The sequence below is a fragment of the Neorhizobium phenanthreniclasticum genome (assembly GCF_040066075.1).
Taxonomy (GTDB): Bacteria; Pseudomonadota; Alphaproteobacteria; order Rhizobiales; family Rhizobiaceae; genus Neorhizobium; species Neorhizobium petrolearium.
Window position 1 is genome coordinate 110,044 of the sequence record NZ_JBEAAL010000019.1, and the last position, 47,126, is coordinate 157,169.

At 61.3% G+C, this 47,126-nt stretch carries 61 protein-coding genes and 1 pseudogene; 32 read left to right on the forward strand and 30 right to left on the reverse strand.

Going from position 1 to position 47,126, the window contains the following annotated elements:
* Positions 1-18: 18 nt before the first annotated feature.
* On the reverse strand, positions 19-405 hold the full coding sequence (locus ABK249_RS22155) for a DUF930 domain-containing protein (protein ID WP_037157703.1): 387 nt from the start codon (positions 403-405) through the stop codon (positions 19-21).
* A gap of 181 nt (positions 406-586) precedes the next feature.
* On the opposite strand from ABK249_RS22155, the gene ABK249_RS22160 reads away from it, so the two are divergent.
* The 5 genes from ABK249_RS22160 to ABK249_RS22180 all read left to right on the forward strand — a co-directional run bounded on the left by ABK249_RS22160 (position 587) and on the right by ABK249_RS22180 (position 4,504).
* Entirely contained in the window at positions 587-808 is a 222-nt protein-coding gene (locus ABK249_RS22160; RefSeq protein WP_348864025.1) for a type II toxin-antitoxin system HicB family antitoxin, read from the forward strand.
* An 86-nt stretch (positions 809-894) separates the two neighbouring features.
* Positions 895-3,003, forward strand: coding sequence for a S9 family peptidase (locus ABK249_RS22165; protein WP_348864026.1), 2,109 nt, complete (start codon positions 895-897; stop codon positions 3,001-3,003).
* A gap of 27 nt (positions 3,004-3,030) precedes the next feature.
* Positions 3,031-3,546, forward strand: coding sequence for a DUF1697 domain-containing protein (locus ABK249_RS22170; RefSeq protein ID WP_348864027.1), 516 nt, complete (start codon positions 3,031-3,033; stop codon positions 3,544-3,546).
* Positions 3,547-3,559: 13 nt separating this feature from the next.
* Complete coding sequence (locus tag ABK249_RS22175; RefSeq protein WP_348864028.1) at positions 3,560-4,084, forward strand: hypothetical protein; 525 nt, start codon at positions 3,560-3,562, stop codon at positions 4,082-4,084.
* A gap of 150 nt (positions 4,085-4,234) precedes the next feature.
* Positions 4,235-4,504: a hypothetical protein gene (locus ABK249_RS22180; RefSeq protein WP_210051589.1), complete on the forward strand. Its 270-nt coding sequence runs from the start codon at positions 4,235-4,237 to the stop codon at positions 4,502-4,504.
* 30 nt (positions 4,505-4,534) lie between these two features.
* Here ABK249_RS22180 and dmeF read toward each other — a convergent pair whose 3' ends face one another.
* Both dmeF and dmeR read right to left on the reverse strand, forming a co-directional pair.
* Entirely contained in the window at positions 4,535-5,521 is a 987-nt protein-coding gene (gene dmeF, locus ABK249_RS22185) for a CDF family Co(II)/Ni(II) efflux transporter DmeF (RefSeq protein ID WP_348864029.1), read from the reverse strand.
* A gap of 21 nt (positions 5,522-5,542) precedes the next feature.
* Complete coding sequence (dmeR, locus tag ABK249_RS22190) at positions 5,543-5,815, reverse strand: Ni(II)/Co(II)-sensing transcriptional repressor DmeR (RefSeq protein WP_227702210.1); 273 nt, start codon at positions 5,813-5,815, stop codon at positions 5,543-5,545.
* A 158-nt stretch (positions 5,816-5,973) separates the two neighbouring features.
* On the opposite strand from dmeR, the gene ABK249_RS22195 reads away from it, so the two are divergent.
* Positions 5,974-6,528, forward strand: a complete 555-nt coding sequence (locus ABK249_RS22195) for an HAD family hydrolase (protein ID WP_052183128.1) — start codon at positions 5,974-5,976, stop codon at positions 6,526-6,528.
* Positions 6,529-6,585: 57 nt separating this feature from the next.
* On the opposite strand, the gene ABK249_RS22200 is transcribed toward ABK249_RS22195, so the two are convergent.
* Positions 6,586-6,744 carry a hypothetical protein gene (locus tag ABK249_RS22200; RefSeq protein ID WP_161784807.1) on the reverse strand — a complete coding sequence of 53 codons (159 nt, stop codon included), beginning with the start codon at positions 6,742-6,744 and terminating at the stop codon, positions 6,586-6,588.
* A 142-nt stretch (positions 6,745-6,886) separates the two neighbouring features.
* Between ABK249_RS22200 and ABK249_RS22205 the strand changes: the two genes are divergently transcribed.
* The 4 genes and pseudogenes from ABK249_RS22205 to pip all read left to right on the forward strand — a co-directional run bounded on the left by ABK249_RS22205 (position 6,887) and on the right by pip (position 9,036).
* Entirely contained in the window at positions 6,887-7,303 is a 417-nt protein-coding gene (locus tag ABK249_RS22205) for a MerR family transcriptional regulator (RefSeq protein ID WP_037157722.1), read from the forward strand.
* A 31-nt stretch (positions 7,304-7,334) separates the two neighbouring features.
* A pseudogene (locus ABK249_RS22210) lies at positions 7,335-7,686 on the forward strand (type II toxin-antitoxin system RelE/ParE family toxin).
* 1 nt (position 7,687) lies between these two features.
* Positions 7,688-8,005 carry a helix-turn-helix domain-containing protein gene (locus ABK249_RS22215; RefSeq protein WP_227702207.1) on the forward strand — a complete coding sequence of 106 codons (318 nt, stop codon included), beginning with the start codon at positions 7,688-7,690 and terminating at the stop codon, positions 8,003-8,005.
* 68 nt (positions 8,006-8,073) lie between these two features.
* Positions 8,074-9,036 carry a prolyl aminopeptidase gene (gene pip, locus ABK249_RS22220; RefSeq protein ID WP_227702206.1) on the forward strand — a complete coding sequence of 321 codons (963 nt, stop codon included), beginning with the start codon at positions 8,074-8,076 and terminating at the stop codon, positions 9,034-9,036.
* Here the strand turns inward: pip and ABK249_RS22225 are convergent.
* Positions 9,027-9,941 carry a LysR family transcriptional regulator gene (locus ABK249_RS22225; protein ID WP_348864030.1) on the reverse strand — a complete coding sequence of 305 codons (915 nt, stop codon included), beginning with the start codon at positions 9,939-9,941 and terminating at the stop codon, positions 9,027-9,029. The genes pip and ABK249_RS22225 overlap by 10 nt on opposite strands.
* A gap of 98 nt (positions 9,942-10,039) precedes the next feature.
* On the opposite strand from ABK249_RS22225, the gene ABK249_RS22230 reads away from it, so the two are divergent.
* From ABK249_RS22230 to ABK249_RS22240, 3 genes are all read left to right on the forward strand, one after another.
* Positions 10,040-10,534, forward strand: coding sequence for a DUF6152 family protein (locus ABK249_RS22230; RefSeq protein WP_348864031.1), 495 nt, complete (start codon positions 10,040-10,042; stop codon positions 10,532-10,534).
* A 4-nt stretch (positions 10,535-10,538) separates the two neighbouring features.
* Complete coding sequence (locus ABK249_RS22235; RefSeq protein ID WP_348864032.1) at positions 10,539-10,982, forward strand: hypothetical protein; 444 nt, start codon at positions 10,539-10,541, stop codon at positions 10,980-10,982.
* Positions 10,983-11,179: 197 nt separating this feature from the next.
* Positions 11,180-11,668, forward strand: a complete 489-nt coding sequence (locus ABK249_RS22240) for a GNAT family N-acetyltransferase (RefSeq protein ID WP_415926470.1) — start codon at positions 11,180-11,182, stop codon at positions 11,666-11,668.
* 17 nt (positions 11,669-11,685) lie between these two features.
* On the opposite strand, the gene ABK249_RS34035 is transcribed toward ABK249_RS22240, so the two are convergent.
* From ABK249_RS34035 to ABK249_RS22270, 7 genes are all read right to left on the reverse strand, one after another.
* Entirely contained in the window at positions 11,686-11,784 is a 99-nt protein-coding gene (locus tag ABK249_RS34035) for a toxin-antitoxin system HicB family antitoxin (protein WP_463139873.1), read from the reverse strand.
* Positions 11,781-11,999, reverse strand: coding sequence for a type II toxin-antitoxin system HicB family antitoxin (locus ABK249_RS22245; protein WP_463139874.1), 219 nt, complete (start codon positions 11,997-11,999; stop codon positions 11,781-11,783). The genes ABK249_RS34035 and ABK249_RS22245 overlap by 4 nt, the downstream gene beginning before the upstream one ends.
* Positions 12,000-12,062: 63 nt before the next feature.
* Positions 12,063-12,431 (reverse strand): YybH family protein, encoded by a 369-nt coding sequence (locus ABK249_RS22250; protein ID WP_348864035.1) that lies wholly within the window; start codon positions 12,429-12,431, stop codon positions 12,063-12,065.
* A 75-nt stretch (positions 12,432-12,506) separates the two neighbouring features.
* Positions 12,507-13,421: a cytochrome c gene (locus ABK249_RS22255; RefSeq protein WP_348864036.1), complete on the reverse strand. Its 915-nt coding sequence runs from the start codon at positions 13,419-13,421 to the stop codon at positions 12,507-12,509.
* 64 nt (positions 13,422-13,485) lie between these two features.
* Positions 13,486-13,929 (reverse strand): c-type cytochrome, encoded by a 444-nt coding sequence (locus tag ABK249_RS22260; RefSeq protein WP_348864037.1) that lies wholly within the window; start codon positions 13,927-13,929, stop codon positions 13,486-13,488.
* A 174-nt stretch (positions 13,930-14,103) separates the two neighbouring features.
* Entirely contained in the window at positions 14,104-14,532 is a 429-nt protein-coding gene (locus ABK249_RS22265; protein WP_415926472.1) for a c-type cytochrome, read from the reverse strand.
* A gap of 175 nt (positions 14,533-14,707) precedes the next feature.
* Positions 14,708-15,340, reverse strand: coding sequence for a LysE family translocator (locus ABK249_RS22270; RefSeq protein WP_348864039.1), 633 nt, complete (start codon positions 15,338-15,340; stop codon positions 14,708-14,710).
* 133 nt (positions 15,341-15,473) lie between these two features.
* Between ABK249_RS22270 and ABK249_RS22275 the strand changes: the two genes are divergently transcribed.
* The gene (locus ABK249_RS22275) at positions 15,474-16,172 is read left to right on the forward strand and encodes a helix-turn-helix transcriptional regulator (protein WP_227702199.1); all 699 of its coding nucleotides are present in this window, start codon (positions 15,474-15,476) and stop codon (positions 16,170-16,172) included.
* Here ABK249_RS22275 and ABK249_RS22280 read toward each other — a convergent pair.
* The 3 genes from ABK249_RS22280 to ABK249_RS22290 form a co-directional block, all read right to left on the reverse strand.
* The gene (locus tag ABK249_RS22280; RefSeq protein ID WP_348864040.1) at positions 16,169-17,011 is read right to left on the reverse strand and encodes a metallophosphoesterase; all 843 of its coding nucleotides are present in this window, start codon (positions 17,009-17,011) and stop codon (positions 16,169-16,171) included. The two genes, ABK249_RS22275 and ABK249_RS22280, sit on opposite strands and share 4 nt — an antisense overlap.
* A gap of 71 nt (positions 17,012-17,082) precedes the next feature.
* On the reverse strand, positions 17,083-17,454 hold the full coding sequence (locus ABK249_RS22285; RefSeq protein ID WP_037157751.1) for a nuclear transport factor 2 family protein: 372 nt from the start codon (positions 17,452-17,454) through the stop codon (positions 17,083-17,085).
* A gap of 151 nt (positions 17,455-17,605) precedes the next feature.
* Positions 17,606-18,208, reverse strand: a complete 603-nt coding sequence (locus tag ABK249_RS22290) for a superoxide dismutase (protein WP_348864041.1) — start codon at positions 18,206-18,208, stop codon at positions 17,606-17,608.
* A gap of 172 nt (positions 18,209-18,380) precedes the next feature.
* Here ABK249_RS22290 and ABK249_RS22295 point away from each other — a divergent pair, with 172 nt between their 5' ends.
* The 4 genes from ABK249_RS22295 to ABK249_RS22310 all read left to right on the forward strand — a co-directional run bounded on the left by ABK249_RS22295 (position 18,381) and on the right by ABK249_RS22310 (position 20,270).
* Positions 18,381-18,704, forward strand: a complete 324-nt coding sequence (locus ABK249_RS22295; protein ID WP_037157757.1) for a hypothetical protein — start codon at positions 18,381-18,383, stop codon at positions 18,702-18,704.
* 92 nt (positions 18,705-18,796) lie between these two features.
* On the forward strand, positions 18,797-19,540 hold the full coding sequence (locus tag ABK249_RS22300) for a sulfite exporter TauE/SafE family protein (RefSeq protein ID WP_152601308.1): 744 nt from the start codon (positions 18,797-18,799) through the stop codon (positions 19,538-19,540).
* Positions 19,541-19,662: 122 nt separating this feature from the next.
* Positions 19,663-19,950 carry a ribbon-helix-helix domain-containing protein gene (locus ABK249_RS22305; protein ID WP_348864042.1) on the forward strand — a complete coding sequence of 96 codons (288 nt, stop codon included), beginning with the start codon at positions 19,663-19,665 and terminating at the stop codon, positions 19,948-19,950.
* Positions 19,947-20,270 (forward strand): type II toxin-antitoxin system RelE/ParE family toxin, encoded by a 324-nt coding sequence (locus ABK249_RS22310; protein ID WP_037157763.1) that lies wholly within the window; start codon positions 19,947-19,949, stop codon positions 20,268-20,270. Before ABK249_RS22305 ends, ABK249_RS22310 begins: the two co-directional genes overlap by 4 nt.
* 24 nt (positions 20,271-20,294) lie before the next feature.
* Here ABK249_RS22310 and ABK249_RS22315 read toward each other — a convergent pair whose 3' ends face one another.
* Complete coding sequence (locus ABK249_RS22315) at positions 20,295-21,182, reverse strand: branched-chain amino acid aminotransferase (protein WP_348864043.1); 888 nt, start codon at positions 21,180-21,182, stop codon at positions 20,295-20,297.
* A gap of 186 nt (positions 21,183-21,368) precedes the next feature.
* Here ABK249_RS22315 and tam point away from each other — a divergent pair, with 186 nt between their 5' ends.
* Entirely contained in the window at positions 21,369-22,139 is a 771-nt protein-coding gene (gene tam, locus ABK249_RS22320; RefSeq protein WP_037157769.1) for a trans-aconitate 2-methyltransferase, read from the forward strand.
* A gap of 34 nt (positions 22,140-22,173) precedes the next feature.
* Positions 22,174-22,683, forward strand: coding sequence for a P-loop nucleotide/nucleoside kinase family protein (locus tag ABK249_RS22325; protein ID WP_037157772.1), 510 nt, complete (start codon positions 22,174-22,176; stop codon positions 22,681-22,683).
* A gap of 191 nt (positions 22,684-22,874) precedes the next feature.
* Here the strand turns inward: ABK249_RS22325 and ABK249_RS22330 are convergent, their stop codons facing one another.
* On the reverse strand, positions 22,875-23,759 hold the full coding sequence (locus ABK249_RS22330; protein WP_348864060.1) for an alpha/beta fold hydrolase: 885 nt from the start codon (positions 23,757-23,759) through the stop codon (positions 22,875-22,877).
* Positions 23,760-23,952: 193 nt separating this feature from the next.
* On the opposite strand from ABK249_RS22330, the gene ABK249_RS22335 reads away from it, so the two are divergent.
* Together ABK249_RS22335 and ABK249_RS22340 are read left to right on the forward strand one after the other, a co-directional pair.
* Positions 23,953-24,675 carry a gamma-glutamylcyclotransferase gene (locus tag ABK249_RS22335; RefSeq protein WP_348864044.1) on the forward strand — a complete coding sequence of 241 codons (723 nt, stop codon included), beginning with the start codon at positions 23,953-23,955 and terminating at the stop codon, positions 24,673-24,675.
* A gap of 316 nt (positions 24,676-24,991) precedes the next feature.
* Positions 24,992-25,651 (forward strand): glutathione S-transferase family protein, encoded by a 660-nt coding sequence (locus tag ABK249_RS22340; protein ID WP_348864045.1) that lies wholly within the window; start codon positions 24,992-24,994, stop codon positions 25,649-25,651.
* 12 nt (positions 25,652-25,663) lie between these two features.
* On the opposite strand, the gene ABK249_RS22345 is transcribed toward ABK249_RS22340, so the two are convergent.
* Together ABK249_RS22345 and ABK249_RS22350 are read right to left on the reverse strand one after the other, a co-directional pair.
* Positions 25,664-25,999: a hypothetical protein gene (locus ABK249_RS22345; protein ID WP_227702191.1), complete on the reverse strand. Its 336-nt coding sequence runs from the start codon at positions 25,997-25,999 to the stop codon at positions 25,664-25,666.
* A gap of 85 nt (positions 26,000-26,084) precedes the next feature.
* The gene (locus ABK249_RS22350) at positions 26,085-26,978 is read right to left on the reverse strand and encodes a LysR family transcriptional regulator (RefSeq protein ID WP_037157781.1); all 894 of its coding nucleotides are present in this window, start codon (positions 26,976-26,978) and stop codon (positions 26,085-26,087) included.
* Positions 26,979-27,185: 207 nt separating this feature from the next.
* On the opposite strand from ABK249_RS22350, the gene ABK249_RS22355 reads away from it, so the two are divergent.
* The 4 genes from ABK249_RS22355 to ABK249_RS22370 all read left to right on the forward strand — a co-directional run bounded on the left by ABK249_RS22355 (position 27,186) and on the right by ABK249_RS22370 (position 31,894).
* Positions 27,186-28,376: an MFS transporter gene (locus tag ABK249_RS22355; RefSeq protein ID WP_037157784.1), complete on the forward strand. Its 1,191-nt coding sequence runs from the start codon at positions 27,186-27,188 to the stop codon at positions 28,374-28,376.
* A gap of 24 nt (positions 28,377-28,400) precedes the next feature.
* Positions 28,401-29,438, forward strand: a complete 1,038-nt coding sequence (locus ABK249_RS22360) for an aldo/keto reductase (RefSeq protein ID WP_348864046.1) — start codon at positions 28,401-28,403, stop codon at positions 29,436-29,438.
* A 140-nt stretch (positions 29,439-29,578) separates the two neighbouring features.
* Complete coding sequence (locus ABK249_RS22365) at positions 29,579-30,406, forward strand: aldo/keto reductase (protein ID WP_037157790.1); 828 nt, start codon at positions 29,579-29,581, stop codon at positions 30,404-30,406.
* Positions 30,407-30,595: 189 nt separating this feature from the next.
* Complete coding sequence (locus tag ABK249_RS22370; RefSeq protein ID WP_348864047.1) at positions 30,596-31,894, forward strand: alpha/beta hydrolase; 1,299 nt, start codon at positions 30,596-30,598, stop codon at positions 31,892-31,894.
* Between the two features lie 56 nt (positions 31,895-31,950).
* On the opposite strand, the gene ABK249_RS22375 is transcribed toward ABK249_RS22370, so the two are convergent.
* From ABK249_RS22375 to ABK249_RS22385, 3 genes are all read right to left on the reverse strand, one after another.
* Entirely contained in the window at positions 31,951-33,342 is a 1,392-nt protein-coding gene (locus ABK249_RS22375) for a calcium-binding protein (RefSeq protein ID WP_348864048.1), read from the reverse strand.
* Positions 33,343-33,492: 150 nt separating this feature from the next.
* On the reverse strand, positions 33,493-34,539 hold the full coding sequence (gene corA, locus ABK249_RS22380) for a magnesium/cobalt transporter CorA (RefSeq protein ID WP_348864049.1): 1,047 nt from the start codon (positions 34,537-34,539) through the stop codon (positions 33,493-33,495).
* A gap of 226 nt (positions 34,540-34,765) precedes the next feature.
* The gene (locus tag ABK249_RS22385) at positions 34,766-35,155 is read right to left on the reverse strand and encodes a hypothetical protein (RefSeq protein ID WP_227702186.1); all 390 of its coding nucleotides are present in this window, start codon (positions 35,153-35,155) and stop codon (positions 34,766-34,768) included.
* A gap of 246 nt (positions 35,156-35,401) precedes the next feature.
* Between ABK249_RS22385 and ABK249_RS22390 the strand changes: the two genes are divergently transcribed.
* On the forward strand, positions 35,402-36,946 hold the full coding sequence (locus ABK249_RS22390) for a helicase HerA-like C-terminal domain-containing protein (protein WP_348864050.1): 1,545 nt from the start codon (positions 35,402-35,404) through the stop codon (positions 36,944-36,946).
* Between the two features lie 107 nt (positions 36,947-37,053).
* On the opposite strand, the gene ABK249_RS22395 is transcribed toward ABK249_RS22390, so the two are convergent.
* The 4 genes from ABK249_RS22395 to ABK249_RS22410 form a co-directional block, all read right to left on the reverse strand.
* Positions 37,054-37,356 (reverse strand): alkylphosphonate utilization protein, encoded by a 303-nt coding sequence (locus tag ABK249_RS22395; RefSeq protein ID WP_037157808.1) that lies wholly within the window; start codon positions 37,354-37,356, stop codon positions 37,054-37,056.
* 81 nt (positions 37,357-37,437) lie between these two features.
* Positions 37,438-38,247: a VOC family protein gene (locus ABK249_RS22400; protein ID WP_227702184.1), complete on the reverse strand. Its 810-nt coding sequence runs from the start codon at positions 38,245-38,247 to the stop codon at positions 37,438-37,440.
* 40 nt (positions 38,248-38,287) lie between these two features.
* Positions 38,288-38,758 carry a DUF1579 domain-containing protein gene (locus ABK249_RS22405; RefSeq protein WP_227705074.1) on the reverse strand — a complete coding sequence of 157 codons (471 nt, stop codon included), beginning with the start codon at positions 38,756-38,758 and terminating at the stop codon, positions 38,288-38,290.
* 44 nt (positions 38,759-38,802) lie between these two features.
* Entirely contained in the window at positions 38,803-39,564 is a 762-nt protein-coding gene (locus tag ABK249_RS22410; RefSeq protein WP_227702183.1) for a DUF899 domain-containing protein, read from the reverse strand.
* A 50-nt stretch (positions 39,565-39,614) separates the two neighbouring features.
* Between ABK249_RS22410 and ABK249_RS22415 the strand changes: the two genes are divergently transcribed.
* The 3 genes from ABK249_RS22415 to ABK249_RS22425 all read left to right on the forward strand — a co-directional run bounded on the left by ABK249_RS22415 (position 39,615) and on the right by ABK249_RS22425 (position 42,578).
* Entirely contained in the window at positions 39,615-40,100 is a 486-nt protein-coding gene (locus ABK249_RS22415) for a MarR family winged helix-turn-helix transcriptional regulator (protein WP_348864051.1), read from the forward strand.
* 127 nt (positions 40,101-40,227) lie between these two features.
* Complete coding sequence (locus ABK249_RS22420) at positions 40,228-41,034, forward strand: aldo/keto reductase (RefSeq protein ID WP_161784808.1); 807 nt, start codon at positions 40,228-40,230, stop codon at positions 41,032-41,034.
* Positions 41,031-42,578 carry a GMC oxidoreductase gene (locus ABK249_RS22425; RefSeq protein WP_348864052.1) on the forward strand — a complete coding sequence of 516 codons (1,548 nt, stop codon included), beginning with the start codon at positions 41,031-41,033 and terminating at the stop codon, positions 42,576-42,578. Before ABK249_RS22420 ends, ABK249_RS22425 begins: the two co-directional genes overlap by 4 nt.
* 124 nt (positions 42,579-42,702) lie before the next feature.
* On the opposite strand, the gene ABK249_RS22430 is transcribed toward ABK249_RS22425, so the two are convergent.
* On the reverse strand, positions 42,703-43,125 hold the full coding sequence (locus tag ABK249_RS22430) for an organic hydroperoxide resistance protein (protein WP_037157822.1): 423 nt from the start codon (positions 43,123-43,125) through the stop codon (positions 42,703-42,705).
* A 140-nt stretch (positions 43,126-43,265) separates the two neighbouring features.
* Between ABK249_RS22430 and ABK249_RS22435 the strand changes: the two genes are divergently transcribed.
* Both ABK249_RS22435 and ABK249_RS22440 read left to right on the forward strand, forming a co-directional pair.
* Positions 43,266-43,727 (forward strand): MarR family winged helix-turn-helix transcriptional regulator, encoded by a 462-nt coding sequence (locus ABK249_RS22435; RefSeq protein ID WP_227702178.1) that lies wholly within the window; start codon positions 43,266-43,268, stop codon positions 43,725-43,727.
* A gap of 77 nt (positions 43,728-43,804) precedes the next feature.
* Positions 43,805-44,584, forward strand: a complete 780-nt coding sequence (locus tag ABK249_RS22440; protein WP_348864053.1) for a class I SAM-dependent methyltransferase — start codon at positions 43,805-43,807, stop codon at positions 44,582-44,584.
* Positions 44,585-44,599: 15 nt separating this feature from the next.
* Here ABK249_RS22440 and ABK249_RS22445 read toward each other — a convergent pair whose 3' ends face one another.
* The 3 genes from ABK249_RS22445 to ABK249_RS22455 all read right to left on the reverse strand — a co-directional run bounded on the left by ABK249_RS22445 (position 44,600) and on the right by ABK249_RS22455 (position 47,050).
* The gene (locus ABK249_RS22445; RefSeq protein ID WP_227702175.1) at positions 44,600-45,007 is read right to left on the reverse strand and encodes a DUF6766 family protein; all 408 of its coding nucleotides are present in this window, start codon (positions 45,005-45,007) and stop codon (positions 44,600-44,602) included.
* A 271-nt stretch (positions 45,008-45,278) separates the two neighbouring features.
* Positions 45,279-46,001: a L,D-transpeptidase gene (locus ABK249_RS22450; protein WP_037157833.1), complete on the reverse strand. Its 723-nt coding sequence runs from the start codon at positions 45,999-46,001 to the stop codon at positions 45,279-45,281.
* A 224-nt stretch (positions 46,002-46,225) separates the two neighbouring features.
* Positions 46,226-47,050: a L,D-transpeptidase gene (locus ABK249_RS22455; RefSeq protein WP_227702174.1), complete on the reverse strand. Its 825-nt coding sequence runs from the start codon at positions 47,048-47,050 to the stop codon at positions 46,226-46,228.
* Positions 47,051-47,126 lie beyond the last annotated feature (76 nt).

Sequence of the window (47,126 nt, forward strand, 5' to 3'; positions counted from 1 at the left end):
AGGATCAACAGATGAACCTCAGTCGTAGAGGTAATATTGCTCCCACTGCTCCCTGGGGACCTTCGAACCGATCTTGAAGTCGAAGGACATGACCTTCAGGCCCTTGTCGCCCGTCTCGCATTGATATTTCAGGCGGTACCAGTCACCCCGGCTGCGAAAGACCGCACCGGGGGCGCGGACGGAATTGCCGTCCTCGATCGCTTCTGAAAACGTGTAGGCGATCACCTTGTCGGGTTTGAATTCACCCTCCTTCCGAATACGCTCCATCGCCTCCATATCGCAACGCTGCTCCCGGCGTTCGTCCGGAGCAAGTGCATTGAGCTGTCTTTCGATGCGTGCATCAAGGGCATAAGCTGGCAGGGCATAAAGAAAGGCGAGTGCTACCAGCGACCAACGTCTTGTCATGTCATTTCCCATCCAATGTGACTCGGACGGCGCGGAAACTAAGAGACGATCGGATCGTTGACCACCGACCAGAACGGGAAATAGGATGATGTGATCGGATGAGGTCAATGGGGTCGAGGTGAGCAAGCGTTTAGAGCGAATGCGCGCCAATCCCCAGGCGGATCGACGCGGTGAGAACCTCATGAGTCCGTTGCGATATGCAGTTCTTGTATCTCCCCTATCGCCTGAAGATGGCGGCGGTTTCCTTGCGACCGTGCCGGACCTGCCAGGCTGCATGAGTGACGGCGAAACGCCGCAGGAAGCCATTTCCAACGTTCAGGACGCGCTCGAAAGCTGGATCGAGGCGGCGCATGACATGGGGCGGGATATTCCTCCGCCTTCAAAGCGGGCGGCAATCGGCTAAACGTCCCATACCCGCCTTCCCCGCTTGCTTCGCGCTCCGTCGCCCCCTATCTCTGGCACTCCTTTCATGAAATCCGGAGTGCTTCCTTGGACATCTCCCGCAAATCGCCGTTCGGCCCTCTTCCCAGCCCTCCGCTGGCCGAGAAGAAGCCGGTCTCAGACACACGCCACGGGATCACCCGCACCGACGACTACGCCTGGCTGCGCGCCGACAACTGGCAGGCGATGTTCAAGGATCCGTCGATCCTCGATCCTGAAATCCGCGCTTACCTCGAAGCCGAGAACGCTTATATGGACGCGGCGATGGGCGACACGGCGGAGCTCCAGAAAGTGCTGTTTGCCGAAATGCGCGGCCGCATCAAGGAGGACGACAGCTCGGTGCCGATGAAGGACGGGGCTTTCGCTTACGGCACGCTCTTCGTCACCGGCGGCGAACAGCCGCATTATTTCCGCACGCCGCGCGACGGCGGCGAAAAGCACGTCCTGCTCAACGGCGACGAGGAGGCGAAGGGCAAGGACTATTTCCGCCTCTCAGGCATCGATCATACGACCGACCACGCCAAAGGCATCTGGGGTTATGACGACAAGGGCTCGGAATATTTCACGCTGCGCATCCGCGACCTTGCAACCGGCGAAGACCTTTCCGACGTGCTGGAAAACACCGCCGGCGGCGGGGTCTGGGCGCCGGACGGCAAGAGCTTCTTCTATACGCTGCAGGACGAGAACCACCGACCGTCCAAGGTCTTCCACCACATCGTCGGCCAGCCGCAGTCGGAAGACAGGCTGGTCTACGAGGAAAAGGATCCCGGTTTCTTCATGGGCGTTGGCGGCTCGTTGCTGGACGACTTCATCTATATCGACATCCACGACCACGAGACGTCCGAATACCGCATTCTTTCGACCAGTGACCTGACCGCCGAACCGAGGCTGGTCGCCGAACGCGAGGAAGGCATCGAATATTCGATGACAGAGGGCGGCGACGTCTTCTATATCCTCACCAATGACGGCGGCGCCAAGGATTTCAAGATCATGCAGGCTCCGGTTAATGCGCCGGGCAAGCAAAACTGGACGGAGGTCGTGCCGCACGAGCCGGGCCGGCTGATCATCAGTCACATGGCGTTTGCCCGCCATTTCGTCTGGCTGCAGCGCAAGGACGGCCTGCCGCAGATCATCATTCGCGACCGGAAGACAGGCGAGGAACATGCGATCGCGTTTGCGGAGGAGGCCTATTCGCTCGGCCTGCAGGGGGCAGCGGAATACGACGCCGATGTCATCCGTTTCTCCTATTCCTCGATGACGACGCCCTCGCAGCTCTTCGACTACGACATGGTGACCCGCGAGCGGGTGCTTTTGAAGACGCAGGAAGTGCCGTCAGGTCACAACCCGGACGACTACGTCACCCGCAGGGTGATGGCACCGGCCCATGACGGCGAACTGGTTCCGGTCTCCTTGCTCTATCGCAAGGATACGCCGCTCGACGGATCCGCACCCTGCCTGCTCTATGGTTACGGCGCCTACGGGATTACCATACCCGCCGGCTTCAATACCAATATCCTGTCTTTGGCCGACCGCGGCTTCGTCTATGCCATCGCCCATATCCGCGGCGGCAAGGACAAGGGTTTTGCGTGGTACGAAACCGGCAAGATGGAGCATAAACAGAACACATTCAAAGACTTCATCGCCGCGGCTGACTATCTGAATCAGCAGAAGTTCACATCTTACGCGAACATTATCGCAGAGGGTGGTTCGGCAGGCGGCATGCTGATGGGCGGCATCGCCAACATGGCACCGGAAAAGTTCGCCGGCATCATCGCCGCCGTGCCCTTCGTCGACGTCTTGAACACCATGCTGGACGATACACTGCCGCTCACGCCGCCCGAATGGCCGGAATGGGGCAACCCGATCGACTCGCCTGACGAGTATCAGTGGATCGCCGCCTATTCGCCCTACGACAATATCGCGGCCAGACCCTATCCACCGATCCTGGCGCTTTCCGGCCTCACCGACCCGCGCGTCACCTACTGGGAGCCGACCAAATGGGTGGCACGGCTGCGGGAGAAGGCACCGGGAGCAGGCCCCTATCTTTTGAAGACCAACATGGCGGCCGGCCACGGCGGCAAGTCAGGCCGCTTCCAGCGGCTCGAAGAGATCGCCTTCGAATATGCATTTGCGATCAAGGTGGCGGGGAAGATGTAGGCTGCAGTCGGGAGTGGGAAGGGGAAGATGACGGTCTATGTAGCCCTCCTGCGGGCGGTGAATGTCGGCGGTACCGGTGCGTTGCCTATGACCGAGCTTAAAGGCATCTGCGAAGAGCTCGGGTTCACCGACGTGAAGACCTATATCCAGAGCGGCAACGTGCTGTTCCGCTCCGGTGAAACGGAAACGGCGGTGGCCGAGAAGCTCGATGCGGCGCTGGGCAAAAAATTCGGCAAGAGGCCGGGCGTCATGGTGCGCACGACCGCGGAACTCGAAGCGGTCGCCGAGAACGCCCCCTTTCCAGAAGCGAAGCCAAATTTCCTGCTCGTGTATTTCCTGACCGAGACCGCCCCGGCCGATGCGCTCGCTAAAATAGTGGCGCCGGACGGCGAGGAAGCGGCCGTTGCGGGACGCGAGATCTACGTGCACTACCCGAACGGTTCCGGCCGCTCGAAGCTGAAACTGCCGGCCCTGAAGCCCGGCACCTCGCGCAATCTCAACACGATGCGGACGCTCGCGGGCCCGGCCCGCGCGATGGAATAGGCGGATGGCGCAAATGGCGGGCATCATCATTCCGATCATCTGTTACGCCATCATCTTCTATGTCGTCGGGACGATCTCCTGGTCCTTGTGGAAACAGCGGAAGAACAAGCCCCCGGCCTGGCCGCCCTACCCGCTCATCAATGCGACCGAGGAGGAGATGGACCGCAGGCGGGATGAAGTGCGGGACATGCTCTCCCGCAAGGCACTTGGGGCCGAGCGGGCGCGAAGGCTCTGGGACAAGCTGCAGCGGGCCGAAATCGGCGGAGGCCTCATCCATGAATTCCATCGCGATTTCTGCGGCCACGGTCTCATCCGCATGCAAGCAGGCATAATCCTCTGCGATATCCAGGACGGACATTTCCCGGGGCCGGCGATCGCCACCTGGGACAACGAACGGGAGTTCGTGGACTTCTTCGCCCGCCAGAGCGATTTCACCATGAGCGGCTGGGAGCCAGCCGAGCCGGTCTTCTTCACGGAAGACAAATGGTATCGGAACAATCAGCGTCTTCGAACAGAGATCATCGACAGGTTTCTCTGAAGCCGGAACGGATAGGAAACGCTGCGAAGCACGGCGCGGTTGCATTTCCTTGTCAAGCCCCTCCCCTCAAATCGACATTATGGACGCAAGCCTCGCACAAGGTTCAGCCGTTAACCATTCGTTAACCATTCTGAACACGGGCGTTCTGCCATGAAGATCGATAGCGGCCTCAACGGCTATTATTATCCGAACCGGACCCTCGACATGGACCGCAAGACCGAGGAAGCGCCTCAGCGCGAAACGGTGTCAGTTCAGCGTTCTCCCAATGCCTTGACGGGCAGCAGCACGCTGCTGTCGTCCTCGCTTGCCAATGCCCTTTGGGTAATCGAGAGCGGCGAGACGGCCTCCACCGAAGCGGAAGCGCCGATGCCGACCGTTCCCCATGACTGGGTCGAAGGCGTTTACCAGGAATTCGCCTGAACCTGAGGCATCGAATCCCTGATTGCGGGTTCACGCCGCTTCCGCCGGCGTCACCTCCACTGTGAGATGCGACAGATCCCGGATGCTCCGGAGTTTTTCCTTGTAGAAGGATGGCGCGCGGGGTTTTGACGTGACGAGCGCCACGATAGCCGCGCGATGACCCGGCCCGACCTGCCAGACATGCAGGTCCGAAATCCTGTCCTCCTCTGTCTCCACCTGCTGCCGGATTTCGTCGGCCAGATCCTCATCGTCCGGTTGGGCATCGAGCAACACCGTCGCAGTGGCGCGGATCAGCCCCCAGGACCAGCGGGCGATCACCAGGCCGCCCACCACGCCCATGACCGGATCAAGCCAGATCCAGCCATAGCCGCGGCCGAGGAACAGAGCAAAGATCGCCAGCACCGACGTCAAAGCATCGGCCAGAACATGCAGGTAGGCGGCCCGCAGGTTGTGGTCTTCGGCACCACGGCCATGATCGTGTCCACCATGGTGGCCGTGATGATGACCGCCATCATGCGCATGGGCGCCGTGATGACCATGATGGCCGCCATGATGATCGTGATGACCGCCCCTGAGCAGCCAGGCGCTCAGGAGGTTGACCGCAAGCCCGATTACGGCGACCGCGATCGCCTGATCGAAATCGATTGCAACCGGATGAGCAAGCCGCAGAAAACTCTCCCAGGCGATCAGGATCGCGATCAGGGCAAGCACGATGGCGCTCGCGAAACCGGCGAGATCGCCGAGCTTGCCGGTGCCGAACGTATAACGCGGATTGCGGGCCTGGCGGCGCGCATAGAGATAGGCCAGGGCGGAAATCAGCATCGCGCCCGCATGGGTCGACATGTGCCAGCCGTCGGCGGTCAGCGCCATGGAGCCGAAGATGGAGCCCGCAACGATCTCCGCCACCATCATCGTCGCGGTCAGCGCGATCACCAGCCAGACCTTGCGTTCGTTGCGTTCATGGTCGGCGCCTAAAAACACGTGGTCGTGTTTCAGCTCCTCGATGGAATGCGCCATCGGTTTCTCCTTTGCGTCCACTCAGCGGATGTAAGTTCTGAGCGCCTCGGCGAGTTCCTCCGCCGCCTGAGCGCGTTGCCTATCGTTTTCAGCATGCAGCACATGCTCGTGCAGATGCCCCTCCATCACCTCGCCGGTAAGCCCTGCAAGCGCGCCGCGGATCGAGGCGAGAAGCTGCAGCACCTCGCCGCAGGGCGCCTCCTTTTCCAGCGCGCGCTCGACCGCCTCCATCTGCCCCTTCAACCGGCGCACCCGCGCCAGAAGCTTTGGCTTTTCCCGAATGGTATGGGCCACGGACTGCTCCTGAATTTAATATAGGGGGGTACCCTATATCATGCCTGAGCTTGAGCGCAATCCGGGAGCCATCCCAAACGCGAGCGCAGGCTGGATGCAAGCCCCGGACAGGATTGGAACCCTAAGTCGATCTGAGCCTTACAACGAGGAGAGTCGAGATGACGACGATTGGCAGCACCAATTCATATTACGCATCCCTCCGCATCAATTTCGGCAAGAGCGACGACAGCAAGAATACGGACAACGGCGGTAACATCGCAGGCCCTCGGCAGTCATCTCCCGGCGGCATGACCGGCAGCGACACGGTCTTCGGGGCCAAGCTCGCCGACGCGCTGTGGACAATGGAAAGCGAAGGCGTCGAACTGGAGCAGAATGCCGACGACACCTGGCTCGGCGAACCGCCCTCCACGACCTATGAAGACGAATTCCTGGAACTCTCCAAGAAAACCTATGCCGAACGCATCCGTGAACAATATCTCGAAGAGCATGGCCTCACCGAAGAGGATGTGAAGGCTATGTCGCCGGAAGATCGTGAAGCGGTCGAGGCGGAAATCCGTGAGGCGATCCTCGAAGCCATGGGCATCAATGGCCAGAAGCAGGAAATCGCGATGGACATGGGCGGCGGTGCGGCAGGCGCTCAGGCGGCGGGCATTCAGGCCTCCCCCGGCAAGGCGGAGCAGGACGCCAAGGACGACCCGCTGCTCTCCATGTAGCCCCGGCAAAACAGGCCTTCTGCGGCCGCGGCCTTTTCAATCATGGCCGCTGCCGTTTTATGCTGTACTGTCGCCGTCGACATCACCATCGATCACGCGGGATGCGCAGCCTTCCGCATACCATTCCCATTCCGCCCGCGACCGCCGCAGCATCTCCATTGCGAGAAGCAGCCAGAAACCGGCCGCCAGGGCAATCAGCGCCCAGAACGGCCGCATGCAATCCCTCGAAAACCCTCCGAACCTTTCATGATCGTGGCTAAAGCACGCGCTCTTCATGTCACCTCTCCGCTTGTCTCCCTGCAGATGGCGACCTAGATAATTGCTATAGTCACTAGAGCTTCAAGAGGAATTTTGCGACATGCTGTCGATCGGCGATCTTTCGAAACGCACCGGCGTCAAGGTGCCGACCATCCGCTATTACGAGCAGATGGGCCTCATCGCGGCAGCCGAGCGCTCCGAAGGCAACCAGAGGCGCTACGAAAGAAGCGATCTCGAGCGGCTGGCCTTCATCCGCCACGCACGCGACCTCGGCCTCGACATCCCGGCGATCCGCGAGTTGATCGCGCTCAGCCAGCATCCCAGCGAGCCATGCGCCAATGCCGACCGGATCGCCGCCGACCATCTCGCCGCCGTACGCCAAAAGATCGAGAGGCTGAAGAAGCTGGAACATGAACTCGAACGCATCGTCTCCCAGTGCGACGGCGGCCATTCGATCGAGGACTGCTACGTGATCCGGTCACTCTCCGATCACGGGCTGTGCGAGAGCGAGCATTGATATTTCTAACCCAATGGGCTAGTCTTTGCACATGAAAGCGCTACAAACTGTCGCGGAACTACCCACTTTCGCGAATCAAAGCGGCAGCTGTTTTCTCCGCCGAGGAGAAGGAAGAGGTTATTTCCTTTCTGGCGGCAAACCCGTTGGCCGGCGACGAGATTCCCGGTACGGGCGGTGTGCGCAAGGTCCGTGTGCCCGCGAAGGGCAAAGGCAAGCGTGGTGGCGCTCGCGTCATCTACTACTGGTACAGTGAGAATGCGCCGCTCTATGCCTTGCTTGTCTATGCCAAGAACAGGAAGACTGATCTGACACCGGGCGAAGCCAAGGCTGTTTCATCGCTGGCCAAGGCCATCAAGGATCACCACAGGGCGAGGATGAAGTAAGATGTCCAAGATGTCGAAAAAGCCGAGTTTTGGTGCTGAGCTGATTCAAGCCATGTCCGAAGCGCTCGCTCATGCCAAAGGCGAGACTGCGAGCGGCACAATCGTCCATCACATCGACGTGGATATGCCTGACCCCAAGCTTATTCGCCAACAGCTTGAACTTACCCAGGACCAAATGGCGCGGGTGCTCGGCATGAGCGTCCATGGTTACCGCAAGTGGGAGCAAGGGCATCGCCGGATGAGCGGGCCGGCCGCCAACCTCCTGCGCGTCATGGAAAAGGAGCCCGAAGCGGTATTGCGGGCACTTTTAGCAGCGTGACGCCTGGCGTCGTACACCTGTCATGCGAAAACAGTAAGGGCCACCTTCCAACACAACCGGTTGCCCAGATGTCCGCCCTCTTCCCTCCCCTTTCCCCTTACGAAACCGGTTTCCTCGAAACCGGTGACGGCAACCGGATCTTCTTTGCGCTTTCGGGCAATCCGGACGGCAGGCCGGTGCTCATCCTGCACGGCGGGCCGGGCTCGGGCCTGTCGGAAAGCGCGAGGCGGCATTTCGATCCGAGGGTCTGGCGCATCATCCAGTTCGACCAGCGTGGCTGCGGCAAAAGCACGCCGAATGCCGGCGATTTCGACAACGCACTTGCCGACAACACGACCCGGCATCTGATCGGCGACATCGAAGGGCTGCGGGAAATGCTCGGCGTCAAACGCTGGCTCGTCTTCGGAAATTCCTGGGGCGCGACGCTGGCGCTCGCCTATGCCGAGACTTTTCCCGAGCGGGCGAGCGCCATCATCCTCGCCGGCGTCACCACCACCCGCTGGAGCGAGATCAACTGGCTCTATAACGGGCTTTCGCTTTTCCTGCCGGAGGCATGGGAGAGATTCGTCGCGGCAATCCCCGAGCGGCTGCGCGGCGATCATCCCGTCGCCGCTTATCATACCCTTCTGAACGACCCCGACCCGGCCATCCGGCAGAAGGCGGCCTTCGACTGGCATGCCTGGGAAGCAGGTTCAATCTCCGCCGACAGCCAGGCCGGGCTACCGGAGCGCTGGCGGGACCCGGCCTTCGTGCTCGCCCGCGCAAGGCTCTGCGCCCATTATTTCCATCACCGCGCCTGGCTGGAGGACGGGCAGTTGCTTGCCGATGCACATCGGCTCGCGGAAATCCCGGGCGCGCTGATCCAGGGCCGGCTCGACCTGCAGGGACCACCGGCGACGGCCTATGCGCTTTCCAAGGCATGGCCGGGGAGTGAGCTCACCCTGGTCGACAATGCAGGGCATTCGGCGAGCGATCAGGGCATGGCGGAAGCGATCATGGCCGCCGCGAGACGTTTTGCGGATTACGACTGATCCGCCTGCCCATCCGGCACAGCGACGTCCTTCAGGATATTCAACGCTTCACGTAATGCCGTCGAACGGTTGCGAGGGTCGTAAAGGGCAGCGAGGCTGAGCGTCAGCGAGGCGGGATAGGGTTCGATCCGACGCCGGGCGGTGCCCGCGATGTCGATGCTTCTCGACTGGACCGGCGCCAGGCCGATACCCAGACCGGCGGCCACGAAGGAAAGCTGGCTGTGGAGGCGGCCCGCCGTCGCGGCGACAGTCAGCGGGTGTCCTGCAAGCCTGCATTGATCCCTGATCGCGGCGTAAAGAGAAAGTCCCTGCCCTTCCGGAAAGAGGATCATCGGTTCTCTCGCCAGTTGCACGAAACCTATCTGCCGTTCCGCACTCAAAGGATGATCCTCCGGCAGCACCGCGTCGAACCGGTCTTCGGAGAGGATTTCGACGGAAAGCCGCGGTTGCGTTTCCACCGGCGGATGGCCGAGACCGAGATCGATCCGGCCAGCGGAGATCAGCTCGACCTGTTCATTGGTCGTCGCTTCATGGAGGTCGAAGTCGGCTTCCGGATTGGCCTGCCGCAACCGCCGGATCGCCGCCGGCAGGATGTGGTAGAGCGCGGCCGAGACAAAGGCGATCCGAAGCCGGTTGCCGGCTTTGCGGGCGGCCTGTCTGGCAAACTGCCGGGCGCGCTCCTCCGCGTTCACGATCGCGAGTGCTTCCTCCCGAAAGGCCAGTCCGGCAGCCGTCAGAACGACGCGCCGGCTGGTGCGCTCGAACAGCCTGACGTCGAGTTCGTCCTCCAGGCGGGCGATGGCGCGGCTGAAATGCGGTTGCGCCATCCCGACCGCCCTCGATGCCCTGCCGAAATGCAGCGTCTCCGCGAGCGCGAGAAAACATCGGATCTGGTTGAAATCCATCGATGTCAATTCTGGTATCGGATGAGACCAGTCCGCATCATTGATGCATCGGTCTCCCATCGTCTACCTCTTCGGCATCACAATGAAAGGAGGCAGCGATGAAAATGAGGATTCTGGCAATGCTGTTTGGTGCGGCACTTTCCGGCGCTCTGCCGGTCGAGGCCCATCACGGATGGGGCTATTACGATACTACCCGGCCTATCTATCTTTCCGGACGCGTCACTTCTGTCTCGTGGCGCAATCCGCATCCGGAGATCACAGTCGAGAACGAGGCCGGCGCGCTTCCATCAACCTGGGACGCTCTTCCCGTGCCGGAGGAACTTGCGGAACTCGGCTTCGAGGCGACGCTTCGGCGCGTCCAGCCTGCCGCCCCGGCGGAGCGATGGACGCTCGATCTCGCACCGATCAACCGGCTGGAAGCCTGGGGCATGCCGCGCGAGCCAAAGGCGGGCGACGTCATCACCGCCATCGCCTTCCCCTCCTGCAGCGAGGAGGGCGTTGCGCGGCCCGCCCTGATCGTGCTCGACGGGGTCGGGGTCCGGCAGCAGTCGGTCGCGCTGCCCGCCGGCTGCAGCGGCGATCCGCGAGGGTGATGCAATGCTCGCCGCGCTCGAAAATCTGGATCTCGTGATCGCATTGCGCCGCTCCGTCTGGGCCTATCCGATCATAAGCTGGCTGCATATCCTCGGCATCGGCCTTCTGTTCGGCTCGATTGCCGTCGTTGATCTGCACCTTCTCGGGCTGATGAGGAAACTGGACGGGAGCGCCGTCCGGCGCTCGCTGGTGCCGGTCGCGATTGCCGGCTTCTGTCTTGCGGCGGCGACGGGCGTCCTGCTCTTTGCGCCGGCGGCGCGGGAATATCTTGCCAGCCCGTTCTTCCGGCTGAAGCTTCTGCTTCTTCTCCTTGCCGGAGGCAATGCCGTTCTGCAGCGCATGATCGATCACCGGAGCCTGCGCGCGGCTGCACCTCTCTGCGGCCTGGCTTCGCTCGCCCTCTGGGTCTCCATCATCTTCGCAGGGCGGATGCTCGCCTTCGGATGATTGCGCTTGACAAGCCGCGCGAACGGGCGCATTTGAGCGCCATGATCAAGACGCGCACACACATCGCCTGCTCGTACTTTTGGGCCTACCTGTAAGGGGCGGCCGACAGATCATCATGTCAACAAGCCGCCGTCAGGCGGCTTTGTTGTTTCAGACGGCACCTGACGGCTACACAAGACCGAAAAAGGATGCCGGAAATGACCGAAGATACCGAAATCTCACTGCCACGGCCGCCCGTCGTGACGATCCGCAGCGCTAAGTCGCGCGACCTGCCCGAGCTCAACGAGATGATCGCCTTGCTCGCGGCTCATCACAACGATCCCGCCGCCATCACGCCCGAGAAGCTCGAACGCGACCTTCTCGGCCCGATGCCGTGGATCACGGCGCTGGTCGCCGATACCGGTTCGGAACTGATCGGTTACGCCATCCTCGTGCCGCTCTACCGGGCGCAGGAAGGCGTACGCGGCATGGACCTGCACCATCTCTTCGTGCGCGACGGCCATCGCGGCCATGGGATCGGCCATCATCTCGTCTCGCGTGCCCGTGAGATCGCCAAGAATGCAGGATGCGACTATCTTTCGGTCAGCGCCGCAACCGGCAATGTCGCCGCCCACCGCTTCTACGAGCAGATGGATTTCAAGCCGCGCCCGGTCACCGGCATGCGCTATATGCAGGCGCTGGCGTAAGGCAAACCGGCCAGGGCCTATCCGGCGGCCTTGGCCAGGACCTTGAGACTTTTGCCAGGCCGTTCAGCAGCCGAAGCGGCGCGCCGGTGAACTTCGGGACTAACCCGGAGCATCATCTTGCCAGAATAGGTTTCTGCGGCTCCTTTCCAATCCTGGCGCAAGTCTCGATATAATCATCGACCGCCTCTTGAAAGGCAGCGCGCAGTGCATCGATGCTGTCGGCGTGAAAGCCTATTCTGTCTCGGATGCCGGCGATATGGCCGACGAAGATTTCATCTTCCGCATCGAATTCGATGCAGGCGGAATAACCTTTATATTCCAGAATATTCATGGCTCTATTCCCCACACCCCGGTATTCCGCGATTCAGCCGGACAGCGCTAAACTCCATACAATTCATTTCGGGAAGCGGCTGAGATGCTCATGGATGATCTTCCAGTCCGCCTCTTCTTTGCGAAGCACGGTCGTCCCGCGCCCTTCCCCTTCGAAGGTCTTGCCGTCGATCTCCGCTTTCCAGCGGAAACGATAGATGCAGCTCGCGGCTTGGTCACCCGTGGCGATCCAATCGACGTCTTCGAGCCAATAGGTTTCGTTCCGGAGCTTGGCCCAGGTATCCTCGAATGCTGCCCTTATAGCCGCGATTCCGCTGTGCGTGCCGTCCGTGAACCAGAAGATCGCATCAGCCGCAATGAGCGGTTCAACTTCCTCGAAACGACGGAGGTTGATCTTCGCTTCGTACAGTTTCATGTGATCCTGTGGCGTCATATCGTTCTCCGTCTACGCTGCTTGCCCAGTTCGGACGCTAACTCGCGGCGACAGACGTTGCCATAGGAGATTTGACTACCGTGCCGGCACCGCCTTCAGATAGGCTGCGATCGCTTCCAAATCGCTCTTCGGCAGATGCGCCAAGTTCTGCTGTACCTCGACCATCGATCCGCCGACGGAATCATATTCCGGCGTGAAGCCGGTTTCGAGATAGCTGGCGATGTCGCCCTCGCTCCACGAACCGATATCCCGAGACCCCGGCGTGATATTGGGGATAGTGCCCCGTCCTTCCGGGTTGGGGCCGCCGGCCAGCCAGCGGTCCGGCTCGAAGCCACCGAGCGAATTGCGCGGCGTGTGGCATTCGCCGCAATGGCCGGGACCTTCCGCCAGGAACTGGCCGCGCCGGACCTTTTCATCGGCCGAGGCGAGTTCGACACGCGGCTGATCGTTGAAATAGAGGAATTTCCAGCCGCCCACTGCCAGCCGGATATTGTAGGGGAACTGCAATTCGTGCGGCGGCGCGACATTGCTGCTTGCCGGCAGCGTCTTCAGGTAGCCGAAGAGATCATTGATGTCCTTGGCCGAAAGCCTGGCATAGGAGCCGTAGGGGAAGGACGGATAAAGATGCTCGCCATCCCGCCCGACGCCTCGGGTCATCGCGTTGCCGAACTCGGCGAGCGTCCAGTCGCCGATACCGGCGCTCGGGTCTGGCGAGATGTTCGGAATATGGAAGGTGCCGAAGGGGCTCGGCAATGCACGGCCGCCGGCGAGCACTTTCAGCGCATCGCCGGTAGAGTTCTGGGCCGCGTGGCAGCTCGCGCAGCCGCCCGCCCAGAAGAGCTGCTCGCCGTTGACAATATCCGGTTCGCCGAGATCGGCCCAGTAGGTATCGGGATGCGGATCAGGCTTCGTCAGCGCCCAGGCTACCCCGGCGCCGACAGCGACGATGACCACGCCGGCACCCAGGACTTTCGTCCACCGAGACGCCATGCTCTTCTCCTTCATCATTTCATGCAAAACCGGCGGCAGGCGAGCCGCCGGCTTCGGTTATCCGTCAACTGCTGGGAGCCCGGTAGGCCTTATGGCACTCGGAACAGATCGGTCCCAACTTTCCCAGTGCCGCTGCCACGCCAGCCTTGTCAGCCGGCAGGGTGGCAAGCAGGGCGCTGGCCTCAGAACCGAGCCTGGCTGCCAGGGCGCGAAAATCGTCAGGTTTTTGCCAGACCGCCGGCAAAGCTTTGGTGTCGCCGGTGTCCGACCCCGGCGGGAACTGATCCGGAAAGGCTTTGATATTGGTGCTGATCGTCGTCAGCGCCGTCTTGACCACCGCCTCGTCATAGGGCTTCTCACCCTTGGCAATTGCCCCCAGCGCGCCGGCCGCCTGCCCATTCTGCTTCATCAGGCTCTGTCTGGCAGCGATCGGCTCCTGCTGCGCGAACGCTGCGGACAGACAGAGACAGCCGGCACCTGCCGCGATGACGTAAGACCTCAACCGCATATGCACATTCCTCCCATAAAGCCGGCCTCCCATAAAGCGGAACGAGCGGCCTGTTGACGACGGCTCACGATGCGACGCGCATTTGGCCGGAGGAAGTAACAAGGCAGTGATAGTTTCCACATGAAGCAGCGGCGCGGTGGTCGAGGCGGCCGTTCGGCCGCCCTGCATTGCCGGTCAGCGCTTCAGACGATAGGTCTGGTGGCAGTCGCCGCAGGTTCCGCCGAGCGTCTTCATCGCACTGCCGACACCTGCCTGATCGGCCGGGACAGCCGCAAGCAGGTTCTCCGCGTCGGCTGCCAGCTTTTGCGCCTTGGCATGAAAATCGCTCGTATTCTGCCAGATGGCCGGAGCGGCCTCCGTCTCCGCGCCCGTCTCGGTGCCGGCGGGGAACTGGTTGGGGAAAGCCTTCATCGTGGTGCTGATGGTCGTCAGCGCGGCGGTCACAGCCTGGGCGTCATAAGGCTTCTCGCCCTTTGCAATGCCCCCGAGGGTGCCGAGAGCCCCGCCGACGGCTTTCATCTGGCTCTGGCGAAGGACCTGCGGCTCTTCCTGCGCAAAGGCAGCGGACAGACAGAGACAGCCGAAACCGGCCGCGATGATCATGGATTTCAGGCGCATGCAAATATTTCTCCTCTTTGGCATCGAATCCGACGGTCATGATGCGCTGCACCATGACCGGCATCGCGATGACAATGAAGTAACAAAACGGTGAGAGTATTAGCAAAATCAGTTATATAGCAGAAATGCCGCTCTACCGGATCGGCAATCGCAGCGAGGCTTACGCCTTCACCCCTTCCCAGAGCGTGAGAAGACATACGAGCACCAGCAGCAGGCCGGCAGTCCGCCCGACCCAGACGGTCGCCCTGCCGTTGCCGACCAGCATTTCCCGCGCCCGACCGGCCGCCACCGCCAGCCCGCCGTAGACCGCGAACTGTGTTCCGGCGGTCATCGCCGCCATGATCGCCGCCTGAGGCGCAAGCGGCCCGAAATCCGGCCGCAGGAACTGCGGATAGACGGCGAGCATGAAGAGATAGGCTTTCGGATTGATGAGGCAGGTGACGGCGCCGCGCCGGAACGCTTCCCAGTTGGAGCGCGTATCGGCGGGGCCGACGTGATCGACAGTGATCGAACTTCTGAGCAGGCCGAGACCGATCCAGGCCATGTAGAGTGCGCCGAGGATGAGCAGCGGCTTGAACAGAACGGGCATCAGGCTCGCCAGCAGACCGACGCCGAGCGCGCCGTACAGGGAATGCACGAGCCCTCCGGCCATGATACCCGAGGTCGCCGCGAGACCTGCCATGCGGCCGCGGGTCAACGCGTTGGCGAGCACAAAGATCATGTCCATGCCCGGCACCACGATAATGCCGAAGAGGAGCGTGAAATAGAGCCAGAGGTTTTCGGCGTATGTCATGTCAGTTTCTCTTGCCGCATCGGAGGCTTCCAGAAACACAAAGCCTTGTTTTTCAATCGGATATGCGATCCTATAGACCAGCCCAACTGACAGCGTATTGTCAGTTGGGATTGTCCGAGCGGTGGGGAAAAGCATGCGCAAGGCTTCGCGCCTGTTCGAGATCATCCAGATCCTGCGGCTTGCGAAAAAGCCGGTGACGGCTGCCGAGATCGGCGCGCAGCTCGAAGTGACCGTGCGCTCCATCTACCGGGATATCGCTGCATTGCAGGCCATGCGGGTGCCGATCGAGGGCGGTCGCGGCATCGGCTATATCCTGCGCCCCGGCTTCACGCTGCCGCCGCTGATGCTGTCGATCGAAGAGACGGAGGCGATCGTGCTCGCACTGGCGCTTCTCGAACGCACCGGCGACACAGAGCTCAAGCAGGCGGCCAGACAAGTGAACCGCAAGATCGCCGCGGTCGTGCCGCCGCCGCTTGCCGATATCTTCTCCGCCAATGCGCTGCATGCCTGGGGCGCGCCGGCGCCGGCGCCGGAAGCGGTCGATCTGGCCATGGTGCGCCGGGCGATCCGCGACGAGCAGAAGCTGGCGCTCGACTATCGCGACGAATATGCCCGCGCCACGGAGCGGACGATCCGGCCGGTCGCGCTTATCTACTATTCGCAGACGGCCAATATCGTCGCCTGGTGCGAACTCAGGCAGGCGATCCGCAACTTCCGCACCGACCGGGTGGAGCATTGCGAGCCGGTCGGGGATTTTTTCCGCGGCGAAGGCGACAAGCTGCGCCAACTCTGGGTACAGGGCTGGACGGTGAGTGCCGAAGCGGCTGGTTAAAGCGGCAGTGTCCGGCTTTCCTCGCGACCGTGGCCGATGATCGCGATGCGATCGGGAAAAATCTCGACGACGGCAAAGGTGTTTTCCTTCTCCGTGTCGACCATGCCCTTGAAATTCACGTACCAGGTGTTGCCGTTGCGGCCGAGATTGCCCGCATGGTTGTGGCCATTGAGATACGCGACGACATTGCCGGAGCGAGCGAAGAGATCGGTCAGACGCTCATGGCCCCAGAGATTGTGCTCGTTTTCCGGAAATAGCGGATAGTGGCCCATGACGATGACCTGTTCGCCTGCCGATCGGGCCTGCTCCAGCGTCTCCTTAAGCCAGGCGAACTGTTCTTCGCCGATGCCGCCATTCCACTCCCTGGCGTTGATTGCGCCTTGAGCCCGCAAGGTCGCCAATCGCTCCCGAGCCAACGTGCGCCGCGGGTGGCCTTCGGGCGCCGAAAACAGGCTGATCTCATTGCCCTCGATCACGATGAAACGAAAGCCGTCGCGGGAAAAATCGTGCCAGGCGGCGGGCATGCCGAGCCGCGCATGGATATCGGCCAGCCGGTCCGGCGCAACGGCGAAATCGTGGTTGCCCGGCATGAGGAAACTCTCGTGCTGCAGGCCTTCATAGGCCGAAAGGACGGGATCGTAGCTTTCCCAGTTGCGGTCGATGAGATCGCCGAGCGTCACCACGAAGGAGAGGTCTTCGCCGTTCAAGGCGCCGATCGCCTCCCTCAGCTTGCCGAGGCTGTTGGCGTAGTAACGGTCCATCTCCAGCCACGGCGGCAGGTCGGCATATTGCGGATCGGCAATCACGCCGAAACGGAGAAGCGGTGTTTCGTGAGGCATGGAGAGGGGGGTATTTTACGGTTGTGACAGGCGTGTGACGGACCGGGATGTCGGTCGCAGATGGCCATCGTTCAAGCAATCACCGTTCCCTGATGGAACAGTATTTTCCAACCCCCCGACGTGTTTCTCCAAAGCGTCGTACGCCAGGTGCGACGGTCCGGCTCCTCCAATATGTAGGACAGTTGGTATAGTCCGTCCGCAAGGCGGCTGATCGCAAAATCACGGCAGGGCCAATCGTGAGGCTCCGGATCGCGGTATCGCTTGATGAGATTGTCGATTACGAACGCCCGCGTATAGACCCGGCCGCTCGCTCCAATCTCCCAGAACGCCTCGTCCGTCATGGCTTCCAGCGCTTCTCGGCTGGTGCCGAATTCGCGCCTGTGAAAAATCGGCTCCCGGGGGACAAGTTGCGCCAGCACGGCCGCGATAGAAGGTTCAACCATTTTGTCCCTCGCTTTCACATTCGCTAGAGGAACACATATTACGTTGATGCCTGCACGACAGGAAATCAACGTCACGGGATCATGGCCTCAAAACAAAAACACCCGACACCTTGCAGTGCCGGGTGCTGTGAAGATCAGCGATGGCCGCCGTTTACTTCGTCGCGGCTTCGTAGCGTTCGAGCACGTAATCCCAGTTGATCAGGCTGTCGACGAAGGCTTCGAGATATTTCGGACGGGCATTGCGGTAGTCGATGTAGTAGGAATGCTCCCAGACATCGACGCCGAGGATCGGGTCGGCGCCGTGCACGAGTGGGTTTTCACCGTTCGGGGTCTTGGAGATGACGAGCTTGCCGTCTTTCACCGAAACCCAGGCCCAGCCGGAACCGAACTGGGTCGTGCCGGCGGCGATCAAATCCGCCTTGAACTTGTCGTAGCCGCCGAGATCGCTGTCGATCGCAGCCTGCAGCTTGCCCGGCAGCGAGGTGCCGCCGCCGCCCTTCTTCATCCACTTCCAGAAATGGATGTGGTTGTAGTGCTGGGCGGCATTGTTGAAGAGGGTCTGATGGGTGCCGAAGGACTTCTTCACGACTTCCTCGACCGACAGGTCGCCGAGGCCCGCTTCGGCGGCGAGCTTGTTGCCCGTGTCGACATAGGCCTTGTGGTGCTTGTCGTGATGGAATTCCAGCGTTTCCTTCGACATGTAGGGCGAAAGTGCTTCGTAATCATAGGGGAGTTCAGGAAGTTCGAAGGCCATTGTCTTACTCCTTTTCAGCAAACACCTTGAACAAGGGTCGAGGCGGAACATAGGAGCGGAGCGGCCAAGAGGCAACGGTGATCTTGCCAAAAATCAAGCCCGCAGGGACAAGACCTTACCGAATTTTCGGCATACAAGAAACGGGCCGATTCATCCCTATGGAGCCTTTTTCATGAAGACCCGATCCGCCCTCGCCGCCATCCTGATCTCGGTCGGCGCTCCTGCCGTCCATGCCTCGTCCGACGACGCCTGGTCCGAATTCCGGACGGAGGTGGACAAGGCCTGCGTTTCGGCGGCAAAGGGTCTCATCGAGAAGGGCGAGGCGCTGGTCGACCCTTTCGGCAGCGAGAGTTACGGGCTTGCCGTCGTTTCCGGCAAGGCGGTCGGCGCGAAGGTGACGATCAGCGCTATCTGCGTCTTCGACAAGAAGACGAAAAAGGCCGAGATCGGCGGCGAGATCTCAGGCGACAGACTGATGGTGAAGACAGGAAAATAGAAGCCCGAACGCCTGAGGCGACTTCCGTTCCGGAACTTTTGGAAGAATGGGGAATTACAATCGGGCTGGAGGCAAGCCAGTTCGAGGAGCCGATGTTCGATTTCCTGCCATCCGACTTCCTCGTCTTCGTCGTCATCGGTTTCCTGGCCCAGATCATTGACGGAGCGCTCGGCATGGCCTTCGGCGTGCTGACGACGACCAGTCTATTGACGATCGGCGTCGCCCCTTCGATGGCCAGCGCCATGACGCATGTCGCCGAATGCTTCACGACCGCGGCCTCGGGACTTTCGCATCTCTACCACCGCAATGTCGACTGGCGGCTCGTCCTCAGGCTGGCGCCCGCCGGCATGATCGGCGGAGCAATCGGCGCCTATGTGCTCGCCAATATCGACGGCAAGGCGATCGAACCCTTCGTCTCGGTCTATCTGATCGCCATCGGTTTCTTCATCCTCTACAAGGCCTTCCGCCCGCGATTCCCGCGCGACGTGCACGACTGGATCGTGCCCTATATCGGCGGCGCAGGCGGGCTCCTGGACGCCATGGGTGGCGGCGGCTGGGGACCGATCGTGACGAGCAGCCTGCTCGGCCGCGGCCACGATCCGAAAAAGGTGATCGGCTCCACCAACCTCACCGAATTCGCCGTCACCACGGCGATTTCGGCGACCTTCATCCTGGCGCTCGGCTGGAGCGAGCTTGCGCCGGCCCTGGGTTTGGTCGCCGGCGGCATCCTGGCTGCCCCGATCGGCGCGATGGTCGTCCGCAGATTACCCGTCAGGCCCTTGATGATCGCCGTCTCGATGATCATCATCGGCACCGCCGCGGTGCGGTTTGTTTGAAGGAGGAGGATCGCGGCGACATTGCCCCGCCTTGAACGAATACGCCGGTCTGATCCGATAGAACCGTAAATGGCGGACGTCCTATGGATGTGCTAGGCTTGTCGGCACACAGGAGCCCATTGATGCGCCCGAACCGATCCATCACCGTCTCACTGCCGGAAGACATGGCCGAGCTTGTCGAGAAAAAAATATCTTCCGGCGAATTCGCCAATGAGAGCGAGGTCGTCGCCGAGGGCCTGCGCTATCTTGCCGATCACGATGCAGAAATCGACCAGTGGCTGCGTGACGAGGTCGTGCCGACGCTGAGGGCGCATGACGCCGACCCAAGCCGCGCCCGCACGGTGGAAGAGACAAGAAAAGAGCTTGAGGAATACATCCGTACCCGGGATCGAAGATCGATCGGCGCATGACTTATACCGTCATCTTCTCGTTTGAAGCGCGAATGGATCTCGCCGATCTGTTCGACTATCTTGCGGAAAAGGCGGGGGAAGACTTTGCTCAGGCCTATATCCGCAAAATCATCGACCACTGCCACCGCTTCGATATGTTCCCCAGAAGAGGAACATTGCGTGACGATATAGAGCCAGGGCTCCGCCTTGTCGGATACCGCCGGAGAGCAACCATTGCCTTCCGCGTCGAAGAGCACACGGTCACCATTGCCCGCATTCTCTACGGCGGCAAAAGCCTCGGCGGACCGGATGATGCCGAGGAAGACGACGACCTTCTTTAGAACCGCCGACGCCCTCCCAAAACCTCAGGCATCGTCGCCGGTCTTGGAGCGCGCCCAATCCATGTAGATTTCCAGCGCCTTGCGGGCGACCGGGCCTTCCTGGAGCTGCCGCTCTTCGAAACGGTTGATCGGCACGATCTTGGAATAGTTGCCGGACGTGAATATCTCGTCGGCATCCATGAAATCATCCACGGTCAGCGTCATCTCGCGCACGTCGAAGCCCGATTGGCGCAACAGACCGATCACGCGCGAGCGGGTGATGCCGGCGAGGAACGTGCCATTGGCAACCGGCGTCATCACCACGCCGTCCTTGACCATGAAGATGTTCGACGAGGCGGTCTCGGCGACATTGCCATTCATGTCGCGGGCGAGCGCGTTGTCGAAGCCGCGGTTACGCGCTTCGAGGATCATGCGGCCGCTGTTCGGATAAAGGCTGCCGGTCTTGGCGCCGGTCATCGCCACTTCCGGGTTCGGGCGGCGATAGGGGGAGACGGTGAGCGAGGAAGGCTTCGCGGTGTGCATCGGCGCCTCGAACATGCAGAGCGCGAAGCGGGTGGATTCCGGATCGGCGGCCACGACGCTGAAGGGCATGCCGTGTTCGGCCCAATACATCGGCTTGATGTAGATCGCCGTTCTGCCGTCGAATTTCGCAACGCCCTCCCAGGCGAGCGTCTCGATCTCTTCCGACTTCATCACCGGGGTCAGGCCCATGTTCTTCGCCGACCGGTTGATGCGCTGGCAATGGAGGTCGAGGTCGGGCGCGATGCCGTCAAACCAGCGGGCGCCGTCGAAGACCGTCGAGCCGAGCCACATGGCGTGCGAGGTCGGGCCGACGAGCTTCGGATTTCCCTCCAGCCATTCGCCGTCCACGAAAGTCCAGGTGGCGGTGCGGGCGGCTGTATTGACGGGCATTTCGGTCTCCTTGGATATTCCAGATTGCGGCTCTTCAAAATTGCGGTGAGTGAAGGCCCGCCGCCACGCCGAGGTCAAGCGATAATATGAAATGAGTCATCACAAAAATTGATGCTTTTATCCATGGAGGCCGGACCGGAGGAGTGGCATTTTCCATGCGCTGAAATCCAAAGGAGGGTATTCCGAATGGCGTGGTCTGCGGAGCAATATGTGAAATTCGAGGATGAGCGGACCCGCCCGGCCCGCGACCTTATCGCGCATGTGCCGCTTGCCTTGGCGACGAAAGCCTATGATCTCGGCTGCGGGCCCGGAAATTCCACCGAACTGCTGGTGGAGCACTTCGGCGCGGCGAACGTCATCGGCCTCGACAGCGACGACAACATGCTCGCTGCAGCGAGAAAGCGCCTGCCCGGCACCGAATTCACAAAAGCCGATCTCAATACCTGGACACCCGACCAGCCGGCCGACCTGCTCTATGCCAATGCCGTCTTCCAGTGGGTGCCGGACCATCTCGCGGTTCTTGCCCGCCTGATGGATCATCTGAAACCCGGCGGGACGCTGGCGGTGCAGATGCCGGACAATCTTTCCGAACCCAGCCATTTGCTGATGGAGGAAACGGGAACTGCCGGCCCCTGGGCGTCTGCTTTCGAAGGCGGCAGGGTGCGGCGTCCGCTTCTTCCCTCGCCCGCCGCCTATTTCGACGCGCTGATGCCGAAATCCGCCCGCGTGGACGTCTGGCACACGGTCTACTACCACCCGCTCGCCAATGCGCCGGCGATCGTCGAATGGGTCAAGGCCACGGGATTGAGGCCGTATCTCGACGCGGCGGGACCGGAAAATGCCGAAGCCTTCATTGCCGATTATACGGACCGCATCGCCAAGGCCTATCCGCCGATGGCCGACGGGCGGGTGCTCCTGCGCTTTCCGCGCTTCTTCGTCATCGCAGTGAAGGCCTGAGAACTGCTCCGGCGTCAAAAAGGGGACATGTCACATGCTGGTTATTCTGGGCGGACTGCCGGGGGTGGGGAAAACGACGCTCGCACGCGCGCTTGCACGGCGGATTGGCGCAGTGCATGTCCGGGTCGATACGATCGAGCAGAATATCCGGGCTTCCGGAGGCCCGAATTCCGAGGTTGGTCCGGCAGGTTACATGGTGGCCTACGGGATTGCCGAGGACAATCTCACCCTCGGCCAGACGGTCGTCGCGGATTCCGTCAATGGCCTGCAGATCACCCGGGATGCCTGGCTTGCAGTTGCGGAGCGATCGGGCATGCCGGCCGTCGAGATCGAGGTGACCTGCTCGGACAGGATGGAGCATCGCCGCCGCGCAGAAACCCGCGCGACTGACGTTCCGGGGCTGATCAAACCCACATGGCAGCAGATCACCGACAGGACCTACGAAGACTGGGGCGAACGTCCTCTCGTGATCGATACCGCGACAGGGAGCGCCGATGAACTGGTCACCGAGTTGGTCCTGAAGCTCGAACTCGGGCGGAAATAGCTCAGTCGCATCTTTTACGGGTTGGCCGGCGGCGGGGCGACAAGCGGATCTTGCGGTGAAGGCCCTCCAACGCGACTGTCACCCTGTGGCCAGTTGCTGTCATTCATCCAGATGATGCTCAGGACGCAGCCGATCAGGATTCCCAGTACCGCAATAAAAAGCCAACGCATCCGTTTGCATCCCTCCTCGTTTCAGGCCGCGTGAACCCGGCCGAGGAAGCCGCGAATGAACGGGGCCACCTCATTCAGGCTGGTTTCGAGCAGCCAATGGCCGCCATCGAGAAGATGCAGTTCCGCATTCGGCAGATCCCGCAGGAATGCGCGGGCGGATTGTTCGGGCATGTAACCATCCTGCGGCCCCCAGACGATCAAGGTCGGCGGCTGATGATCACGCAGATATTGCTGATAACGAGGGAACCATCCGACATTCTCACGAAGACCCGCAATGATATCGACGGCGATCTCGCGGCGACGATCGTCCATCAGCGACCAGTGCAGTTTCCAGAGATCGGGCGAAATGCGTTCGGCAAGCTCCGGCCGGACGTCGTTGAGGAATTCTTCCCTGAAGCCCTCCTCGCTGACCGCGTCGGCAATCTCGCGCCGTCCCTCCGGCGTCGGGTTGCGCCAGTATTCCTGCAGTCCGGCATATTTCGGGCCAAGCACATCCTCATAGATATCGCCGTTCTGAATGATCAGGGCGGAGACCTTTTCCGGCCGCTTGATCGCCAGCCGAAGGCCGATCTGCGAGCCGAAATCATGAAGATAGATGGCGAATCGGCCAAGGCCGAGCTTATCCGTAAACCTATCGAGGAAATCGGCAAAGCCGTCGAAATCGTAGCGGAAATTTTCCGGCGTGTCGGAGTAGCCGCATCCCGGGAAATCCGGCGCCACGAGATGCCAGCGGTCGGCGAAAAGCGGCATCAGCTCACGGAATTCATAGGACGAGCAGGGGTAGCCATGCGGGAGAAGCAGGGCCGGCGCACCCTTTCTTCCCGCCTCGCGATAGAACACCTTCATGCCATCGAGGTCGAGTTGCCTGTGCTTTACCCGCACAAGGTCCAGGCCGGCATCGGTCATCGTTTCCATGATCCTGTCTCCGTCATGATCCCCTCAAACTGTCTTTCAGCCTGAGACATTCCGTGACCATTTTATGGCAAGGCGGACGACAATATCCGGCGGTGCAGCAAAACGGATTGACTTGGACAAGGCTCGCCTGCACTCTCCGGCTTCCCTATTTTTCGTCGCACTGCCCGGAAAACCGCTCAGGACCATGCCGAAAAACCACGTCATGTCGCTCACGCAGGAGCTGGTCGATCTCTGTTTCCGCGAAGAGGCCGATCCCGGCCCGCCGCCGACCTGGGAACCACTCAATGACGCGGATTACGCCTCGCTGGCGGATCAGTTTACCGAAGCGCTAGGCGACAGGCCCTTGTGGATCTTCGCCTATGGGTCACTGATCTGGAAACCCGGTTTCGAGTCGGTCGCGTGCCAGCGCGCGACCCTCCATGGCTGGCACCGTTCCTTCTCGCTGCGGATCGAGCGCGGTCGCGGCACACCGGATCAGCCCGGCCTGATGATGATGCTATCACGCGGCGGGCGCTGCGACGGGGTGATCTATCAGGTCGCCGAGGAGGAGAAGCGCATCCAGATGGAAAAAGCGCTACGCCGCGAGGTCAGCAACCGTGAAGGCCTCGGCTCGATGCGCTGGATGCCGGTGAAGACGCAAGGCGGCGAAACGATCCGCGCGCTGGTCTTCTGGGCCGGAGGAACAAGCCGGCGGATCATTCGCCCGCTTCTGCCGCTCCACGACGTGGCGCCGGTCCTTGCGCGCGCCTGCGGACATCGCGGCTCCTGCGCCGAATATCTCTACAACACCGTCGTGCATCTCGCGGAATTCGGCATCCGTGACCGCAACCTCTGGCGCCTGCAGGAACTCGTGGCCAGGGAAATCCGGGCGCTGCATGTGCGAGAGGCGGTTGGCGCAGAGGGTTGAAGGGTTTTGCACAAGAGCCCGACGTGGTCTGCAGCCCCCCTCTGGCCTGCCGGCCATCTCCCCCACAGGTGGGGAGATCGGCTGGGCGCGCCGGTTTCCCCAAACAGCAGGCGTTGCTACGCGACACACTGACGATGATTTGGCGATGATTTGGCGGGAAGGCCGTGCCGCTTGTGATCTCCCCACCTGTGGGGGAGATGGCCGGCAGGCCAGAGGGGGGCGGGACTGGCACGACCCGCATAAACCGGTTGCAAAGCCAGAGCAGTTGCGATATCCGTTAACCGATTTCGTTTTGCAATCGGTCTGGGAGGCCGTCATGCGTCCGATCCTCTATTCGCACCCTTTTTCGTCCTATTGCCAGAAGGTGCTTGCCGCACTCTATGAGAACGGTACCGAATTCGATACCCGCATGCTGGGGCCGGAAGACCCGTCGGCCTATGAGGAACTGTGCAAGCTATGGCCGGTCAAGCGTTTCCCGATGCTGGTGGACAAGGGCAAGCCGGTCTTCGAGGCGACGATCATCATCGAATATCTGCAGGTGCATTATCCAGGGCCGCTGAAACTCATTCCCGACGATCCGGATCAGGCAATTGAAGTGCGCATGCTCGACCGCTTCTTCGACAACTATATTTCCACGCCGCAGCAGAAGGTCGTCTTCAATGCGCTCCGCCCCGAGGACAAACGCGATCCTTACGGCGTGGAAGAGGCGCTTAACATGCTGGATGCCGCCTATGGCTGGCTCGACCAGCGTATGGCAAACCGCGAATGGGCAGCGGGCGATACGTTCAGCCTTGCCGATTGCGCCGCGGCGCCGTCGCTCTTCTACGCCGACTGGACGCATGAAATCGGCGAGCGCTTCGCCAATGTGCGGGCCTATCGCAGCCGGCTGCTCACCCGTCCCTCGTTTGCCCGCGCCGTGGACGAGGCGCGGCCCTACCGCCCGTTCTTTCCGCTCGGCGCGCCCGATCGGGATTGAGGGAAACCGGGATCAGAAATCGCTGTCGGCCACAACCACGTGGCCGTTCATCGCCGCCCAGATTCTCCAGACTTCACGGCGCAGGACCGCGCTCGGGCGCACGCCGCCGCTGCCGTAGTTCTTGTACTTGTCGCGATAGGCCTCGATGAAGACGGTAACCGCCTCCATGACATCGGCGTGCTGATCCATCTTGCGACGCAACTGCTCCCGTTCGGAATGGAGAATTTCAAAGCTCTGGATCAGCAGCCGCAGGTCCTCCATGGGCACGCTGAGATGCGGACGTTCCGACGAATCGGCGCTTACTTCCGCCCGGATGCGGGCCAGAACCTGGTTCAATTGTTCGGACATGGCGAGAATCTCCTGTCCCATTGGATTCCCGAAGAAAATCGGCCAAACCGTGGCACGAATGCGGCAATGACGACACACCTGGTCGTCAAAGTCGTGCAGCCAGGAAATCGATATAGGCGCGGATGCGCACCGCCAGATGCTCATGGCCGGCATAGACGGCGTGGATCTGCTCGATATCCTCTGGATTGAAATCCTCCAGGACCGGTACGAGACGGCCTGCCGCGATATCCGGCTCCACATGGAAGCGCCCGACGCGGCCGATGCCGAGCCCGTCCAGGCAGAACTGGCGGATGATCGAGCCGCTGCTCGCCTTCAGATTTCCCGAGACGGGAAGGATGTCGCGCCGTCCCGTTTGCGGGTCACGAAACGGCCAGCCTTCGACCGCTCTTCTGAAGTTGAAATTGATGCAATTGTGATGGATGAGCTCGTCCGGCGTCTTCGGGAGCCCATGTCTTTCCAGGTATTCCGGCGAGGCCATGACCACCTGCCGGCTTTCACCGAGCTTTCGCGCCATCAGGGATGAATCCCTGAGTTGTCCATGGCGGATGGCGATGTCGACCCGCTCGCGGATGAGATCGACGATGTCGTCCGTGAGCGTGATATCGAGCTGCACATCCGGAAAAAGCCGCTGGAATTCGCCCGCCAGCGGCAGGATGTAGCGCTCGCCGAAACCGACCGAGGCGTTGATCGACAGAGGTCCGCGCGGCAGCATGCGCCCTCCCCCGGACACGACTTCCTCCGTATCGGCGATTTCGGCCAGGATGCGCTGGGCGCGGGCGAGATAGGTCTCGCCCTCGGGAGTGAGCTGCAGGAGCCGGGTGGAGCGGACGACGAGGCGCGTGCCGAGCCGGTTTTCCAGCCGCGTGACGAGCTTGCTCACCGCCGACGGCGAGAGCTTCAGCTTCCGCCCCGCCGCGGAAAAGCTCTTGAGCTCAGCCGCGAGCACGAAGACTTCCATTTCACCGGCACGGTTGTCCATGTTTGTCCTTCGCTTTCCGCTCGACGATCTTAACCGTGGTGCCGTGCCCGCCCCCCTCTGGCACGACCTACATTATTATCTGTGACTTCATTTCACAAATGATTATCCGCTTATGCGGCTACACAGGCAAGTGCCCCGCGCCGATATTGCGCCGCATCAATTCATCCTTCCTCCCAAGGATCATTTCCCAACCAAGGGGACCGCACCATGCCACTTGCTCTTTATGCCCTGACAGCCGGCGCCTTCGGGATCGGCGTCACGGAATTCGTCATCATGGGCCTGCTTCTGGAGGTCAGCGCCGATCTCGGCGTGTCGATCTCGGCGGCCGGCCTGCTCATCTCCGGTTATGCGCTCGGCGTCGTCATCGGCGCACCGCTGCTCGGCGCGATCGCCGGCAAATGGTCGAAGAAGACGCTGCTGATGAGCCTGATGGTGGTCTTCACCATCGGCAACCTCGCCTGTGCGCTTGCGCCCGACTACTGGACGCTGATGGCCGCCCGCGTTCTCACCGCCTTTGCGCATGCCTCATTCTTCGGTGTCGGCTCGGTGGTCGCCACCAGCCTCGTCGCGCCCAACAAGAAGGCGTCTGCCATCGCCGTGATGTTCACCGGCCTGACGGTCGCCAATATTCTCGGCGTGCCCTTTGGCACCTGGCTCGGCCAGGCCTATGGCTGGCGCTCCACCTTCTTCGCCGTCACACTGATCGGCATCGTCGCGCTTGCCGTCATCGCGGCCCTCGTGCCGAAAGACAAGGCAGCAACCGGCGATCAAGAGGAGGCTTCGCAGGGCGTCGCCGCCGTGCTCGGCCGCCGCGCGGTGCTGCTCGGCCTGCTGACCACCGTGCTCTCATGGGTCGGTGTCTTCGCGGGCTTCACCTATGTCGCCCCGATCCTGACCGAGATCACCGGCTTTTCCGAAGCCGCCGTCTCGCCCATCCTGCTCGTCTTCGGCGGCGGGCTGGTGGTGGGTAATCTTCTGGGCGGCTGGCTCGCCGACCGCCATCTCCTGCCGACCGTCATCGGCAGCCTGCTGGTGCTTTCGGCCGTGCTTCTCGCCATGACCGCCGCGATCCACCAGCCGGTTCTTGCCGTCATCGCCATCGGCCTGTTCGGCGCGGCGGCGTTTGCCACCGTCGCACCGCTGCAGATGTGGGTGCTGCAGAAGGCGGAAGGCGCCGGACAGGGCCTTGCCTCCTCCTTCAACATCGCCGCCTTCAACCTCGGCAACGCGATCGGCGCCTGGCTCGGCGGCGCCGTGATCGACCACGGCCCCGGTCTCGGCGCGGTCACATTCGTCGCCGGCCTCGTGCCGCTCGCGGCGCTCGCCGTCGCGATTTTCGCGATCCGGCTCGACCGGCGCAATGCGGAAGCCGCTGCCCTCGCCTGCCCGGCTGAATAGCCTCCTCAAACAAGGACCACGACCATGGAATACCGCAATCTCGGCGCATCCGGCCTCAAGGTGCCGGTCCTCAGTTTCGGAGCCGGCACGTTCGGCGGCTCCGGCCCGCTCTTCAGCCACTGGGGAACCACGGATGTCGAGGAAGCCCGCCGCCTCGTCGACATCTGCCTCGAAGCCGGCGTCAACCTGTTCGACACGGCGGACGTCTATTCGACCGGCGCTTCAGAGGAAGTGCTTGGCGAGGCCATCAGGGGCCGGCGCGACGCCGTGCTGATCTCCACCAAGGCCAGCCTGCCGACCGGCGACGGACCGAACGACTGGGGCTCCTCGCGGCTTCGGTTGATCCGTTCCGTCGAGGCCGCGCTGAAGCGGCTCGGCACCGACCATATCGACATTTTCCAGCTCCATGCCTTCGATGCCTCGACGCCTGTAGAGGAAGTGGTTTCGACCCTCGACCGGCTCGTCGCTGACGGCAAGCTGCGTTACATCGGCGTTTCCAACTTCTCCGGCTGGCAGATCATGAAATCGCTCGCAGCCGCAGAAAAACACGGCTGGACCCGCTATGTGGCGAACCAGGTCTATTATTCGCTGGTCGGCCGCGACTACGAATGGGACCTGATGCCGCTCGGCGCCGACCAGGGGCTCGGCGCGCTGGTCTGGAGCCCGCTCGGCTGGGGGCGGCTGACCGGCAAGATCAGCCGGAGCAAGCCGATCCCGGACGGAAGCCGGCTGCACGAAACCGCAAGCTTCGGCCCGCCGGTCGATGACGAACTGCTCTACCGCGTGGTCGATGCGCTGGAAGAGGTCGCCGTGGAAACGGAAAAGACCGTGCCGCAGGTAGCGATCAACTGGCTCGTCGGACGGCAGACCGTCTCCTCCGTGATCATCGGCGCCCGCACCGAGGAACAGCTTCGCCAGAACCTCGGTGCGGTCGGCTGGTCGCTGACGAAGGAGCAGGTCGAAAAGCTCGATGCCGCAAGTGCCGTCACCGCTCCCTATCCACATTTCCCCTATCGCCGGCAGGAGGGCTTTGCCCGCCTCGACCCGCCGATGGCCGGGTGACCGGCATCATAAAAATCAGGACAATCCCATAGGCGCTTGCCCTACCAAAACACGGAGGTTGATCCCTCTAAGAATCGGTCCATCTAGTAAGGGCCTCATTTGCCCGGCCGCGCGCCGGGCGTTCCACAGGAGTTCTGTCCATGTTCACAGTCAGCGCCAACGGCGCCAATATCCCTGCCCTCGGTTTCGGCACATTCCGCATGCCCGATTCGGACGTGGCTCGCGTGCTGCCCGAAGCACTGAAGCTCGGCTTCCGGCATGTCGATACCGCGCAGATCTACGGCAATGAAGCGGCCGTCGGCGAGGTGCTCGCCAATTCCGGCATTCCGCGCGCCGATATCTTCCTCACCACCAAGGTCTGGGTCGACCGGGTGGGCCACGATGCTTTCATCGCTTCGGTCGACGAGAGCCTGAAGAAGCTGAAGACCGACCATGTCGACCTCCTGCTGCTCCACTGGCCGCAGAGCGAGATGCCGCTTGCCGACCGGATCGGCGCATTGAACGCGCTCGTGAAGGCCGGCAAGGTGAAGAATATCGGCGTTTCCAATTTCTCGACCGCCCTGATGGCGGAGGCCGTCAAGCTTTCCGACGCGCCGCTCGCCACCAACCAGGTGGAATACCATCCCTATCTCGACCAGACCAAGGTCCTGGCCGAAGCCCGCAAGCACGGCATGTCGGTAACCGCCTATTACCTGATGGCCGACGGCAAGGTGCCGAGCGACCCGCTTCTGAAGGAGATCGGCGCCAGACACGGCAAGACGGCCGCACAAGTCGTGCTCCGCTGGGCGATCCAGCAGAAGGACGTCGTGGCGCTTTCCAAGACCGCGACCGTTTCCCGGCTCCCGGAAAACTTCGACGTCTTCGATTTTGCGCTGTCGCTCGACGAGATGGAGGCGATCCATGGCCTTGCGAAGCCAAACGGCCGCATCGTCAATCCGGGACATCTCGCACCGAAGTGGGATGATTGACCTCCCGATTTGACGATCATCAAAAAACGGATGGGTGAAAAACCACCCATCCGTACACTCTGTTGGGAAGAATACGAAACATTCGCAGGTGCGGAATCGCTCTCGACCTCAAATGTTGCTCAATACAGAGATTGCCTCCCTCTCCGCCCACCGCATAAGTTCCAACCGTGGAGCAGGAGGAGACTTTCCATGTATTTCAAGATGCTAATGGCTTCGGTGGCCCTCGCCGCCGTCATATCTTCGCCTGTGTCCGCGCAGGAAAAGAAGGAGTGCCCGGCTTCGCTTCCGAAAGGAACGGAGTGCTTCGCCGGCGCCGATGAGAACGGCGCCTTCTACTGGATTGCCAGGCCTCAGAACTGGAACGGCATTCTCGTGGTGCATTCGCATGGCGGGCCGCGCACCGCCAAGCCCAAGCCGGATGATGCCGTCGAGGATCTCGAGCGCTTCGCCGTAACCGTTGAGGAAGGTTATGCCTGGGCGGGCTCCAACTATCGCCGGCCGGGCTATGGCGTGCGGATGGCGGCTGAGGACACCGACAACGTCCGCAAGGTTGCCGAGAAGCTGCTCGGCGAGCCGCGGCTGACCCTGTTGCACGGCCAGTCCTGGGGCGGCAATGTCGCCGCCAAGACCGCCGAACTCTATGCGCTCGATGCAAACGGCAAGACGAATTACGACGGCGTGGTGCTGACCAGCGGCGTGCTTGGCGGCGGCACCGGCTCCTATGGCTTCCGTGCTGATCTTCGCGCCGTCTACCAATATTACTGCAGGAACCATCCGCGTCCCGAAGAGGCTCAGTACCCCGTCTGGCAAGGCCTCCCAAAAGACGGAAAAATGGCTCGTGCGGAACTCGAAAAGCGCGTCGACGAATGCACCGGCGTCTCGCTCGCCAAAGACAAGCGCTCGCCGGAGCAGGCGAAAAACCTCGCCAACATCCTCGCCGTCACGAAGGTGCCGGAGCGTAGTCTCGTCGGGCATCTCGCCTGGTCTACCAATCTCTTCCAGGACATCGTCTGGCGACGGCTCGACGGGCAGAATCCCTTCGACAATTCGAAGACGGTCTATTCCGGCTCGGATGACGATGCGGCTCTCAACAAGGGCGTCGAGCGGTTCAGCGCCGATGCCAAAGCCCGGCGGCTGCTCGCCTACGATGCCGACCTCACCGGCATGATCGTCGCGCCGACGATTTCCATGCACGCCATGGACGACCCGACAGCCTTCGTGGGGCTGGAAGCGCAATATCGCGAAACAGTCGCGAAGGCCGGCAATGCCGATCTGCTGGTCCAGACCTTCACCGACGAAAACCAGCATAGCAAGCTCTCGACGCCGCAATATGCGGCGATCTTCGCCGCCATGGTGGAATGGATCGAGAAAGGCAAGAAGCCCACCCGCACGTCGATCGCAGACGGCTGCAAGGCGGCCAGCAGCCGCTACGACAACGAACCGTGCCGGTTCGTCATGGACTTCGAGCCACAGGTGGCGGGCAAGTAGGAATGAGCCAATTCACGAGCGGTTGCCGGCATGCCGAAAACCGCTCGTGAGCCATGCTAGACGACATAGAAGTCGTCGGCGACAAGCGGGGTGCCGTGGTCCACGGTCGCAAAGATCACCGCTGCCGCGTCGCCGGAACCGTCCGCATCGAACATCAGACGGCCGGAGCAGTCATCGTAGATGATCCGATCATCTTCCTCCACGGCCGCCCTGCCCTGCGCAAAAGCGCCTGTATCCAGCGCGCCGGGCGCAAGGCCCGCGAAAGCCCAGCTATCGAGTTGGATGACATCATTCGTAGAAGAGAAGTCCGTTACTTTATCGTAATTCGCCCGACCGAGGAGGTCGAACAGGAAGGTGTCGCCGCCGTCCCCGCCTGCCAGGGTATCGCGGCCGGCTCCGCCGGACAGAATATCGTCGCCGGCGCCTCCATAGAGGCAGTCCCTTCCCGCACCGCCGATGATCTCGTCATCGCCCGCGCCGCCGCGCAGATGGTCATCACCCATTCCGCCATCGAGCAGATCGCCGAACCGGCTGCCGGTGATCCGGTCGTTGCCGCCCAATGCAGCGACAAGCATCGGATGATCCTCGGCACTGTAGCTGACGACGTCTCTCGCCTCGGTGAGCGTGATCTCTTCCGGCGGCGGTTCGACCGTGATGGTGATGGTCGCCAGATTGCTGTTGCCCTGGCCGTCGGTGGCGTAAACGGTAAACGTGTCGGTTCCGATGAAGCCGGGAGCGGGGGTATAGTCGAAGATATTGCCGCTCAGATAATCCTGGTGATGGTGCAGGCTGCCCCCGTAACTGCCTTGCGGAAAGGGGTAATAGCCGGCGTCATATTGCGTCTCCTGTCCCAGCATGCCGTGATCCGGGCCGTCAACCACAATGAAGCTCAAAAGGTCGTAATCGATATCCGAGGCACTGAACCGGACATCGATCAGGGATTCTCCCGGCAAAAGGGTGAAGTCGAGATCGCTGACGGTCGGCACATGGTTGACGAACGTATCGGGTTCAATCACCCCGTTTTCCAGGATGATCTGGTGCTGGCCGTACTGCGTGTTCTGCCCGCCGTAATATTCGTTGGCGCCGAGCCAGGTCACAGTGATGTCGTCTGGATCGACCGCCATGACCGAAATGATCTCGGTCGAAAGATAGGCGGCCTGGGCGGACAGGGCGCGAATAAAGTTGCCTTCGTTGTCAAAAACGAATGTTTCCAGCGTCGTGAAAAGCTCGGTCCTGCCGTCGTTGGTAAAGGTCGTGACGGTAAAGAAGCCGTCAAAGACATCGACCGAAGCCAGGTCAACCCAGCCAAAAGGATAATCCGTGCGCGCGCCTGTCGGCCCGAGCACGTCGCCATCGGTTTCCGTTATGTTGAAAAGGATCGCGTCCGGGCTCTGGTTCTCACTGTCTTCCCATATTTCAAGCTCGCTGCCATTGCTCAAGGTAGGCATCGTATTCCTCCATGATCAGGGAAAAGGGTCTGCAGACATCCCAGCCAGGAGGGGAAATAGGCCGGCGCGCAAGCCGATCAAGCCTCGGCTCGAGGGCTGGACGTCTCCGCCAGCCCCCACCGTTACCAGCTTACCTGCCGGCCACTTTCATCAGAGCCAGCCCTTCCGCTTGAAATAGACATAGGGCATGATCATGGAGACGATCATCAGACCGATCGCCGCCGGATAACCGTAGTGCCACTGCAGCTCCGGCTGGTAGGCGAAGTTCATGCCGTAGACCGAAGCGACCAGCGTCGGCGGCAGGAATACCACCGCCGCCACAGAGAAGATCTTGATGATCTGGTTCTGCTCCAGGTTGATCAGCCCCAGCGTCGCATCCAGCAGGAAATTGATCTTGCCCGACAGGAAGGCGGAATGGTCACCGAGCGAGGTCGCGTCCCGCTGAAGCAGCTTCAGGCGCTGGCGCAACTCCTTCGAGAGCTTGCGGTCGACGCCATCGAGTGCTGCGTAATAGGCCACCACTCGGCTGACGCTGACAAGGCTTTCCCGCACGACGGTGATGAACTCGCCCTTCTGACCGACTTCGCGGATCAGTTCCTGCAGGTCGCGCGTCTTCTTGTCGGCCTTCGCCGCCTTGGCGCTGAAGATGCTCTGCGAGATCTGGTCGATCTCGGTGCCGAGCCGTTCCAGCGTATCGGCCATGCGGTCGATGATCGCTTCGACCAGCCCCGTCATGATGAGCTCGCCGCTCGCAGAATGCAGCCCTGCCCCGTTCGGCTTGCGGGCACGGGCAAGGAAGGCATCGAACGGGCGCGGTTCGGCATGACGCACGGTGACGAGAACCTGACCCTTGACGATGAAGGTGACCGGCACCTTGCGCGGCGTGCCGGCATCCGGCCGGGTCAGCACCGTCATGGTCATGAACTCGGCGCCGTCCTCCTGGTAAAGACGGGCGGAAAGCTCGATATCCTCCATCTCGTCGATACTCGGCACAGCGATGCCGAGGGTCTCGCCGACCGTGCGTTCCTCTTCAGGGGTGGGATTGATCAGGTCGTACCAGACAACGGCCGGCGGAACTTCCGCAGGCAGGGCGGAAACGGCCAGCGCACCGTCCGCAACCGGCGCCGGCGCGACGACCGGCAGATCGGACGCGACCGGCACAAGACGATCGAGGTCATAGGCGTGGATACGCAGCATAGCGGCTCCTTTCGGACCATCGGTCCCTCAGGAGCGCGTATCCTTGAAAAGAAGGATCAGAGCCCCGAAGAGACAGGTCGGTATGTTGACGTCGAACTTCGACTGTCGGGGTTCATCTCTCTTGTCCTTTGAAAGAGCGACACCCGGACGGGTGCCGCTTCGCCGTTGAAATGTGCCTTAACAGGCCAAAAGTCAATGGCTTTTCTGTCGTGGCCGCGTCGCTGCCTCAGACGAACTGGGAGAGGCCCGGAACCGACGCGACGACCGTGTCGACCACCTCGTCGCCGGCATGTTCGCGGGCAACCGCGATCGTCTCCTTGGCAAGCGCGGTAATCTCGCCCATGCCGAGCCCCTGGCTCATCAACTGCTGGCCGAGCGCCATGACGCCGCCGCCGAAGCTTGCCATCAGCCCGCCGAGCAGGCCGCCGCTTCCCTCACCCTCGCCGTTGAACTGGGCCACCAGTTCCGGAGCGCCGGGAATCGCCTCGATCATCCGGGCGACGGCGCCGTCATCGGCTTCCCGCTGCAGGAAACCGAGCATCATGCCGATCGCCTTTTCAGCAACCTCCGGAGTAATTCCGACATTCTCGGCAACACGGGAGACCAGTTCGTTCATCGCTCTATCCTCTGTTTTTGACGTTAACGTCAACGTAAAGCAACCATCCAGCAAACTCAAGCCGGACCTGAGCCGGGCACAAGCCCCGGCGCTTTTCAGTTTTCACGGCAGAATCAACGCCGGAGACGTTGTTGCCGTTCGGCTCTATCCTTATAAGGGCATTACAAGAGTATTACGATGGACGGATGAAAGCGGCACAGCCGGACGGGACGGAATGCCGCACGACATGGCAGGAGACGCAACCGCATGGACGATACGGCAAAGCTCTTTATCGGCGGCAGCCGCAATCCGGACGATTCACTCAACAAGGCTGAATATCTGGAACTGAAGTTCGGCAACCGCCACGGCCTCGTCACCGGCGCCACCGGCACGGGCAAGACGGTGTCACTGCAAATCCTGGCGGAAGGCTTTTCAAAAGCCGGCGTGCCCGTCTTCGCCGCCGACATCAAGGGTGACCTTTCCGGCATCGCGATGAAGGGCGAGCCGAAGGATTTCCTGCTGAAGCGCGCCGAGGCGATCGGCCTTGCCGACTACGAATTCGAACAGTTCCCGGTGATCTTCTGGGACCTCTTCGGCGAAAAGGGCCACAGGGTGCGCACCACGATCGCCGAGATGGGACCGCTGCTCCTCTCAAGGCTGATGGACGCCTCCGAGCCGCAGGAAGGCGTCATCAACATCGCCTTCAAGATCGCCGACGAGGCCGGGATGCCGCTGCTCGACCTCAAGGATTTCACCGCGTTGCTCAACTACATGGCCGAAAACGCGAATGCGCTTTCCAGCCAGTTCGGGCTCATTTCGAAGACCTCGGTCGCCTCGATCCAGCGCGCGCTGCTGGTGCTGGAACAGCAGGGTGCCGAGCATTTCTTCGGCGAGCCGGCACTGAAGATTTCCGACATCATGCGCACGGCCAATAATGGTTATGGGCAGATTTCGGTACTCGCCGCCGACAAGCTGATGATGAACCCGCGGCTCTATGCGACCTTCCTGCTCTGGCTGTTGTCAGAGCTCTTCGAGGAACTGCCGGAAGTGGGCGACCCCGACAAGCCGAAGCTCGTCTTCTTCTTCGACGAGGCGCATCTGCTTTTCGACGACGCGCCGAAAGTGCTGATCGAGCGGGTCGAGCAGGTCGTCCGCCTCATCCGATCCAAGGGGGTCGGCGTCTATTTCGTTACCCAGAACCCGCTCGACGTGCCGGAAAGCGTGCTCGCCCAGCTCGGCAACCGCGTGCAGCATGCGCTGCGCGCCTATACGCCGCGCGAACAGAAGGCGGTGAAGACGGCTGCCGACACCTTCCGCCCCAACCCTGCCTTCGACTGCGCCGAGGCGATCACCAATCTCGGAACCGGCGAAGCGCTGGTCTCCACGCTCGAAGGCAAGGGTGCACCTTCGATTGTGGAACGCACGCTCGTCCGCCCGCCGGCCAGCCGTATCGGCGCAATCACCGACCAGGAACGGCAGGCCATCATCGACAAGAGCCCTGTGCTCGGCGTCTATGACGAGGATCTGGACCGCGAATCCGCATTCGAAATGCTTGCGGCACGTGCCAAGCAGGCGGCCGATGCAGCCGCCGCGAAAGAGAAGAAGGACGACGCGGAGGCATCCGCGGGTTCCGGCTGGACGCTGCCGGGCTTTGGCACCGACGACGACAATCGGGGCGCCGCGAAGCCGCGCCGTTCCGGATACCAGCGCGAAACGGTCGTCGAGGCGGCGATGAAGAGCGTCGCGCGCACGGTCGCGACCCAGGTCGGCCGGGCGCTGGTGCGCGGCATTCTCGGAAGCTTGAAGCGGTAGGTGCGCCGAGACGCACGCAAGGTGCAGGGCAACTTACCCCTCTGCCCGGCAGGGCAGAGGGGTAGAGGCGGATTGCGTCTCAGATCAGCCAGGGCTTCGACCAGCCCTCACCGTTTGCGGACGAATTCCGTGCGCAGCACGAGACCCTTGATCGTGTCGTGGCGGCAGTCGATCTCTTCGGGATTTTCGGTCAGCCGGATCGACCGGATGACCGTGCCCTGTTTCAGGGTCTGATTGGCGCCCTTGACCTTCAGGTCCTTGATGAGGGTGACGGAATCGCCGTCCTTCAGGACGTTTCCGGATGCGTCGCGGACCTCGGCGGCCGCCTGGGTGGCGGCAGCCATTTCCGAAGCCGGGCGCCATTCGCCCGTCACCTCATCATAGACGTATTCGTCGTCATCGCCTGCCATGGGCGTCTCTCCTGAAGCCAGAACCGGTTGAATGGCTGCCCGCTTACAGGAGCCGGGAGAGCCGCACAAGCCCTGCGGCATTTACCGCTTCGGCGCGACGAGCGAGAAATGGGCCCCCTGAGGATCGACGCAATTGACGATCCAGCTTCCGCCGGGAACCTCCATCGGGCCGTTGACGATCTTGCCGTCGCCGGCGGTGACGCGCCCGATCGCCGCATCGATCGCCTCGACATTGAAGTAATAGCTCCAGCAGGCCATCGGCATGTCGGCCGGCTTGGTCATCATGCCGCCGACCGGACGGCCGTTGTGGGAGAAGATCTTGTAGACGCCCATCGGCCCCATGTCGAAGTCGTGATCGAGCGTCCAGCCGAACATCTTCGAATAGAAGTCGAAAGCTTCCTGGCCGTTGCCGGCATAGAGTTCGCGCCAGCCGACATTGCCGACCGCTTCCGGCGCCAATTCCTGCGGAGGGCTTTCCATCGGCAACGGCGTCATGATGCAGATGACGGCGCCATGCGGATCGGCGACGACCGCGAAACGGCCAACGCCCGGGATATCCTCCGGCTCGCGCTGCACGCGACCGCCATTTTCTGCAAAATCCTTCGCCGTCCGGTCGACGTCGTCGATTGCGACGTAGCCGGTCCAGTTCGGGGGGATCTTACCTTCGAGCTCCGGCGGGAAATTCATCATGCCGCCGATGCCGGGGCAATTATCGCCCTCACCCATTTCGAACAGGAAATAGGACATGCCCGGCATGCTTGCGTCTTTCACCTTCCAGCCGACCACCGACGAGTAGAACTTGCCGGCGGCATCGGTGTCGGGCGTCATCAATTCACACCAGATGAATTTGCCATGGGTCTCGGAACGAGACCCTGAAGCGGTCTGCAACATGGTTGTTTCCTCCGTGAGATAGGTTCGGCGCAGGGCAAGCTCACCGCTTGCGGGTGTATTGCGCTTCCATGAACTGCTTCCAGGTGCCATCCGGCTGTTTGGCGCTGGAATTGAAGGTGCGGTGATCATCGTCCTTGAAGATGATCTGCTCGCGATATTCGCCGGTCTTGCCCGGTTCCGCGAAATCCGGACCGGTCGTGTAGAGGCTGAGCGTCGTGCCGTCCGCGGAAACCTCGCCCTCATAGACCCACAAATAAGCCATCATGGAGCCGATCCAGCTTCCGACATATTTGCCCCTGGCCGGATCGTAGCCGAGAGTGAGCATGGTGGTGGCGGCTCCTCCGCCTTGCGGCATGTTGCCGTTGCCCTCGGCGACGAACCAGATGCCGTGCAGCGAACGAACCACTTCCACCCACTTCTCGTCGCTACCCATGTCCGGCGAGCTGACTTCCCAGATGCCAACCATCCTTTCAAGAAAGCCATGTTCGGCCTGCGGCTTGGCCAATTCCATTTCCATTATTGCTCCTCCTTCATGACGGCCGATGATGAGCCAGCTTAATGGCAACAGGATGAACCCGCCTCCGGCTTCTGTTCATACTCGTCGTGTCGCTTGACGAAATTCATCGTCGAGCTCTCGTTGCGGCCGAGCGGCGCGCGATCGAGGATCATCAGCGTGCCGATCATCTCCTCGCCGCCCCGGGCATAGCTCGAATAGGTGTGGAACACCTCGCCTTTCTCATTCTTGTAGAAAGCCGAAAGGCCCGGCAGCTCGTCATGCGCCTGTTCCGGGGGGATGGCGGAGAAATTGTAGAAGACTTTGTCCTTCGCAAGATCCTCCTTCGTGAAGGAGACGTGGAAATCGAAATTGAAATCCGAACCGAAGGACGAAACCCAGGGAAATTTCCAACCCATCCGCTTCTTGTAGGCCTCGATCTTGTCGAGCGGCGCGCGGGCGACCGCGACAAAGGTAACATCGTGATTGTTCAAGTGCGGCAGCGTTCCGTCGATATGATCCGACAGGAAAGAACAGCCGGGGCAGCCGGCATCCCATTCCGGACCGAGCATGAAATGATAGATGATCAACTGGCTGCGGCCGTCGAAAAGCTCGGCCAGCGTCTTCCTGCCCGTCGGCGTATCAAAGACGTAGTCCTTGTCCATCTTCACCCAGGGTAGCGCCTGGCGTTCAGCGCGCACCTTGTCGCGCAGATGGGTCTCCTCTTTCTCCATCGCCAGGAGCTTGCGACGCGCCTCCAGCCATTCCTCGCGAGATACGATCGAATTTTCTGGCGGATTCTTCGGCGAAACGGTGACGTCCATCATGTCCTCCCTTGCTTGACACGGTACGTTGATATCAACATAATAATTCCATGCTGTCAAACCCGACTCATCCGGCCTCGTCCACCATCGAAGCCATCCCTTTTTCGACGACATTGCATGTTCGCGATACCTGCCTTTGCCTTCACGTGCAGCGGGCGGCGCGAGCACTGGCGCGCCGTTTCGACAATGCAATGAAGCCGATCGGGCTCACCAACGGGCAGTTTTCGATGATGATGGCGCTGAACCGGCCGCAGCCGGCAACCATGAGCCAGGTCGCAAGCGTGCTCGCGATGGACCGCACGACCTTGACGGCGGCCTTGAAGGTGCTCGAACGGCGCGGCCTCATCGAAACCGGAACCGATCCGAAGGACCGGCGCGGCAAGCTCCTGCGGCTGACGAATGACGGGATGACCATGCTTTCCGCCGCATTGCCGATCTGGACGCGCGTGCATGCCGAGATCGACGCCGAGCTTAACGAGAGCTTCGGCGACGACGAGCCGAACCGGCTGAGAAAGACGCTGAACGGGATCAGGTAGAAAGGCGATACGGCAGCCATCCGGACACTATCGCAAGGCGCATGGGTCCGTTTATTTTTCAATGAAATTTCACTGGACTTAAACAAAATCTCAGGCAGGCTGACGAGGTGTATTTGGAGATATAAATTTGAAGCAAGTAGTCATTCCTGGGATCAATTTACGTTGCTCGCGTTTTATTCTCGGAACCGCATCCCTTTTTAACGCCGGACGACCGGCTACTCGTTATCGGTTGCTGAAGGCTGCGGTTGACGCCGGCTTCACCCATTTCGATACCGCGCCATATTACGGCTTCGGCGCAGCCGAGCGGGATCTGAAGCAGGTGCTGTACGAGCATCCCGCTCTGACTGTCACGACAAAGGTCGGCATCTATTCGCCGGGCGGAGAAGCACAGCCAGATGCGCTGATCTTCCTACGCAAAGCGGCCGGCAGGGTTATAAAGCCCATATCCGCCCCCACCAAGACCTTCGACCTGGCAAGAGCCAAAGTCGCTCTGGAACGAAGCCTCAAACGGCTCGGAAGGGACCGCATCGACGTCTACACGCTTCACGAGCCGGACCCTGGCACAGTCCGTACCGACGAATGGCTCCGATGGCTCGAGGATTGCGTGAAAGCCGGGAAGGTCAAAAACTTCGGCCTTGCAAGCACGGCAGACAGGGTAGCACCGATTGCCGAGCACTGCGCAGCCCTTTGCCAATATGTACAGGTTCTGGATAGCCTGGAAAACCGCGAAGCCGATGCGTTGTCGCGATACGGCCTGCCCATGCAGGTGACCTACGGCTATGTGAGCGGTGCCCGCAGCAGCGGCAACCATGCAAGTGTGGAAAATATCCTCATGGATGCATTGCGGCGGAACCGGTCGGGAGCCGTGATCGTCAGCACGCTCCGCCCGGAACGCTTGCCGCAATATGCCCGCATCGCCGAGTCCGTTGCATGATCAAGGATTTGAGTGGCGCCGGTCAGCTGGAAGCCAAGGCGGATATCCTGGTTATCGGCGGGGGAACGACAGGACTGCTTGTCAGTGTATGGCTGGCTGAAGCCGGGCATAATGTGATCTGCCTGGAGTCCGGCGGTTTCCACCAGAATGCGGAAGAACATCCGCTCAACGAAGTCGTACATCTGAAATCCATTTATGATGGAGCCGCCCACGGCAGGTTCCGATGCATTGGCGGCACGTCCACCAGATGGGGCGGAGCCCTTATCCCCTTTCAGAACGAAGATCTTGAGATGGCCAAATGGCCTGTGACCATGGAATATCTTCGTCCGTTCATCCCTTTGGTGGAAAATGTCTTCGGTCTGGCCCAGGGCGATTACGAATTGGCGGACTTGTCGTCGACAACCCACACGGCCCGTCTGGCGAAATGGCCACCCTTCAAGAAGCGGAACATTTACAACCTTACGAGGGATCGGCTGGAAATCTTGCCAAACCTCGAAGTGTGGCTCAATGCGACCGTCACCGATTTCTCTCTCGATGGCTCCATGCTGCGGAAGATTACGGCAAAGACCCTGTCCGGCGACGAGCTGTCGGTTTCAGCCGATCGCTCCATCATATCCGCGGGCGCGATCGAAACGACGAGGCTCGCCCTGCTCATGGATGCGCAGCACAAGGGCATCATTTCCGTTCGCTCTCCCGAACTTGGCCGGAATTTCTGCGATCATCTGTCCACGCCCGTCGGCGAGATCGTCGCCTCCGCTTTCTCGGAACTCAATCAGCATGTCGGCTTCCGTTTCGAGAAGAACGGAACGATGCGCAACCTGCGCTTTGAACTGGGAGGCGATAGCGACCTGAGAGCAAAAATACGACCAAGCTTTGCGCATATCGCCTTCGAGACTGATGGAAAGGGCGGCTTCGACGTATTGCGCGGCGTCTTCCGTTCATTGCAAAAGAGGCGCCTGCCTGCCGCAAGTGACATCATGGGACTGGTTAGGACCGCACCATGGTTGGTCCGGGCGGTCTGGTCGCGCTATTACCGCAAACGCCTGCTTTTTCCGGACGGCGCCAAGCTCCCTGTGCATATGGTCATCGAGCAGGAACCCAGCATCGAAAATCGCATCTCGCTTTCATCGGATCGGCGGGATGCATTCGGCAATCCGCTTGCGGTCATTTCCTGGGAAGTTACCGAAAGAGACAAGCAGAACCTGACCCGTTCGGTAGACGCTTTCGAGGCCATGTGGGGCAAGCTTTCTTTGTCGGCGATCACCCGTTTCAGGCGGATGGGCGCCGGGCAGGCAGAAGCAGCCCTGGCGCGCGGAGGAGGAATCTATCACCCGACCGGCTCGACCCGCATGGCCGCTACTGAAAAAGAAGGCGTGGTTGACGCCAATCTTAAGGTTTTCGCGGTGCCGAATGTGCAACTCCTTTCCACATCCGTACTCCCGACCGGTGGCGGCGCGAACCCGACAATGATGTTGCTGCTGCTTGCCGCACGCTGCGTCTCGCAGATCGGTCGCAAAGAAGTGACTGCTAACGCCGAAGGTTGACATTCGCCCGAACAGCAGACTGCCCGCAGCATCGCTACGGGCAGTCTGTTTCCGGGTTGTGCCGGTTTCGGATCGCTGAACATCGGAGCCGCAAATCTCGGAAACTTCGCTGATATCAAGCCGATCAGGCGACCGAGACCGGAACCTCGGTCGACGTGCGCATGGCGTGGCTGTAGGGGCAGACAATATGCGCCTTGGCAACGAGGTCTTCAGCGATCGAGCGCTCGACGCCAGGAATATCGACCGAGAGCGAGACTTCGATGCCGAAGCCGCCGCCATCTTCGCGCGGACCGATGCCGACGGTTGCCGTCACCTTCGCATCGTCGGGGATCTTCACCTTTTCCTTGCCGGCGACGAATTTCAGCGCGCCCAGGAAGCAGGCGGAATAGCCGGCCGCAAAAAGCTGCTCCGGATTGGTGCCGGTAGCACCGTCTCCGCCAAGTTCCTTCGGAACAGTGAGGTTTACATCGAGAACACCGTCTGCGGAACGGGCATGGCCGGCACGGCCGCCGGTGGCGGAAGCCTTGGTCGTGTAGAGAATGGGCATCTTCAAACTCCCTTCGGTATATATTGCTCGCAATTCAATTGCGCACAATCTAATTACGCGCATTGCAATTGGACGTCAAGCCTGCGAAAATGCGAACTTGGAAAAAGATAGAGCACAGATGCGTGAAGACAGGACCGGCCATGCAGAAAACCGCACGCGATTCGCAGAATTTCGAAATCAAGCTCGATGCGCAGCTCTGCTTTGCGATCTATGGTGCTGCGCATGCCTTCAACCGGACCTATAAGCCGCTGCTCGAGCCGCTGGGGCTCACCTATCCGCAATATCTGGTGATGATCGCGCTCTGGGAAGAAGACGGCCAGCCCGTGAAAGCGATCGGCGACCGGCTGGGGCTTGATTCCGGCACGCTCTCCCCGCTTCTCAAGCGGCTGGAGCAGGCCGGGTTCGTCGCCCGCAAACGGGACCGCGACGACGAGCGCCAGGTCAGGATTTCGCTCACGGGAAAAGGCGCCGAGCTCAAGAACGAGGCCGCCAACGTAACGGAAGCGATCGGCAAGGCCCTCGGCTGCGGCCTCGATGAAGCCGCGGCACTCCGCGACGGACTGGTGGCGCTCAAGGAGAGGTTATTGAGTGCGTGCGGATGAAGACGGAACTGTCATCCGTTTGACAAGGCTCCGGGGTAGCTATCGATCTTCGACTGCAGCAACAAAAGCGGGCTTTCATGAGCAAACGTGCCGGAGCTTCCTTCGAGGAAGCCGATGTCGTCGAAAACTACCCATACCGGCCGCCATATCCCGATGCCGTCTTCGAAAAACTTCTCGATATCGCCCCCGAACGGTCTACCCTTCTCGATATCGGTTGCGGTCCAGGCAAGATTTCCCGACCTCTCGTCAGGTATTTCGAAAAGGTCACAGCAGTCGATCCGTCGCGGCAGATGCTCACACTCGGCCAATCGCTTGCCGGCGGCGATGCGCCGAACCTGCACTGGATCGAAGGGTTTGCGGAGGATTTTCCGATCGGCGATGAGCGATTCGACCTGACGGTCGCGGCCGCCAGCGTCCACTGGATGGATCATGCGAGACTCTTCCCGCGGCTTGCGGCCCATGCCAATCCTGGCCATAGGTTTGCCGTGGTCTCCGGCGATACGCCCTTTGAGCCACCTTGGGAAACCGATTGGCGCGCGTTTCTCACGAAATGGGTGCCGGCGCTCACCGGCCGGCCATTCGATCCCGACCGGCAGGCTGACGAATGGGCGCGCTACCAAGCCTACCTCGACCTTGAAGGCGACGCGTTCCTCCTCTCGGCGCCCTTTCAGCAGAGCGTAGCCGATTTCATTCGCTGCCAGCATTCGCGGGATACGTTCGCTCCCTCAAAACTGGGTTCGCGCAATGCCGTATTCGATGCGGAACTCAGGGAAATCCTCATCCCCTATGCCAGCGATGGGACGCTCACCTTTGCTGTCCATACGAGAGTTGTCTGGGGCATCATCAAGACCGGTTAAGATCATCACGCCGGATTATGTCTTGTGCGCTTCGGGCTCATCCGTATGGCGGCCGGAATAGCGTTCATCCAGTTCCCGGATGACGCCATCACCGTCCACCGGGTCCACCCTGCGCAGGATGACGTCGATCTTCGCCTCCAGCCGGTCGGAGCCCTCCTTGGATTGCGGCGAGCCCAGGAACAGGAAGAATGCCAAGCCGCCGACCTGCCACAGGAGTTGCAGGAATTCGGACTGCCAGTTCTCAAAAGTATCCCGCAGCATTTCCATCAGGTAACCCGAAAACTCGACCGCCTGCCCGTGTTCCACCTGTTCCTGAACGAAGGCGAACCAGCCGAACAGCCAGTGCCCGATCAGACTGAAAATGAAAAACGCCATCGTGATCCAGGCGTAGCTGTAAGCCCGCCATAGTGAATTCTGCTGCATGGGCTCCTCCGAATCGCTTCCGCTTCAACGAGGGAGTTCCGGAGGAGGTTCCCGCAAAGATCAGGCCATCATGAGATGATCCGCCACGATCCGTTCGATCCAGCGGCGGCGGATATCCGCACCGGCGCAATCCCTTTTCCCGCAGATCGGCGATCCCGGTGCGGAAATTGCGCGGAGACCAGGCGTTTGACGAGCGCAGCATCGATTTCGAGCATGGGCGGCACCTCCTCCGTCACCAGATGGGTTCCGTCCAGGCTGATCTCAGGTCTGCTTACTGCCAGACCACCACACGCGCCTTCTGGGGCACGCGCTCGTAGAGATCGATGATGTCCTGGTTCATCAGGCGAACGCAGCCGGAAGAAACAGCCTTGCCGATCGAGTTCCATTCCGGCGAGCCGTGCAGGCGATAGAGCGTGTCCTGGCCGTTCTGGAAAATATAGAGCGCGCGGGCGCCGAGGGGATTCGTAAGCCCCGGCGGCATGCCGCCATTGTCCGCCGAATATTTCGCAAGCTCCGGCTGGCGGGCGATCATGTCGTTCGGCGGCGTCCATTTCGGCCATTTCTGACGCCATTGGATGACGCCTTCGCCGGACCATGCGAAGCCTTCGCGCCCGATGCCGACACCATAGCGCATCGCCGAGCCGCCGGGCTCGACGAGGTAGAGGAAGCGGGACGGCGTGTCCACGACCACCGTGCCGGGACGCTCGCCGGTCGGATCAAGAACGCGCTGGCGATAGTAGCGGGGATTGATCTGCTGATAAGGAATGGCCGGGATGACGAAACCGCCATCGACCACCGTGCCGTACATCTGATCCAGTTCCGGGCTGCTGCCGGGCAGGATAGCCGGCCGGCGCACGCTGCCTCCCTCCCGATAGGTGATCATCGTGTCGCCTGGCCCAGGCGCCGTCGAAGCACAGCCGGCCAAGGTCGAGGCCGTGCCGACGCCCAGGAGAGACAGGAAGCCCCGGCGGGAATAGAGAGTTTTATGGATCATGTGTGGAGGACCGCTCGATGGAAACGCCTGAACTCAAAAAAGCATACTTCAACGGAAGGGCGGCTGAAAGGTTCCGAATCCGTGCCGTGGCGTTCGAGCATAGGTCTGCGATAATTAAGCAACTGTTCACAATATGGACACGATGTCTCAAACCGATGGGATGAAACGCGAAGAGAGCGGCTGAAACCGCTTCCTTCGACAATCCCACATCCGGTCGCACGGGTTCAGATGACGACGATCGGTGTGCCGGACGGGACCCGGTCGAAGAGATCGATAACATCCTGATTGAACATGCGCACGCAGCCGGATGACGTCGCCTTGCCGACCGATTGCCAATCCGGCGTACCATGGACGCGATAGAGCGTGTCCTTGCCATCCTTGTAGATATAGAGCGCCCGGGCGCCGAGCGGATTGTTGAGGCCCGGATTGTAACCGCCTTCGGAAGCGGCAAACTTGCGCAGTTCCGGCTGGCGGGCCACCATATCGTCGGGCGGCGTCCAGCGCGGCCACTTCGCCTTATGCTGGATGACGCCGCGGCCATGCCAGGAAAAGCCCGCCTTGCCGAGGCCTACGCCGTAACGGATCGCCTTGCCGCCCGGCTGGACGAAATAGAGGAAACGCTGCCGCGTATCGACGACGATCGTGCCGGGGGCCTCGCCGGTGCGATAATCGACCTCCTGGCGCAGGTATCGAGCATCGATTCGCGAATAGGGGACGGCCGGAAGCGTATGCCCCTCGTCGCGGACCACGCCATACAGGGTTCGATGCACGGGATTGGACACCGGCAGACCGTATGTCTGGTGGAAATCCGAAGGGTAGAGCTGGCGCCGCTGCGGGATCGCGCCCGGGGTCGGAGGCGGCTGGTTCGTCGGAGGATCGGCATAAGGGGGAACATAGAAGACCGGCGCCGTCTCCTGGACGAAGACGTCCGGGTTCATCCGGCTCGTATCGGTGACGAATGGCACCTGGCAGCCCGCCAATAGGACACCTGCCGCAAGAACGGAGGAAAGGCCAAGGATTCGGCGGAAAGGTCGAAGAGAAATCGGCATGAAACCCGCTTCCGGCAGATGATATCGGAAGGGGGATTGGGAAACGCGGTTGGCCAGGGGGGGGGGGGGGGGGGGG

Coding starts and splice junctions, on each gene's coding strand:
- ABK249_RS22170 (WP_348864027.1), top strand. CDS start 3,031: ATGACGGTCTATGTAGCCCTCCTGCGGGCGGTGAATGTCGGCGGTACC.
- ABK249_RS22385 (WP_227702186.1), bottom strand. CDS start 35,155: ATGAACGAACTGGTCTCCCGTGTTGCCGAGAATGTCGGAATTACTCCG.
- ABK249_RS22445 (WP_227702175.1), bottom strand. CDS start 45,007: ATGCAGCAGAATTCACTATGGCGGGCTTACAGCTACGCCTGGATCACG.
- ABK249_RS22285 (WP_037157751.1), bottom strand. CDS start 17,454: ATGGTTGAACCTTCTATCGCGGCCGTGCTGGCGCAACTTGTCCCCCGG.
- dmeF (WP_348864029.1), bottom strand. CDS start 5,521: ATGGCGCATTCCATCGAGGAGCTGAAACACGACCACGTGTTTTTAGGC.
- ABK249_RS22230 (WP_348864031.1), top strand. CDS start 10,040: ATGAAAATGAGGATTCTGGCAATGCTGTTTGGTGCGGCACTTTCCGGC.
- ABK249_RS22325 (WP_037157772.1), top strand. CDS start 22,174: ATGCTGGTTATTCTGGGCGGACTGCCGGGGGTGGGGAAAACGACGCTC.
- ABK249_RS22360 (WP_348864046.1), top strand. CDS start 28,401: ATGGAATACCGCAATCTCGGCGCATCCGGCCTCAAGGTGCCGGTCCTC.
- tam (WP_037157769.1), top strand. CDS start 21,369: ATGGCGTGGTCTGCGGAGCAATATGTGAAATTCGAGGATGAGCGGACC.
- ABK249_RS22180 (WP_210051589.1), top strand. CDS start 4,235: ATGAAGATCGATAGCGGCCTCAACGGCTATTATTATCCGAACCGGACC.
- ABK249_RS22395 (WP_037157808.1), bottom strand. CDS start 37,356: ATGGCAGGCGATGACGACGAATACGTCTATGATGAGGTGACGGGCGAA.
- ABK249_RS22375 (WP_348864048.1), bottom strand. CDS start 33,342: ATGCCTACCTTGAGCAATGGCAGCGAGCTTGAAATATGGGAAGACAGT.
- ABK249_RS22250 (WP_348864035.1), bottom strand. CDS start 12,431: ATGACGCCACAGGATCACATGAAACTGTACGAAGCGAAGATCAACCTC.
- ABK249_RS22295 (WP_037157757.1), top strand. CDS start 18,381: ATGAAGACCCGATCCGCCCTCGCCGCCATCCTGATCTCGGTCGGCGCT.
- ABK249_RS22435 (WP_227702178.1), top strand. CDS start 43,266: ATGCAGAAAACCGCACGCGATTCGCAGAATTTCGAAATCAAGCTCGAT.
- ABK249_RS22270 (WP_348864039.1), bottom strand. CDS start 15,340: ATGACATACGCCGAAAACCTCTGGCTCTATTTCACGCTCCTCTTCGGC.
- ABK249_RS34035 (WP_463139873.1), bottom strand. CDS start 11,784: ATGATGCTCCGGGTTAGTCCCGAAGTTCACCGGCGCGCCGCTTCGGCT.
- ABK249_RS22155 (WP_037157703.1), bottom strand. CDS start 405: ATGACAAGACGTTGGTCGCTGGTAGCACTCGCCTTTCTTTATGCCCTG.
- ABK249_RS22255 (WP_348864036.1), bottom strand. CDS start 13,421: ATGGCGTCTCGGTGGACGAAAGTCCTGGGTGCCGGCGTGGTCATCGTC.
- corA (WP_348864049.1), bottom strand. CDS start 34,539: ATGCTGCGTATCCACGCCTATGACCTCGATCGTCTTGTGCCGGTCGCG.
- ABK249_RS22430 (WP_037157822.1), bottom strand. CDS start 43,125: ATGCCCATTCTCTACACGACCAAGGCTTCCGCCACCGGCGGCCGTGCC.
- ABK249_RS22415 (WP_348864051.1), top strand. CDS start 39,615: ATGCTGTCAAACCCGACTCATCCGGCCTCGTCCACCATCGAAGCCATC.
- ABK249_RS22350 (WP_037157781.1), bottom strand. CDS start 26,978: ATGGACAACCGTGCCGGTGAAATGGAAGTCTTCGTGCTCGCGGCTGAG.
- ABK249_RS22260 (WP_348864037.1), bottom strand. CDS start 13,929: ATGCGGTTGAGGTCTTACGTCATCGCGGCAGGTGCCGGCTGTCTCTGT.
- ABK249_RS22410 (WP_227702183.1), bottom strand. CDS start 39,564: ATGGACGTCACCGTTTCGCCGAAGAATCCGCCAGAAAATTCGATCGTA.
- ABK249_RS22405 (WP_227705074.1), bottom strand. CDS start 38,758: ATGGAATTGGCCAAGCCGCAGGCCGAACATGGCTTTCTTGAAAGGATG.
- ABK249_RS22265 (WP_415926472.1), bottom strand. CDS start 14,532: ATGATCATCGCGGCCGGTTTCGGCTGTCTCTGTCTGTCCGCTGCCTTT.
- ABK249_RS22290 (WP_348864041.1), bottom strand. CDS start 18,208: ATGGCCTTCGAACTTCCTGAACTCCCCTATGATTACGAAGCACTTTCG.
- ABK249_RS22215 (WP_227702207.1), top strand. CDS start 7,688: ATGTCCAAGATGTCGAAAAAGCCGAGTTTTGGTGCTGAGCTGATTCAA.
- ABK249_RS22245 (WP_463139874.1), bottom strand. CDS start 11,999: ATGAATATTCTGGAATATAAAGGTTATTCCGCCTGCATCGAATTCGAT.
- ABK249_RS22345 (WP_227702191.1), bottom strand. CDS start 25,999: ATGTCCGAACAATTGAACCAGGTTCTGGCCCGCATCCGGGCGGAAGTA.
- ABK249_RS22275 (WP_227702199.1), top strand. CDS start 15,474: ATGCGCAAGGCTTCGCGCCTGTTCGAGATCATCCAGATCCTGCGGCTT.
- ABK249_RS22400 (WP_227702184.1), bottom strand. CDS start 38,247: ATGTTGCAGACCGCTTCAGGGTCTCGTTCCGAGACCCATGGCAAATTC.
- ABK249_RS22305 (WP_348864042.1), top strand. CDS start 19,663: ATGCGCCCGAACCGATCCATCACCGTCTCACTGCCGGAAGACATGGCC.
- ABK249_RS22455 (WP_227702174.1), bottom strand. CDS start 47,050: ATGCCGATTTCTCTTCGACCTTTCCGCCGAATCCTTGGCCTTTCCTCC.
- ABK249_RS22205 (WP_037157722.1), top strand. CDS start 6,887: ATGCTGTCGATCGGCGATCTTTCGAAACGCACCGGCGTCAAGGTGCCG.
- ABK249_RS22315 (WP_348864043.1), bottom strand. CDS start 21,182: ATGCCCGTCAATACAGCCGCCCGCACCGCCACCTGGACTTTCGTGGAC.
- ABK249_RS22390 (WP_348864050.1), top strand. CDS start 35,402: ATGGACGATACGGCAAAGCTCTTTATCGGCGGCAGCCGCAATCCGGAC.
- ABK249_RS22440 (WP_348864053.1), top strand. CDS start 43,805: ATGAGCAAACGTGCCGGAGCTTCCTTCGAGGAAGCCGATGTCGTCGAA.
- ABK249_RS22240 (WP_415926470.1), top strand. CDS start 11,180: ATGACCGAAGATACCGAAATCTCACTGCCACGGCCGCCCGTCGTGACG.
- ABK249_RS22195 (WP_052183128.1), top strand. CDS start 5,974: ATGACGACGATTGGCAGCACCAATTCATATTACGCATCCCTCCGCATC.
- ABK249_RS22335 (WP_348864044.1), top strand. CDS start 23,953: ATGCCGAAAAACCACGTCATGTCGCTCACGCAGGAGCTGGTCGATCTC.
- ABK249_RS22365 (WP_037157790.1), top strand. CDS start 29,579: ATGTTCACAGTCAGCGCCAACGGCGCCAATATCCCTGCCCTCGGTTTC.
- ABK249_RS22310 (WP_037157763.1), top strand. CDS start 19,947: ATGACTTATACCGTCATCTTCTCGTTTGAAGCGCGAATGGATCTCGCC.
- ABK249_RS22280 (WP_348864040.1), bottom strand. CDS start 17,011: ATGCCTCACGAAACACCGCTTCTCCGTTTCGGCGTGATTGCCGATCCG.
- ABK249_RS22160 (WP_348864025.1), top strand. CDS start 587: ATGAGTCCGTTGCGATATGCAGTTCTTGTATCTCCCCTATCGCCTGAA.
- ABK249_RS22235 (WP_348864032.1), top strand. CDS start 10,539: ATGCTCGCCGCGCTCGAAAATCTGGATCTCGTGATCGCATTGCGCCGC.
- ABK249_RS22355 (WP_037157784.1), top strand. CDS start 27,186: ATGCCACTTGCTCTTTATGCCCTGACAGCCGGCGCCTTCGGGATCGGC.
- ABK249_RS22200 (WP_161784807.1), bottom strand. CDS start 6,744: ATGCGGCCGTTCTGGGCGCTGATTGCCCTGGCGGCCGGTTTCTGGCTG.
- ABK249_RS22425 (WP_348864052.1), top strand. CDS start 41,031: ATGATCAAGGATTTGAGTGGCGCCGGTCAGCTGGAAGCCAAGGCGGAT.
- ABK249_RS22225 (WP_348864030.1), bottom strand. CDS start 9,941: ATGGATTTCAACCAGATCCGATGTTTTCTCGCGCTCGCGGAGACGCTG.
- ABK249_RS22330 (WP_348864060.1), bottom strand. CDS start 23,759: ATGACCGATGCCGGCCTGGACCTTGTGCGGGTAAAGCACAGGCAACTC.
- ABK249_RS22450 (WP_037157833.1), bottom strand. CDS start 46,001: ATGATCCATAAAACTCTCTATTCCCGCCGGGGCTTCCTGTCTCTCCTG.
- ABK249_RS22300 (WP_152601308.1), top strand. CDS start 18,797: ATGTTCGATTTCCTGCCATCCGACTTCCTCGTCTTCGTCGTCATCGGT.
- ABK249_RS22370 (WP_348864047.1), top strand. CDS start 30,596: ATGTATTTCAAGATGCTAATGGCTTCGGTGGCCCTCGCCGCCGTCATA.
- ABK249_RS22175 (WP_348864028.1), top strand. CDS start 3,560: ATGGCGGGCATCATCATTCCGATCATCTGTTACGCCATCATCTTCTAT.
- pip (WP_227702206.1), top strand. CDS start 8,074: ATGTCCGCCCTCTTCCCTCCCCTTTCCCCTTACGAAACCGGTTTCCTC.
- ABK249_RS22340 (WP_348864045.1), top strand. CDS start 24,992: ATGCGTCCGATCCTCTATTCGCACCCTTTTTCGTCCTATTGCCAGAAG.